This window comes from Trichocoleus desertorum ATA4-8-CV12 (assembly GCA_019358975.1).
GTDB lineage: Bacteria > Cyanobacteriota > Cyanobacteriia > FACHB-46 > FACHB-46 > Trichocoleus > Trichocoleus desertorum_A.
On sequence record JAHHIL010000004.1, the window covers coordinates 1 to 57,671 of the forward strand.

Below are 57,671 nucleotides of genomic sequence, written 5' to 3' on the forward strand. Positions count from 1 at the left end.
GTTGCTTTAATCGTGTCATTGAACATCGTTGGAGGGTTTCCTTCACTAGCAAGCTTGAGCAAGGGAGGGAACTCCCGGCTCCATTCTTGCTAGAGTGACTGGTATCTTATTTATTTGCAAGCCCCCAGGAGCAGCAAAGTTGGAGTTGGAATGGGGTTAGCTTGACCTGAAGCAATCTCAAAACAAAGCATAATAATGACTTTTTGTTGAAGTTGAAAGTGTTGTTTGATACTTTCAACTTCTTTTTTTAGCCATTGAATTGAGTTGAAAGTTTCTTATTAGATATTGTTAACAAGATGCTGTTATTCCTTGAGAGATCGGATATGATCTCTACCGAAGCTAGATTCAATAATGAAACTGTAGAGTAGTTTTTAACTATTACTCTCGTTTAGTCAGAGCTAGCTGGATATTGATTTCGCTCGGTTTGGAGATAATTGTGACTATTTACGTTGGCAACCTGTCTTTTCAGGCTACTGAAGAAGATTTAAAAGAGATCTTTGCTGAGTACGGTAAAGTAAACCGAGTCAGCCTCCCCACAGACCGTGAGACAGGAAGAAAACGGGGGTTTGCGTTCGTCGAGATGGAGGATGACGCGAAGGAGGACGCGGCGATCGCGGCCCTAGATGGAGCTGAGTGGCTGGGTCGAGAACTCAAAGTCAACAAAGCAAAACCACGCGAAAGCAGTGGCGCTTCCTCTAGAGATCGCTACTAAGCTGCTGAAATTTACAGATCCCAGCGATCGCCGAATTTCTAGATTGGCTTAATTTCTCCAGGTTGCCAACAGCCTGTAAGTCTTTATTGATGATTTTTCTATATGCCCTAGAGGTTTAGTTACCAGAGTTTTAGGACATAATCTTTGGGGTATGAAAATTTAGGTTTAGGTAGTTTTAGGGTAAGACAATTTTAGATCTCGAAATTTGGATCTCAAAACTCTTACCCCAATTTTTATTGGCTGCTTAATCCAAGTTAGCGGCGGTTCCCCAGGAACTGACTAGCAATGTTGACGACATCTCCTACATCAACACTCCCATTGCGATCGCTATCCAAAAAAGAACTTAGCACCGGATTCGAATTCTGAGGGCTCTGAGTGTTGGTGCCACTACTCAAAAGATTCAAGATCACAGGGACTAAAATGGGCAACATCGCTTGAATCGTCTGTGCATTCAATCCAGTTTGTTGCGCTGCGTCTTGAGTCACTTGCTGTTGCTGCCCCAGACTAAATAGGCTCTGCACCGCTTGGGGATTGGGGTTTGTGCCACTAAACTGATTGACAATCGATTGAGCTTGCTCTGAACCTGCAACGGCTTGTTTCTCTTGCAATGCCGACCGGACGTGGTTGCCGACAATCGATAGCACTGATTGCATAACTGCTGGGTTAGATCCAGAACTCTGGCTCAGCTGCTGAACCACATTAACAACGCTATTGAGTTGACCAGAGCTTGCTTGCTGATTGGGGTTGTCAATCGCACTGATAATTTGATCAAAAAGTCCCATAGTTTTTCCTTTTCTAGTGACTACATTCGGCGTCTGAACCAGCTTGAGCTTGGCAGTCTGTGGCTATGAGCCTGATCAAGAAGCCATTCACTCATTCGTCTAAAATTTTGCCTAGTCCGGACTCGCGGCGCGTCTAGCTAGCAGTAGAGGTTGTCAATTTTACAACCAGAAGATAACTAGAATGAAAAGCATCGGCTTGTCAGTTGTGTCGCTGCCTGAGTCGTGTTTTTGTCATACAGCAAAGTTAGGCTGAGTTCATGCCTTCATCGCGCCTCATCATACTGATTGTCGGCCTCACCTTATTGTTGGGTTTGATGTTGTGGCTAATTGATTCGCTCTCTCGGCTCTACTACACGATCGCCTTTACCGCCCCTCTCCTTGCCAATCTCTTGCTCCTACTGTTGATTGTGCTGTTGGGAGTGCTGGTCGCGGCTTTTGTGTATTACTTGTTAGTTCTGCCCCAACTCCAGAAGCGTCAAACCCGCCGACCCCAACCTAAACTGCCCACCGCCAAAGCAGATGTGGCCGAGAAAAACTTACGAGCAGTGCGCCAACAGGTAGCTCAAATCCAAGATGAGGTAGCGCGTCAAGCCCTGATCAACCGTTCTCGTACGATTGAGCAAAACCTTTCCCGGCGAGAGGTGCGAGTGGTGGTATTTGGAACAGGGTCAGCAGGCAAAACTTCGATCGTCAATGCGTTGATTGGTCGAGTTGTGGGGCAAGTTGGAGCCCCGATGGGCACAACCGAAGTGGGAGCCACCTACCACCTCAAGCTCAAAAAATTAAACCGAGAAATCTGGGTGACTGATACTCCTGGCATTCTAGAAGCGGGAGTAGCCGGGACTGAGCGTGAGCAAAGAGCCCGCCAATTAGCGACTGAAGCCGATTTATTACTCTTTGTTTTAGATAATGATTTGAGACAGTCTGAATACGAACCATTGCGACGACTTGCAGCCATTGGTAAGCGATCGCTGGTTGTGCTCAACAAGACTGATTTGTACCCTGAGCTAGACCGAGAGACCATCTTGGCTCGTCTGCGCGATCGCCTACAAGACTTGGTAGCCGCAGCAGATATTGTGGCAGTATCAGCCCAACCCCAGACGGTGCGGCTCGAAAGTGGTGACTGGTTGCAACCAGAGCCAGAAATTATGCCGTTGCTGAAGCGGATGGCGGCAGTACTACGGGCTGAAGGTGAAGATTTAGTAGCTGACAACATTCTGTTGCAATCTCAGCGTTTAGGAGACGAAGCTCGCTCACTGATTGACACCGAACGCCGTCGCGAAGCAGATAAGATTGTGGAGCGATTTCAATGGATTGGCGCTGGGGTGATTGCTGTGACACCTCTACCCGTAGTAGATCTGCTTGCGACGGCGGCAGTCAATGCCCAAATGGTAGTGGAAATTGGTCGAGTCTACGGCTGCGATATTAATTCCGAACGGGGTCGCGAACTAGCCCTTTCTCTCGCCAAAACCCTAGCCAGTTTAGGCATTGTCAAAGGTGCGATCGAGCTAGTTTCTACCGCTTTACGCCTGAATGTTGCCACTTTTTTGGTCGGCAAAGCCATTCAGGGCGTAAGTGCTGCTTACCTGACGCGAATTGCAGGCAAAAGTTTTATTGAATACTTCCGTCACGACCAAGATTGGGGCGATGGTGGCATGACGGAAGTGGTGCAACGGCAGTTTCAGCTCAATCGGCGGGACGAATTTGTTAAAGCCTTTATTCAAGAGGCGATCGCTCGTGTGGTTAGGCCCCTGACAGAAAATGCCACAGCATCGGAGCCGCCAGAGGCAAAACCGAAAGATCGTCAATAGGCGCTGGAATCATCTCTCCCCTAAAGTCTAGAAACTGCACTACCAGCAGATAGGCAATGCTCAGGACTACTGCAATTACTCCCGTTGTAATTGCCACAATTTTTGAGCGATCCATCGGTCTTTCCTGTGATTGAAACGTTATTTAGCTACCTTCTTCCACTCTGCCACAAGCAGCGCCTGACTGAGTAGGAAAAGGGAAACCCTCGTTTCGGCCCTAAATTTCTAAGTATAAATAATTGCAATTAGTCTGAATTTCTACGTGTTTTTGGCATTTTTGAAGATGAATGAACGAAGTTCACTATTCTTTCATCGTCTCTTTACGATTAATTCTTAGCTAAAGCTGCGATTTCTACTGAGAATTTAAGAAGAGGGGTGTCTTTGCCATCCGAGTCAGGTCTTAAGTAACAATGAATACCAACAGAGCCTACCAGCAAATTATTGAAGAGATTGATCAAATTAAACCTAGTATTCAGTTGAAGCTTCCTGCAAATCCCCAATCTGTCAAGCGACAAATTGAAAAAATTACCCTAGCTCAGAAAAGACTTCTAGAAATTGAGGAAAGAGTCTATTTATTTGGCAACCGAGGTGGCAATGGTTCGGCCTATCGTACGTACCTCGGCTTGAAGGCTTTAATTCACGGCATGATTCATGACGGCCATCATTTTAGACTTCTGGCTGAAGAATATTTTTTGGACCCAGAGGGCACAGTGACTTTGCTGCATGATGCTTGCCAAAGAAATTTGGAGCTACGACATCGTGCCCGCCACCTCAAAGCAGCAGGGCTGAATCAAAGTCAGATTATTTTTGCCATCTGGCGAGTCAAAGCCGAGAATAGCCATGCCTATCAACAGGCTGTAGCAGAATATAAGCGATTAGTTGAGAGTCGGTAAACGTAAGAGACGAGCTTTAAAGCCAGCTCCGTTTTAGTCTGTATGTAGATGGTCCTGAAATGCAGACTCATGACAGCTAGCGTCTTAAAGCGGAATAATGTTAATCAGGCGGGAGATGGGAAGCAAACCATTATCTTTGCGCATGGGTTCGGCTCTGACCAAACTGCTTGGCGACACCAAGTAGCGGCTTTTGCCTCTGATTTTCGGATTGTTTTGTTTGACCACGTTGGGGCGGGCAAGTCAGATTTCTCGGCTTACAGTCCTCGCCGCTATAGCAGCGTCTACAGCTACGCGGAGGATTTATTAGACTTATGTGCTGAGCTGAAGTTGCAACAGGTAACCCTGGTGACTCATTCTGTGAGTGGCATGGTGGGTTTGTTGGCAGCTTTAGTGGAGCCAGAGCGCTTCCAGCAATTAATTTGTATTAGCGCTTCGCCTCGCTATCTGAACGATGAGAATTACGTTGGCGGGTTTGAGCAAGCTGACTTAGATGCGCTGTATGCGGCGATGGCCTCTAACTACTATGCTTGGGCGAGTGGTTTTGCTCCTATTGTTATGGGTAATCCTGATAAACCGGAGCTATCTCTGGAATTTGCTAAAACTTTGGCGCAGATTCGTCCTGATATTGCCCAAGCTGTGGCTCGCGTTATCTTTCAGTCGGACTACCGAGCTGAGTTAGGGCGGCTCAACATCCCGGCTGTGATTTTACAATCAAATAATGATATTGCCGTGCCACCTGAGGTGGGGCAGTATTTGGCAGATCATATTCCTCAGGGGCGGCTCATCTCTATTGCTGCTGAGGGACACTTGCCTCATCTGAGTGCTCCAGAGACGGTTACCCAAGCGATCGCTTCATGTTTGGCCTTTTGAAATCATGGTTGCAGTTATCCTTTCGTCATCCTGACTGGTTGCCCACTTTTAGACCTGTCTTACTAACGCTGGTGTTGGGAGGATTGGGGATATTGCTGGCTTCTGGGGATAAACTCAATTTTTGGCCCAATCTTTGGGCAGGACTCGCTTTAGGGTTGAGCTTTATCTTACCGTTGCCGCCGCTACCGCTGATTTCACTATTAGGCGCAGGGATAGGGCTGGCGATGCTGCAAGCAGCTCAGGGACTGGCTATTGTGTCGTTGATGGAGTGGGCGATCGCTTGGATTGGGGCTGCGCTCCTAGGTATGGGGCTACGGCAATTTCTTCAAAAAATAGAGTGGCGGTTGGCTTCACAGGCGGTATTGGCAAAGCTAACCGAAATGGAAAACTTGGCGGTACCCGATGCTTTATTAGAGCAGACTTTAGTTGCATTACAGGAGGTGACAGTTGCAGATGCAGCGATCGCTTTACGTCAGTTGGATGACGTGACCGCAGAAGCATTAGTCTGCCTACCTAAGACAGCTCTACCCAATCCTCTCACTACACCTAGTTTGTTTGCAACGGCGATCGCTCAAAACCGCTGCCTTTACTACACCAACTACGCTGCTGCTCCGGGAGCCTCCCATATTTTGTTAGCTCAAGGGGTAAAGTCCATAGCCATTTTACCGTTGCGGTGTTCTAGCGGGTTTCAGGGAGCGATTTTGCTGATTTGGTATCGCCGTGTGGCTATGTCTAACCATATGCGGCAGTTGCTGAAATCTGTGGTCGGAGAGTTACGGACACTCTTGCAGTTCAGTGACATCACCTTAAATCTCGATAAACTGCAAGCTCGCTTTGGAGCCATCCTCGAAACCATCCATCAAGGTGTGGTGTTTGTCGATGAAAGCGGTGAGCAGGGTTGGCTGAACCAAGCGGCTGGAACTCGACTCGGCATCACTCCTGGCGCGATCGATCCCCCGTTGCTGTCAGCAGCCATGAGCCAATTGCGATCTAGCGCTGATAACCAAGCAGAAATTGCTGCTCAAGCGTCGCAGTTCTTTGCCCAACCCCAGCCAGAAATTCGCAACTGGAACTGGATTTACAGTCAGCCTCACCCTAAAGTCTTGAGTTTTTCGAGCACTGTTACACGGGTGCGAAATGTGCCTGGGCGGCTCTGGGTGATTGATGACATTACAGAGCGCTACTTGGCTCAGCAAAAACTGTTGGAGCAGACGGCAGAACTCTCACAGGCCAATCAATCTCTAGCTCAAGCTAAGGTGATAGCAGAAGCAGCAACCCAAGCAAAAAGTGAATTTTTGGCCAACATGAGCCATGAAATTCGCACCCCGATGAATGCGGTGATTGGCTTGACAGAACTCCTGTTAGATACAGAGTTGACACCCTACCAGCGTGATCTGGCAGAAACGATTCAGAGTGGTGGCGACAATCTGCTGACCATTATTAATGACATTCTGGACTTTTCTAAAATTGAATCTGGCAAGCTAGAACTAGAGTTAGCTTCATTTAATCTGCGTCATGTTGTAGAGTCAGCCCTCGACCTACTCGCTCCTAAAGCTGCTGAAAAAGCGATCGAGCTGGTCTATGAAATGGAAACGACGACGCCAGAGTGCATTCTGGGAGATGCCACTCGATTACGCCAAATTTTGGTGAATCTGCTCAGTAATGCCGTCAAGTTCACTGCGATTGGAGAAGTTGTGGTGACTGTGACAGCTCACCCTGCAAACGAGCAGCCTGCAAACGAGCACCCTAACGCTACAAAGCCAACTGCGATCGCTGAATTGTCGGGTCAATCTGCTGACGCAACAGAGGGGCAAACCTACGAAATTCAATTTGCCGCCAAGGATACAGGGATTGGTATTCCAGCCGAACGTCGCGATCGCTTATTTAAGTCGTTTAGCCAAGTAGATTCTTCTACCACGCGGCAATATGGCGGCACCGGACTAGGGCTGGCGATCGGCAAGCAACTCAGCGAAATGATGGGGGGACGCATGTGGGTCGAGAGCCAAGTTGATCAAGGCTCCACCTTCTATTTCACTCTGCTAGCAGTGCCAGATTTAACCAGTTGCGAATCTGTGACACCTGCGACATTACTCCCCCAATTATCTGGGAAGCAGCTGCTAATCGTAGATGACAATGCTGCCAGTCGCCAAGCTTTAGCGGCACAGATGCAACGTTGGGGCATGAAAAGTCACACTGCGGCCTCAGGTGCTGAAGCGTTAGCATGGCTGCATCAAGGAGAACAGTTTGATCTAGCAGTCATAGACAGGCAAATGCCCGAAATGGATGGTCTAATGGTCGCGCAAAAACTGCGTCAGCTCCTCAAGCATCAAACCTTACCCGTAGTGATGTTAACCACCATCGGTGACCCAGACCCCGGTAGAGCCGCGTTTATCGTAGATAGGGTGGCCTTTATCAATAAACCTGTGAAGCAGACTCAGCTCTATCAAGCTTTGTTACAGGTATTGCATGAGAGTTCAGTGGTAATTAGCAGCCCCCCCTCTGTCTCTCCTCCAGTCTCTATAGCAGCGAATTCTGCTCTACGGATTCTGGTAGCCGAAGACAATGGTGTGAACCAGAAAGTGATTCTCAGCAGCCTCAAGCGTTTGGGATACCAAGCTGAGGTCGTCAGTAATGGCCGAGAAGTGATCCAAGCACTGCAACAACGTCGTTATGACGTGATCTTGATGGATGTGCAGATGCCAGAAATGGACGGCTTAAGTGCCACTCGCTACATCTGCCAAAATTGGTCGCCTGCCACCCGCCCCCGGATTATCGCTATGACTGCCAATGCCATGCAGGGCGATCGCGAAACCTGCTTAGCTGCGGGGATGAACGACTACATGATTAAACCCATTCGACTAGCAACGCTGGCTCAACTACTCAGTCAGGACTGCCAGCCTTCAGTACCCCAGCCAGAAACGATTAGTCCAGAGCAGGCCACGCCAGATCGGCACGTGCAGAATCAAGCTTTACCAAATCAGGGTGCGACGAATCCAGCCTTTAGTACAGCTACAACCGAGCTGCGGTCAACTCCAACCACGATGGCTCCTACTGTGTTGGCTCAACAGGTAGTATTGGATGCCCAGGCGATCGCGTCTCTGCAAGAAATGTTAGGTGAAAATGCGGCTGAAATGCTAGCTGTGGTGATTCATAACTATCTGGAAGATGCCCCCAAACTGATTGCCCAAATCCAGGCGGCTGTACAGCAACAAGATGCAACAGCTCTGCGATATGCGGCCCATAGCCTCAAGGGCAGCAGCGCCACTCTCGGAGCGATGACTCTCGCCCAGTGGTGTCAAGAATTAGAAGCGATCGGGCGCACAGGTATGATGTCAACAGGTTGGCAAGTCAGCAGCTTGCCTCAACTGCGGCATCTAGAGGCTGAATTCGAACGAGTTAAAGCGACTTTGAACCAAGAACTGCGAAGCTGTGAGCGATGAGCACTGTGTTCCCCTTCTCTGATTCCCCCCTCGTCTTACTGATTGACGATGACCGCTCAATGCGCTTTCTATTGGCTCAAGCAATTAAGCAAGAAGGCTACCAAGTCGTTGAAGCGAAGGATGGAGAAGAAGGGCTGGCGCTTTATCAACAGGTGCATCCAGACATTATTCTCATGGATGCGTTGATGCCAATCATGGATGGCTTTACTTGCTGTACCCAACTACGCACCTTGCCAGGAGGCGATCGCGTTCCAGTTTTGATGATCACATGCTTGGATGACCCTGCTTCTGTGGATCAAGCATTTGTGGCTGGAGCGACAGACTATGTCACCAAGCCGATCCATTGGGCAGTCCTGCGGCAACGGGTGCGAAGATTGCTAGAAACGAGTCGCACCACCGCAGAGTTACAACAGCAGACAGAGCGGGCCCGGTTTAGCGAAGAGCAGTTGAGACTGGCACTAGAAGCAGCTCATATGGGCACTTGGAATTGGGACATCAGCAGTGGGCAAGTAACGATGTCGCCCAAAACAGCCCACAATCTAGGGATGGACCCCACCGTCCTAACTCGCAGCTCAGCAGATTTATTAGCAACTGTGCATCCAGAGGATTCTGTGGCAGTGGCTCAAGCCAGCGAGCAGGCGATCGCAACTGGGACTAGCTTGGACATTGAGCTGCGAGTGCAATGGCCCGATGAGACCGTTCATTGGGTTGCGGCTAAAGGCCAAGGGGATTACGACGCCAACGGCCAGATTATCCGGATGCTAGGCATCAGTATGGATATCACCGAAGCGAAGCGCGACGAAGTCGTTCGCAAACAAGCAGAACAGAAAATTCGGGAGCAAGCGGCGCTGTTGAATGTCACTACCGATGCGATCGTGGTGCAAGATCTCGATAGCCGAGTTGTGTTTTGGAATCAAGGAGCAGAGAGAATTTACGGGTGGCTGGCTAGTGAAGTCATCGGTGAAAATGTAAATCAGTTTTTGCCTCAAGATGCCCTACCAAAATTTCTCAGAGATCTGACCTGGTTAAAAGAGCATTGCGAGTGGCAAGGAGAATTGAATTACCTGACTAAAACGGGCCGATCGATGGTCGTAGCTAGTCGCTGGACCTTGGTACAGGATGACAGCGGTCAGCCAAAAGCAATCTTAATGGTGAATACCGATATTACAGAGCAGAAAAAACTGGAAGCTCAATTTCTCCGCTCTCAGAGATTGGAAAGTGTTGGCACTTTAGCGAGCGGCATTGCCCATGATTTGAATAACTCTCTAGCACCGATCTTAATGTCGGTGCAGTTGCTGGAGAAAAAAAACCAAGATCCTCAGAGCCGCCATCTCCTGGAAATTTTGGAGGCCAATACCAGACGAAGTGCAGACTTGGTGAAGCAAGTGCTCTCCTTTGCCAGAGGCTTGGAAGGGGAACATGTCTTGCTGCAAATCAAGCATTTGCTGGCTGAAATTGAGCAGATTGCCAAACAAACCTTTCCGCGCTCCATTAGCATTACTACAGAACTACCGACACCCGATGTTTGGCCTATCTTGGGCGATGCCACCCAACTCCACCAGGTATTGATGAATCTGTGTGTGAATGCTCGTGATGCGATGCCTGAAGGTGGCACTTTGAGCTTGTCTGCCGAGAACTTATGGATCGACGAACACTATGCTCGTATGTATATAGAGGCTAAGGTTGGCCCCTATGTCGTGCTGACGGTGACTGATACCGGGATGGGAATTGCGCCGAGCAACTTAGATAAAATCTTTGAGCCCTTCTTCACGACGAAAGAAATTGGTAAAGGGACTGGGCTAGGGTTGTCTACGGTGATCGGCATTGCCAAGGGTCATGGTGGCTTCGTTACCGTTTACAGCCAATTGGATAAAGGGACAAACTTTAAGGTGTATCTCCCCGCCAAGGAAACTACTTTAGTGGGGCAGGCTGAAGTTCAGCACCACCTACCAAAAGGACATGGCGAATTAATCTTAGTGGTCGATGACGAAGAACCCATTCGAGAGACGACCCGAATTTCTTTGGAGGCTTACGGTTACAGTGTATTGACCGCTAATGATGGAATTGAGGCGATCGCCGTCTACGCTCAGCACCAAGAAGAAGTCAGTGCCGTGTTGATTGACATGATGATGCCATCAATGGATGGGCCGATGACGATTCGGATGCTGCAAAAACTCGACCCAGAAGTCAAAATTATTGCTGTGAGCGGTTTGGTTTCTAGCTACGAACCAGCCGAAAAGAACAGTATCGGCATTCAAACCTTTTTACCGAAACCTTACACAGCCGAAGAGTTATTGAAAAACTTGCAGACTATACTGAAGGGCAATACTTAAGTTGCGATCGCAACGCTACCAAGACTTTCAGTTGCGATCGCAACGCTACATAGGGGTTTCTGGCGTCGTATGAGTTTGCTGGCTGGACAAATCCTGGGCGGACATTACCAAATCATCAACGCCCTCAGTCAGGGAGGATTTGGAGCCACCTTCCTAGCAGAAGACCAGTATTTGCCCAACAAACCTCGCTGTGTGGTGAAGCAACTCAAGCCACAGGCAGCTGACCCCTTAACCCTAGAAATCGCCAGACGCTTATTTGATACCGAAGCCCAAGTGCTGCACCAACTGGGCAACCATGACCAAATCCCTAGATTGCTAGCCTACTTTGAGGAAAATCAAGAATTCTATTTAGTCCAAGAGCTGATCGAAGGGCATGACCTGAGCCAAGAACTGCAACCGGGCATGCAATGGTCCGAGGCTCAGGCGATCGCTCTACTGCAAGATGTGCTGAAGACTCTGGAGTTTGTGCATCAGCAACAGGTGATTCACCGGGATGTAAATCCGTGCAATCTGATTCGGCGGCAACAAGATCAAAAACTAGTTTTGATCGATTTCGGGGCCGTGAAGCAAATCAGCACTACGCTTTTGCAAGGCAGACAAAACCCTCGGACTGTCGCGATCGGCACTCCCGGATACTTACCGATTGAGCAAGCCACGGGCAACCCACAACCAACGAGTGACCTGTACGCTCTAGGAATGGTGGCAATTCAAGCCCTAACAGGTCTATCGCCTCAGGATTTGCCCAAAGACCCCAATACGGGAGAGTTGCTATGGCACTCGTCCGCCACGGTCAGTCCTGAGCTAGCAAGCATTCTGGACAAAATGGTGCGCTATGACTGCCGCGATCGCTACCAATCTGCCGCTCAAGTTTTAGCTGCTCTCAAGGATCTGAAAACGGCTCCAGCGGCTACGGTGGCGATCGCCCCAAAGCATCGCTCTGTCCTACGTACCCATCTCCCTAAACTGGCTGCTTGGCGAAAAAGTGCTTTGATTGGGGGAATTGTGGTCATGATGGGAGCGATCGCGGCAGTCTTCGGCGTGCGGTATTTCAACTTTTCCAGCGCCACAGAACTGTATCGCAAGGGCGAAACCCTAGCCGCGCTGCAACGTTATCCAGAAGCTTTAGCTGCCTACGACAAAGCCATCCAAATTCGCCAGGATTACCCAGAAGCCTGGAACGGTCGGGGTGAAGTGCTGACTCAGCTTAAGCAATACCCCAAAGCGCTAGATGCTTACGATCGCGCCATCCAGATTGATCCGCAATCTTGGTCAAGCTGGAGCGATCGCGGCCTGTTGTTGAACACCTGGCAACGACATGACGAGGCAGTGCAGTCTTTTAATCAAGCGATCGCCCTCAACCCCAATACCCTAGATGCTTGGAACGGTAAGGGTCAAGCTTTGATTGGAGCCAAACGCTATGAAGAAGCGATCGCGGCCTTTAAGCAAGCGGTGACGTTGCAACCAGATTCAGCTGCTGCTTGGTATGGGCAAGGATGGGCGCTGCACAATCTGCAAAAGTACGATGAGGCTGTGAAAGCCTATGACAAAGCGCTGGAGATTAAGTCGGATTATCACCAAGCTTGGTACAACCAGGGCAATTCGCTGAGCAGTTTGCAAAAGTACCAAGAGGCGATCGCCTCCTACGACAAAGCGGTGCAGTTTCAGCCGCGTTTCTATCAAGCTTGGTACAGTCGGGGCAATATGCAGAGCAACCTCCAGCAATACGAGGCAGCACTGGAATCCTATGAGCAGGTGACGAAGCTACAGCCTAGCCACTATCCTGCGGTTTACAGTCGGGCTTGGACGCTGCATCGCTTGCAACGCTACGAGGAGGCGATCGCGTCTTACGACAAAGCTTTAGACCTCAACCCCAACGATTACTTGGCTTGGTACAACCGAGGCAATGCCCTCTACAACCTCAAGCGCTACGACAAGGCGATCGCGGCTTACGACCAAGCCCTGCAAATCAAACCTGACCACTCCGAAAGTTGGTACAGCTTCGGCAATGCTCTGACCAATGTGAAACGCTATCCCGATGCTTTAGCGGCTTATGACAAAGCGTTGCAATATAAATCGGATTACCGAGAAGCCAGTGAAGCCCGCAAACAACTCAAACGGCAACTAGAAACTCAAGAGCGGGAGCAAAAACCGGAGAAGCCAAAAGTAGAAAGCGATCGGACTTCAGAGGAGCAAGGGGCACCACAGGATCAGCAAAATCTTAATGGTGCCGAAGAACAAAATTCGCTGAACTGAGAACTTGTTATTCGTGTCAATTCAATTTGTAATCTTTAAAGATGTATCTCAACACCGTTTTAATTACAAAAGACGGAGTATATTTGCAACAAGTGATAGGGTCTAGAGGAACATGCGAAAAATTGTTGTTATCTCTGCTTTGATAGGTAGCTTTGTAACTTTAATACAGAATAGTGATGCAACAGAAAAAATAACTGCCCAAAGAATAGATTGTAATAAGGCAACGACAACTGTAGAACTTAAATACTGCTCCCAATTGTCTTATCAACAAGCAGACAAAGCCTTGAATCAGGTATACAGAAAAGTAATTTCTGGCATAAGTGGTGAGCAAAAAAGTCTGCTAATTTCTGGAGAGCAAGCATGGATTAAGTTTCGTGATGACAATTGTAGTTTTGAAACTTATGGTTCCCGAGATGGAACAGGCTATACCATCTTCTATAACGGATGCCTAGAAAGATTGACTAAGCAGCGCACAAAAGATTTGCAAAACTATTTGTCGCGGTGATTTAGCTACACTCTATGAATCTATGAAGCTACATCAATAGCAAATTACTGCACCAGTTTCTCCTGATTCAACTCATCAAATAATTAGCACATGAGTGACCCATCTAACTATGAGAGTTGATCCTTGTAATATCAAAGTAAAAGAAACAGGACTTTAAGAATTTCGAAAAAAGTGGAACTAAGAGTCCAAACGAGCTATGAGTACTGAAATTACAATTACTTTGCCAGATGAGATTTATCAACGAGCAGAGCGTTTTGCCCGTTTAGCAAACCGTGATGTTGCAAGTGTTTTAGCAGATACGATTCAACTTTCCATCCCGTCTGTTAGGGCAGATATTGTTGATCTTGAGCCTATTTCTGCTCTATCTAATGAACAAGTGTTGTTGTTGACTGAGTTGCAAATGAAATCAGCCCAGGATGCTCGGTTGAGTGAATTACTCGATCGCCAACAGGCAGGTTTTCTGGCTGAAGATGAGCGTTCAGAGTTGAAAACGCTCATGCAGATTTATCAAGAAGGACTACTACGAAAAGCAACGGCCCTCAGTGAAGCTGTCAAGCGTGAGTTAATTGAACTCTTTTAGCTACATTTTTAGCTGTCTGATTGTGGAGCAATCCTTGCCATTTAGTTTTCTATAACCCTATTTTGTGCGCTTCTAGTCGTAACTTTTAGAAAGAGAAGAAATGTTCGGAGTAATTAATTCTGAAAACTCAAATGAACCTATTCTTACAGTGCATGGAAAGCCAGTAGATAAAAAACTTGGCTCCATACTAGGTCATGCAGATAACCCAAAAAAACTGTCTGTCAGCATAGAAAACCTTGATCTATTTAGGCAAATCATTAAACATACAGCTAGCGAAGTAACGAAAAATTCTTCGGTTGTATGCTTCTCAACTTCTATATATCCTTCTGAGAGGTTTGAGTATTTTTCTATACAGAGAATATGGTTGATTAGTGATAATGAGTTATTTGAATTGAATTTTGAATTTATGATTGATGTTGAAAACTGGAATAATCCATGGTCTGTTTTACAACATCTCAATGAGTTCTCCTCTTGTGTAAAGAAGAAAAGTAAGGATTTACTACCATTAAGAAATAAAAATGATGACGATTTTTCCTGGTTGGAATTTGAAATTTATACAGAGTTTTCTGAGGATAGCCTTCCATTAGAATATCGTATAACAGAGATTGTCAATAGCTTTTGCGCGGCACATGATGAAGCTTTAATCAACCTCTCTGAAAAAACAGTTTCCGAAGTTTTAATACAGAAATTCAAATTTCCATTAGAAGTAAAAATTGCTTGTGAACAATATCTTTTGTATTTCACCGAATTTCTTCGCGATGTAGGGATAGAAGCTAATGCTAGCCTTAGAGAAGAATCAGGTAATGTTTTGTTTTCAGTAAGGCCCAATAACAAAGACGAAGCCTTAGGGAATATTAAGATTGCTTTGGAAATATATTTAAATCTTCCTAATAGTGTTGTTCTTAATACATCTCAATCTTTGGAGATTAGCCTTCCAGTACAGAGATTAAGTTCTCAGATTCAATTTCTGCAAAGCCAATTAACTCTGGCTAACGCAACGATACAGCAACAAAACTTCTTGATTGCACAACAGAATCAGTTCATTCAAAGTCAACAGTTTTCTTCGCAGGTTCTAATTGATTCGCTTAAAGCAGAAGACGAGGCGGATGAGGAACCACTAGTAGGAAAAATCATTTCAATCAAGGAGTTTGAATGGGGACCGTTGAATCTTGGGTTGCCCGAACTGCTTAGAAAAATGAAAGAACATTTTAAGAAACCTTAGTTAGTTATGTATAGGGACAGCTTGATAACTGCGTTAACCTTCCAAGATTCGATCGCCTTCTCAGATAACTCTAGTAAAAATGAACCAACAAGTACGGGATGCCGTTCGCAGTTGAGGGATTAGCAGCGATAGAATCATTAAGGACTGTTTAGCGCTGCCCTTCATGTCTCAACGCTCCCGTTCTGCCAACCGCAAACTCACCGAGCCTACCAATGGACACCACCCATCCGAGGCGAAGTCAGTGGACCAAAACACCATTCGGATTCGGGGAGCCCGCCAGCACAACCTTAAGAACATCGACCTAGAACTGCCCCGCGATCGCCTCATTGTTTTTACTGGGGTGTCTGGGTCTGGCAAATCTTCTCTAGCGTTTGACACCATTTTTGCCGAAGGGCAGCGGCGCTACGTCGAGTCCCTCAGTGCTTACGCGCGGCAATTTTTGGGCCAAGTCGATAAACCCGATGTAGACGCGATCGAAGGACTCAGCCCCGCCATTTCCATCGACCAAAAATCCACCTCCCACAACCCCCGCTCCACCGTCGGCACCGTCACCGAAATTTACGACTACCTGAGACTCTTGTTCGGGCGGGCAGGCGAACCCCACTGTCCCCACTGCGATCGCTCCATTGCGCCTCAAACGGTTGACCAGATGTGCGATCGCATTATGGAGTTGCCCGATCGCACCCGCTTCCAGATTTTGGCTCCCGTCGTCCGGGGTAAGAAAGGCACCCATAAAAAATTGCTCTCTAGCCTCACCTCCGAGGGCTTTGCCCGGGTGCGAGTGAATGGCGAAGTACGCGACCTCAGCGACTCGATCGAGCTAGAGAAAAACCAAGCCCACCACATCGAAATTGTGGTCGATCGCTTGGTGAAGAAACCTGACCTAGAAGAACGTTTGGTCGATTCTTTAACCACCTGTTTGCGCCACTCAGAAGGGATCGCGATCGTCGATATTCTGCCCTCCTCGGATGCTGATAATGCAACCTCCAACGTGGTTGCCCTCCCCACAGGTAAAAATGCAGTGCCAGCCGCCGCAGAATCCGGTGGGCAGTACGGGCTACCACGAGAACTAGTATTTTCCGAAAACTTCGCTTGCCCAGAACATGGCGCAGTGATGGAAGAACTTTCTCCCCGTTTGTTCTCCTTCAACTCTCCCTATGGTGCTTGCCCCAACTGTCATGGCTTGGGCAGTCATCGTACCTTCTCAGCAGACTTGGTGGTGCCGAATCCCGCTCTACCTGTCTATGCCGCGATCGCCCCTTGGTCAGACAAAGACAACACCTACTATCTCTCCCTGCTCTACAGCGTTGGGGAAGCCTTTAGTTTTGACATCCAAACCCCCTGGAACAATCTCACCCGCGAACAACAGCAGATCATTCTCAATGGCTCCAAAGACGCGATCAAAATCGAAGTTGATTCGCGCTACCGCGACCAGAAAAGCTATGTGCGGCGCTACGAAGGGGCACTCAACATTCTCCAACGCCAGTACGAGGAAGCCAGTTCTGACCTGTACAAGCAAAAGCTAGAGCAATATCTGGTCGATCAACCTTGCGATGTTTGCCAGGGGCGACGGTTGAAGCCAGAATCGCTAAGCGTGCGGCTGGGCCAATACCGGATTAATGAGCTGACTGGCGTTTCGATTCAAGAATGCTTGAGCCGAGTAGAAGGTTTGAAGCTGAGCGATCGCCAAGCCACAATCGGGGATTTGGTGCTGCGCGAAATCAAAGCCCGCTTGCAATTTCTGCTGGATGTGGGTCTAGATTACCTGACGCTCGATCGCACCGCCATGACCCTCTCTGGAGGCGAGGCACAACGGATTCGGCTGGCGACTCAAATTGGTTCTGGTCTCACAGGCGTACTCTATGTCTTGGATGAACCCAGCATTGGCTTACACCAGCGGGATAATGGCCGCTTGCTCCGCACCCTCAACAAGCTCCGCACCCTCGGCAATACGCTAATCGTAGTCGAGCACGACGAAGAAACCATTCGCGCTGCCGATCACCTCGTAGATATTGGGCCTGGCGCAGGGATTCACGGTGGTAACATTGTTGCTCAGGGTAGTTTCGAGGACATTTTAGCGGCTCCCGATTCTTTGACAGGGGCTTACTTGTCAGGTCGGCAGGTGATTCATACCCCAACCGAACGGCGAGACGGCAATGGTCGAGCCTTGAAGATCAAAAAGGCTTCTCGCAACAACCTCAAACAAGTCAGTGTCGAGATTCCGCTGGGCAAATTGGTCTGTGTTACGGGTGTTTCCGGGTCAGGTAAATCCACCTTAATCAATGAACTGCTCTATCCCGCCCTACAACACCATTTCGGCCATAAGATTCCTTTCCCGAAGGAGATGGAAGCGTTAGATGGCCTGAATGCGCTGGACAAAGTGATTGTGATTGACCAGTCGCCCATTGGCCGCACTCCCCGCTCTAACCCTGCCACTTACACAGGCGCGTTTGATGTGATTCGGGATGTGTTTGCCGAAACGATCGAAGCCAAAGCTAGAGGCTACAAACCAGGACAGTTCTCCTTTAACGTCAAAGGTGGGCGCTGTGAAGCTTGTAGCGGGCAGGGTGTGAACGTGATCGAGATGAACTTCCTGCCTGATGTGTATGTGCAGTGCGATGTCTGCAAGGGAGCCCGCTATAACCGCGAAACCCTCCAGGTGAAGTACAAAAACAAATCGATCGCGGATGTCCTCAACATGACGGTGGAGGAAGCCTACGAGTTTTTCAAAAACATTCCCCAAGCTTCTAATCGCTTGCAAACTCTAGTCGATGTGGGTCTGGGCTATATCCGTCTCGGTCAAACTGCCCCCACGCTCTCCGGTGGTGAAGCTCAACGAGTGAAACTAGCCACCGAACTGTCTCGCCGCGCCACAGGCAAAACCCTGTATCTAATTGATGAACCCACCACGGGCCTCTCGTTCTACGATGTCCACAAATTGCTGGATGTGGTGCAGCGCTTGGTAGATAAGGGCAACTCAGTCTTAGTCATCGAACATAACCTGGATGTAGTTCGTTGCTCCGACTGGGTAATCGACCTCGGCCCGGAAGGTGGTGACAAAGGTGGCGAAATTATTGCCGTTGGTACTCCAGAGGACGTTGCGAAGAGTGAGCGATCGCACACCGGGCACTACCTCAAGCAGGTCTTAGAGCAATATCGCTCTCTTGTCCCTACAGAATAATTTTCTGCTCACTCATGTTTGGAAAGCTTCACCTTTCTGGCCGTAAGTAGCATCGGGTCGCACAATTAAGTGTTGGTAGATTCCGACGAAACCGCAATCTTGCTACTGTAACTCCATCGCTCTAATTGCCTGCAATCATTATTTTTAGCTGTTTTCTATGCTCTGATAGCTCTTAAAAAGTATTGCTCAGCTTTACATTTACCCCACAAATTTTGTTACTACTCTTACGGTGGGGAGTGTTCGGCCTCTAGATGGGTTCTTTTCTCCAATTGCGTCCACATTTCACCTGTCTCAGGATCAACCTCTGTACGAATTACTTCATAGCGAATTGTTCGTCCCGCCTCGTATTCCTTCAATATAAATGCTGCTGCTTCTCTCTCAAACTCTGAAACTTTGGTGTAGGGGGCTTGATAACGCTGGATTTTGCGACAAGTTTCTAGAGTCCAATCAGGTTGTTTCTGACCATCATTCTCTTTAGAGTTTTGTCCCTTAAACTCAGTGACAACTAAGGAATCACTTTGAGTATCAAAATATATGCCATCTGGTCCCTGCCTTATGGATTTATTATCTCCATGAAATACCTCTTCATACTCTAAAACGTCAGTAACATAAAAGTGTCCCCATGACTCTCCCTGAACCTGAGAAATAAATTTTTTTTCATTTGTTGTTAGAGTTTCTCGATATCGCTGCATTATTTTTCCATCTTCGATAGCCCAATAGTGACGTTCCAGATAATCCTTGCGGGTACCTTTAGTAGCGTGAATTGCAGGTGAAATAATCGGATTAATTGTTGATCTAGAAGAGCTCGATGCAAGGCTTGAGGTGCCCTTAGATGAGGTAAGAGTAGTAAATGAGCTAAACCCCCATTGTTCACTACTCTTAAAAATTTCCACAGATGCTCTTCTAACTATTTGCTTAGCGTCTTCAAGTAGATGACTGAGCCTAGAGAATTCCCGGTCTAATTGCTCAACCGGATATTCTGCCAGTTTTTTTGATAAACCGTTAGCTTGATTTAGAGTCTCAACAGCACTACTGATCTCATACCGAAATGAATTAATCAGATTTTTAAGTGGTATATCTTCACTCATCTCCTTTACCCTCTACCCCATTTATCATGAATTTCTTTTAATTTGGCATTAGTTTTATTGAGTTGTTGGTCTGCTGATTGAATCTTTTCCGCTAGCCCAGAAAACTTCCGGCTAAGTTGTTCGGCTGGAGTGCCAGGAATTGTTTTAGAAGAACCGCTAATCTCGTTGAGTTGTTCTACCAATCGAGCAATCATTCTGCGAAACGCTTCAATTTCTGATGAAAGACCTGAGCCTGAAGTCATATTGATTCTCCTAATATAAAGTGAGTGCAATTTCAATTAAAGCCTGCCCCAAACTGTAGTGGCAAGAGGCCGCTTAGATAAATTTGGCATTTCTGGAGTATTTACATAGATCCAGTTGCCAATACCTCGATGTAAAATCGCTCGACCTTTTCTGTCGATATGCTCAGCAGTATCTATTTCTAAAACATTCATGCTGGCATCGGCAGTTACTTTAAAGACGGCTTTTTCTCCCAACTCACGAGTGACTTGTTTTGAAATTACTGAACTATCAGGGCATTGGGCGGCATAAATAACGTGAATTCCAAAACTGCGCCCTTTCCTTGCATATGCTTTCAGACGCTTTTCAACTTCTTCTGCAAGACTATAGGGCGCATCCGCTATATCTGCTGCTTCGTCAATCACCCAGAGGGTTCGGCTGATAGTAACACCTTGATCCTGAAGGTCAGATAATTTACCTGCTCCAGGGTAACTTCTGATTAGGTTTGCCCTAAAATCTGCTTCTTGGTCGATTTTCTCAATTAAACCTAGTGCCTCTTCAACCTCTGTAACCACCTCTATGTTGAGATTCGGAAGTAAAGTTTTTAGTGCTGGAAAGTCGATCCCTTTGAAATCCATCGCATAGACTTTGGCAGACGGGTTTGCATAGAAGAATTGAAAAAGCAGCCACTTTAAAAAGTTAGTTTTGCCAAAGCCTGTTTGCCCAGCGACAAGACGATGAGGAATTTCATCCCAACTGGAAGTAATGATATTGCTGTTGTCATCTAACCCGACGATGTAAGTGTCAGGTGTAATAAGCTGACGATGTTCATTGAACATTTGCTCAGCGGTCATATTAGGATAACTTGGTTTTCCAAGTGGCATACCAGGGATGGGGCGATCGCCGGGGATAACAACTCTGAGAAAACTGCTGATTTCGTCTAAGGTGGTCAGGTATCGCAGGGGCAAGAGATCTCGCATTTTGGCTGGCTCACGTTGCTGGTGTTGCGAACCTTGCCATGGAGTAATTGCATGACTTCCCGTGGTGACTAAGCTGCTTGATGAGGGTGTAGGCGAGGAGTGACTGGATAAGTTGGGTTGGCTGGGTGCAGGCGGTTGAGGAGGTGGTGTGTAATGAGGAGGGCGCTTGGTTGAGCCATCACCCCAGTACATTGATGGGCTACCGAATATTTCCCGAATCGGGCGATCGCCAAATTGGGGTTCCCAAGTTTGTAGGTTAGGTGGAATGCAAGAAGTTTGAGAGGGAACTCGAACTTCACGAGTGGCCTGTAAGCTTTCTTGAAAGCCTGGTTCACCCCGTTTAATGATGGGTAAATGGCGGTGAAGATTGGCGTATTCAGTACTGGTTGCATTCTGTAACCAACTAAATGCGAGTGAGGAAAGGTGGAGGTCGGATTCTGCTAAGAGCTTGATGCTGTAGTTAAAGAGGGGAGCATGACTATAGCGGGTTTGATAGTCGCGAATCCCCTTAACGATGGTTTCTAAAACGCCATCTTGTGACGCATTTGTGGCTTTAGTATGGGCATCTAATAAGGTATCTAAGGCATTTTGCCACTGGGCTGTTTCGATTTGGTTACTATAAGGTTGAAGTGTAATCTCTAATAAGATTTTTTCTGGCGAAGAATTGCGGTGAATTTGAGCCAACTGCTCACAAACCTTCACCAGATCGTGTTCGTCGTTAGTAGGGAATAAATGAGGTAAATAGTAACCTTTATCACTAATGGTTTCTGCTTTATGAATTTCAACGAGAGCATTTACCCAATCTAGATTGGTGATGTTGTCAAATTGACTGTCACTTAAATCAATAGGCTGAAATGGATAGATCTGATAAAATTCACTAGTTTGTAATATTGAATTGGTCTTTTGCTTTGAGAGATCTTGTATCTCCGTGCCAAACATTAAGAAAATCCGAAGACTTTGCTTTGAATCATGTTTGGGATCATAGAAGTGACATAAAGAAAGTTTAATAGGCTCCCGTAATAATAGCTGAAAGAAAGAGTATTGGATATTAGCAAGTTTTTGAATTGGCATTCTATCCAAATAGGACTTAGCAGAGGATGACTTAAAATTAGGTTGTTGAAATAGACAAAAAGCTGTTAAAGAAAGCATCTTTATATATATCCAGAGATGACTCCAATCTTTCTTGATCTTGGCTGTGTTAATTTATTTTATCTGACGCTCAATGGCAGACAGTTCTTGCTGTATCCTATATTTCCTTTCATTCAATGAATTTACCTGAATATTTAAGTTTGCTGTCTGTGCTTTAAGTTGTGTTCTTTTTTCTTGTGATGACTCCTTGGCGCTCCAATCAAGTATTGCCCACACAAGTATTGCGATCCAAATAAGACTGAAGACTCCGCTTTGCATAATTAAGATTATTGGGATGCCAAAAAGTAAAAATGCAAATCGAAGTTGTTGACATAATTCTCCTTCGGATGAGCTAGATAAAAGAAATTTATCTTCGTCTAGATTCTGGTTAATTTTTTGCTGAAAGCGATGAATTGTTTCTTCCATCTCCTGAATTTCTCGCTTTTTCTTCTGTAATTCAGCCTCCAACTTTCTGTTGTGTTCTTGTAATTTCAGGTTGTCGTTATAATCCTCCTGTTGTCTATTTAGTAAAGACAAATATCTTGAGATCTCCTCAAGAAACATTTCTTGCTGTTTAATCAAAAAATCTTTGAGATTTGTCTGATTGTCACAAGCAGAAAGGGCTTTATCAAATGTTTGGTGAAGAGCCTTCTTTTGCTTTTCCGCCTCTAATAAAAATGCTTCCATTTTCAATTTACTTAGTGGCAATCCAAATGAGAGGTCTTGTTGAAAAGCTGACAAAATACTTAGTTTATCCGATAAGCTCAATTGAAAATTCAAGGCAACAATAATTTGAGAATATTCGGAATTTAAGTGGCTTTTAAGAGGGTGTAAGAAATTAAAAGCCTCCAATCTTATCCTGTCGGAATCATGATTTAAGTAGGATATTAGCGTTTTAACTTTTAACGGAGCATCTTTTATGATTCTATCTATCGCTTTAAGAGCTTCAATCTGAAAGCCAATATTTTGAGCTTCGTCCTCAATAAATTTCAATCTACCTTCTACTGCATCACGTAGGACTGGGATTGTAATCTCACCTAGTGATACAACATGATCCCATCTAGAGCTACTTGTTGTGTCAATAACTGCAACCTTTGCACGATCATCAGGATTAAGAAGCTGATTGCTAACAGCGTAATTATTGTCCGCATCATTAAGCTTCTCAGCAACTAAATTCCTTAGCTGAATATTATCTGTGTTGAGTAAAGGCAGTAAACGATTTGCTAAGTTTTGGCGCGTTGCCCGATCTTGATAGCGAGCATCATGGCTACTAGGTGAGGTCTGATTGAAGATTTTTCGTGCTAACTTAATTACTTCTATTACAGTTGTGCTATTTCCATACTGAAGTGCTAAGCGAATTCCTCGCATTCCTAGCTTGCTTAATACTTCATGTACTACCTCTTGGTGATACATGCCATGATACTCACTAAAAAGCTTCTCTGTTGGGCCATATACCCAAAATTTGATACAATCCCGCTTTTCAGAAGGATTACTTGATTCTGATAGGCGTGAGATCTGATCCTTCTGAGCATGTAAAATCTCTGCTTCAATTTCTGCGGGTGGTTTATGTAGCAACCACTTTCGCAAACTAGCCGGATAATCTAATGCTTGGAGTGCATACGCCGCTGCCCAGCGTGTGAGATCAGACGAGCCAGATTCCGCCTCCTGGCAAAGACGCTTAAACAACTGCACACTCGGATTTGCATCATCCGTTAAATCTAGGTTTTGAGTTAACAGCCAACGCAGATGCTCTAAATGATGGCGATAGTTAGGGTCAAGATTGAGGCTAGGCTCTCTCAAAATTTCTCCAATACTGCCGAACCCTCGCAAAGTCGCTGCAAGAATGGTTAAATCCTTACTCTGGATGAACTCTCCTAACCCTGGCAGTGAAGGCGCATGAGGATTTAAAGCAGTAATCAGCAGAAGGTCAAGCTTTTCACCCTCATCACGAGCCTGATCTAAGTTGGCATCAATGTCATGTGGCGAGTTGATCGGTACAAAGTGAGAGAGTTCGGGTAACCATTGCCCACTTTGGATAATGGAGAGATCGCTAGCGGAAAATCCGAAGATTGAGGATGACTGCCAACTGAATGGTTGATTGTAGGGTTGGAGGGAAGACATCACCACATCTCCTAAATTATCGCTAGATCAAAGGTTGAGAGCAGACAACCAACAGCAATGAGTAAAGCTCTGCCCAAGGCTTAATTTATTATTCTCCAGAGTTCCCATATGTCTGGGAGATTAACAGCAAAAATGATAGAAATAGCCTGCTAAGTACCCCTAGCACGACAAGCTTGCACAAATTGGGTAGGAATTTCAGGTCGATCGCCTCAGTATAAATGCAAACAGGGAGCGCGAGCTGAGGCGATCGCAGAAAACTTGATAAAGCAGCTTCAGAAGTGGAAGGTTTTGTAACGCTTATAGCCAGACTCAACTAGACGAATTACTACTTCAGAGGGGATTTAAGACGGCTAGTTTTTGATTAGAAGGGGGTGGTAAGTTTACTTTCGTGATTCACAGCTAGTTATGTCTGAATCTTGGACTCACGCCTATATCTCGACCAACGGTATTAAGCTGCACTATGTGACGCAGGGCGAAGGACCGTTGATGCTGATGTTGCATGGTTTTCCGGAGTTTTGGTATTCCTGGCGCAAACAGATTCCGGAATTCGCCCAGGATTACAAAGTCGTGGCATTGGATTTGCGCGGCTACAACGATAGCGACAAGCCACCAGAACAATCCGCCTATGTGATGGCAGAGTTTATCAAAGATATCAAAGGCGTAATTCAGGGCTTGGGTTACGACAAATGCGTGTTGGTGGGCCATGACTGGGGAGGCGCGATCGCCTGGAATTTTGCTTATGCTCACCCAGAAATGCTCGATCGCTTGATTGTCTTAAACTTGCCGCACCCAGCTAAGTTTGCCGAAGGACTCCGTACCCCCCAACAGTTGCTCCGCAGTTCCTATATCTTTTTCTTCCAACTGCCTTGGCTACCAGAGTGGCTGATCCAGGCGGGCGATTATCAGCCGTTAGAAGCAGCTTTTAAGGGTATGGCAGTGCATAAGGATGCGTTTACAGAAGCGGATATTCAAGCTTACAAACAGGCGGTTGCTAAATCGGGTGCCCTCACCGCCATGCTGAACTATTACCGCAATGCCTTTCAACAAGGATTGTTTAAATCGAATTGGGACGTGCTACAAGTGCCTACTTTGATGATTTGGGGCGAAAACGATACAGCACTAGGTAAGGAAATGACTTACGGCACCGAAGCGTATGTGAGAGATTTTCAGATTAAATATATCCCTAACTGTAGCCATTGGGTGCAACAGGAGCAGCCGCAGCTAGTGAATCAGTACATGCGGGAGTTTTTAGCCAGAGAGTAGTCTTAAGGCTGATTTACTATACCAAAAAAGTTTGTATACAAAGGGTCTGACCTTCAAAGGTAGAACGAAATAATGAGTCAAGGAAACACTGAAGTTTGCTCTGCTTGTGGTGTCAAAATTCTGAAGATTCCGACTGGCGATCGCGTCTTGTTCTCTGTCGGCCCACCGGGAACTAGGGCCACGCTATGGGCCAGGGTTTGTCAATTTACTCAGAAACCAGGCTGCATCAACAAAGACAGAGATGCAGTCGGAGAGATTAAACCAATCGACTACTATCAAGCCGAACTATAAAAAAAGGCGATCGCCCTCTTTGAAGCTAGGAGAGCGATCGCTTTTTAATTGACCACTTGGAGGGCAGCTCGCGGTTGAATGCGCTGTAACTACCACTTCAAGAGATTGAACTGTTCCATGTCTACGGTGTCGCGGTTGCGGTAAATAGCTAGCACGATCGCCAGACCCACTGCTGCCTCTGCTGCCGCGATCGTAATGACAAATACCGTGAATACCTGACCTTTAATTTCTGCGGAGTCAAGGTAGTTCGAGAATGCCATCAAATTTAAGTTGACGGAGTTCAGCAGTAATTCGATTGACATCAATACTCGTACCGCGTTCCGGCTGGTAACGAGGCCATAAATGCCAATGCAAAACAGAGCAGCCGCTAACAGCAAAAAGTATTCAAGTTGCATAGATCCTCTGATCTTGATTCGTGCAGGAAGTCTAATGAATGAGTGACATTAAGGATCTAAGCGATCGCTGGGGGTCACTGGTGCTTCAGCACCCGACTGAGATGATTTAATTCGGCCACCACTTAAAGCGGGAACTGCCTCTCTGGGGCGCTCTTGCAGGGTAAAAACTTGGCGTTGGGGTTGCAGCGTCGAAGTATCGTCTGGCAGGAACTCCCGGCGAGCCAGGATAATCGCGCCTACCAAAGCCATTAGCAGCAGGATCGAAGCTAATTCAAACGGCAGTAAAAAGTCACTGAAGAAGTGTTTGCCAATTACCACAATGGCATCATCTCCAGCACTGGGCGCATTTGAGAGAGACCAAGGAGTTGAAAGCACCATTGTGCTGAGCAGGGCAAACAGACTCACACAAACCAATCCAGTGAGTGCCTGGCGCACCCAAGCATTGGGCATAGGCTTGAAGTCTTCTCGCTTATTTACCAACATGATGGCAAACAGAATCAAGACGTTAACGGCTCCCACGTAGATGAGTACTTGAGCCGCAGCCACAAAGCCTGCATTCAGCAAAATGTACAGCCCAGCGATGCTGATAAACACGCCACCAAGCAAGAAAGCTGAATAAACGATATTAGACAGCAACACGACACCGAGAGCTGCTCCAATCATCATCAGACCTAGCAGGCCAAATGAGACAATTTGAACTCCTTCCGCTAGATTCACAATCCTTTGATCTCCTTAGAATGCATGCACGTCAAGCTGATTACGCTTGGGTCTTCTCAGAATTTTTCTCAAGCTGTTCCGAAATCTCTTCTGGACGCTGGCCTGCTCGCTGGCTACCGGGGGGCAGATCATGAGGGTCCATAACACCCTTGGGTAAGTAAACCAGCTCTCGTAGCGGTGTCACCATTGGATCATCTGTAACTTTATACGGTAAGCGCCCTAGGGCCACGTTGTCATAGTTCAGCTGGTGGCGATCGTAGGTCGATAACTCGTAATCCTCAGTCATGGATAGGCAGTTGGTGGGGCAGTATTCCACACAGTTACCGCAGAAGATGCAAACTCCAAAGTCGATGCTGTAGTGCTTAAGCTGTTTCTTCTTGGTTTCTTTGTTGAATTCCCAATCTACGACTGGCAGGTTGATTGGACAAACGCGGACGCAGACTTCACAAGAGATACATTTGTCATATTCAAAGTGAATCCGCCCCCGAAACCGCTCGGAGGGAATTAGTTTCTCGTAAGGATATTGAACTGTAATGGGGCGTCGGCGCATGTGGTCGAAGGTTACAGATAAGCCCTGACCGATGTAGCGAGCGGCTTGTACCGCTTCTTTGGTGTAGTCGCCAACTTGTTTGAGGAACTTGAGCATGGAGTCACCGTTCTTGAAGGATGAAGGATGGAGCTTGCTTCTCAAAAGGAGGGGGATGAAGGTGGATGCAGTTGGCTAAAAATTCACACCAGCTTCATCCTGGGCTGTTTAAGGGGCTGGTTTAGCTACCAGAGTTAGCCACCAAAGGCAAAGGGGAAGGTGAGCTTGAGGGCCGCAGTCAGTAATAGGTTCACTAAGCCAACCGGTAGAAGAAACTTCCAACCTAAGTCGAGGAGTTGGTCAATCCGTACCCGTGGCACTGTCCAGCGGAGCAGAATCGCCAGGAAGATGAGGAAATAGGCTTTGAGCAGGGTCATGGTGATGCCCAAGGTCGCAGTGATGATTTGCAACCAAGGAGTCGTTTCGCTAATGCCGAACCAGTTAGAAATCAAACTCAGAGGGATGGGAGATTCCCAACCACCCAGGTATAGCACAGCGACAAAGAGGGCTGAGAGCACCAAGTTGACATAGGAACCGAGATAGAAGAGGCCAAACTTCATTCCGGTGTACTCAGTTTGATAGCCAGCGACTAGTTCTTCTTCTGCCTCTGGTAAGTCAAAGGGAAGACGCTCACATTCAGCGAGGGCGGCAATCCAAAAAATCAAGAACCCTACAGGTTGCCGCCAAATATTCCACCCTAGGATGCCGTAGCCCGCTTGCTGGTTGACGATGTCAATCGTGCTGAGGCTGTTCGACATCATCACGATCGCTAAGACTGACAAAGCGAGGGGAATTTCGTAACTAATCGATTGGGCTGCTGCCCGCAGACCCCCAATCAAGGAGTACTTGTTATTTGAGGCATACCCAGCCATCAACAAGCCGATCGGGGTAATGCTGGCGAGGGCAATCCAGAGAAAGACGCCGATGCTGAGGTCAGTAATTAAAAGATTCTGTCCGAAGGGCACGATCAGGTAGGACAGAAAAACCGGAATCACGACGATTGCGGGTCCTAGGGTAAACAGCCAGGGGTCAGCTTTTAAAGGGACAATATCCTCTTTCAGAACTAGCTTGAGGCCGTCTGCCAAGGGTGCCAGTGCGCCCATAGGCCCAATAAACTCTGGACCAATCCGCTGTTGTGCGGCAGCAGAGATTTTTCGCTCTAGCCAGACACAAGCTAATACACCGACTGTCGCGCCTATCAGCATCACGACCATCGGCAGGGGGAGCCAAACCAATCTGGCAATGTCGGTAGGCAAGCCCAGTTGCACGAGCGCTTGGATAAAACTTCCTTGTAGGTCAATTCCTGGATTCATGTTTTCAATAATGGCGATCGCTGAGTTCGTTCAACCAAATTAAAAGCGGCTGGGTTGGCAGCTTTGTAGTTTGTGGTTGCTGTCTGAATTCTCAATCCAGCAACACCCTAGATAGGGATTGATCAGTAAGTTTCTTTATGAAGAATGTTTGACCTCTACAGTGCTTAGTATATCGCTGGACGGGATTGTCAGTAGTCTTAGAAATAAGAAGTTGTACCTACCAGATCTCTGGAATTTTTAGCTAAGGATGGCAGATCTGCCCCGGTTCCACATCATGCAAAAATTTAATTTGCCAGAACTCTATGGATTCTATAGAAAAAGCTGTTGGGTTATTAGAGGCGCACTCCTCATAACCGATTTAGATATTGCAATACAAAAAACCCCCAAACAACATGCTTGAGGGCTGGAGTTCCTGAAAATCGTCACTTCGCCCATCCTACAAGCTTGATCCCGAACAGCAAGGGGGGTATGACCCATCACTGGCCGATTTTAGAGGGCGTTTCGGAGAGGCGATCGCAGTTTCAAAATCAAAGAGTTGGCCGAATGTGACTACCGCTTCTCAATGGCGCTTCTCAATGGGCACATAAGGAGCTTCGTGAGTCCCGGTATAGATCTGGGTGGGACGGAAAATTCGGTTTTCGGCCAGTTGTTCTTTCCAGTGTGCTAGCCAACCAGCCACCCGCGAGATGGCAAAGACAGGCGTAAACAAATCGGTGGGAATGCCCAATTTGCTGTAGACCAGACCAGAGTAGAAATCCACGTTAGGGTAAATTCCCTTGTGGGCCAATTTTTCTTCTACAGCTCGCTCTAGCTCAATGGCAATGTCGTAGTACTTATCTCGGCCAAACTTCTCGAATAGCTGTTCGGCCAGATTTTGCAAGATGGTGGCTCTGGGGTCTTTGACTTTGTAGACACGGTGCCCAAAGCCCATGATTTTCGCTTTGCGCTCCAAGAGATCATCGAGGTAGGGGCGGACATTGGCGACAGAGCCGATTCCCTCCAACATCGCTACCACTTCTTCGTTTGCGCCACCGTGGAGGGGGCCAGCTAGGGTGCCGACTGCTGAGGCAATCACGGCATAGGGGTCAGTCAAAGTTGAAGCCGTAACCATTGCTGAGAAGGTCGAAGCATTGATCGTATGCTCGGCATGGAGCGTCAGGCAAACGTCAAAGACTCGTGCGGCTAGGGGATCTGGCTCTTTCTCATTCAGCATGTACAAGAAGTTAGCGGCGTAATCCAAATCATCTCTGGGTTGGACTGGGTCGTTGCCTTTGCGAATCAGTTGGAATGCGGCCACCATCGTGGGAATTTTGGCTAGCAAACGCACTGCTGCCCCTCGAATATAAGCAGGGTTGTGCAGATCCCGGCGAGAGTAGAACAAACCCAGAGCGGCGGCTGAAGCTTGCAGGGCATCCATTGGGTGACCGCTCTCTGGGAAGCATTTCATCATGTCCCGCACACGGAACTTTACGCGGCGGTGGTACTGAATTTCATCTTGAAAGGCAGTGAGTTCTGCTTGGGTCGGCAGTTCGCCCCAAATTAGCAAATAGGCAGTTTCCAGGAAGGTACTCTTTTCTGCGAGTTCTTCAATCCGGATACCGCGATATTCCAGAACACCGCGCTGACCATCAACGTAGCTAATACTGGATTGGGTGGCAGGAATATTTTCTAGACCTGGCCGATACTCGCAGATAGACATGGCTCTACCGTCCGATTGCTTAAGACATACTGAGGCTATACGACAACGGGTTGCAGGGGTGGAACTCCTGCGTAGGGGCACTGCCCCCACCCCCCTTGTTCACAAATAGGTTGTGAATCCTATATCTAAGCTAACTTACCAGGAAACCGCGAGGGAAGTGTCATAGCAAGAACTTCGGTGGGCTGAGCCAAAACAAAGAACTATTTGCGATCGCCTGACCCGATCCTGGGATTGTTAGCCCAATCACTCCAGCTTTTTTTAATACCAAACCATCCCGCGCTTGTCCCCAAACTAGAGTTTCTGCCCAATTGCCCAGATCTGGCTGATGCCCCACGATCGCCAAACGAGCTTGGGGGTGCGATCGCTGCCACTCGTCAAACCAGATCAACCAAGCCTCTAAACTGCCATCGGGCGCTAAATAGTCTGATACTTCTAGCTGATCACTTAAGCCCTCAGATTGCAAGATTTCTGCTGTCTGATGTGCCCGGACTAGGGGACTCGTGAGAATCAAGTCAAATTGCAGCTTGAGTTCAACCAAGCGCTTGGCGACTTGGCGAGTTCTGCGACGACCCTCCTCGGTCAGGGGACGTTCCTCATCACGAGCATAAGTACCCCGCTCCGCCGCAATGCCATGACGAATGATGTAGAGGTCAGACATAGAAACTTTCTCTAGATAAAACCTGACCCCCAGTCTCTTCCCTACCAGGGAAGGGGAGCTAGATTCAAAGCCCCTCGCCTCGCAGGAGAGAGGTTGGGGAGAGGTTAGCTCAACTAAATAAACGTGTCTTCCGGGCTCACCAATCGCAGCAGCTTTTGCTTGATTTGGGCATCAAAGAGTTCCCATTTCATCTTGGCGTAGTCGGCATTTTCATTGAAGCCAGAGAGAAATCCCATCGGAATTTCAAACCCGCCAGCTGTGAAGCGACCACCACCAAAAAAACGGCCTTGAGCATCTTGACCAAAGGCTTCTTTAATAAACTCGTCTGGGTCGAGGGTGATCTTGCTGGTTCGCAAGGAGCCAATCACGACTTCGAGTTCTTCGTCCTCATCGTGCACAATGCCATAAACTACAGCAGTATGGACGTTTTCTTCTGTGACCAAAAAGTCTGCGGCTTGCGGAATGGCATCGCGATCGTCGTAACGTAAATAACCCACCCCAGCGATCGAGAAGTTGTTCTGTACGATGCGGTTGCGCAGCGATCGCTCAATCACGTCCATCACCCGTTTAGAACGAGCTGACTGGAGGACCGCATTGAGCAGTTGGGTGTCGTAGAACCGACTTAAGTAGGCGGCAGCGAGAAAGTCCTCTTCCTGCGCCTGCATTAGGGTGTTGGTATCAGAGCGCAGACCGTGCATCAGGGCAGTGGCACACTTCACATGCTGGCTAATGCTGCTGTCTAAAGTCAGTAAGCCTGCTTGGAGATAGTGGGCGCAGATAGTAGCAGTGGCCCGCGTATGAGGCCGAATGTCGCAGAATTCTGGGTTTAGTCCCCCCTGCATGCTGTGGTGATCAATCACAACCGTAACGGGAAGGCCTGCCTGTTGCACCAAGGTCAGAAGCTGGCTGGTTGTGCCTTGGTTATCAATCAGAGCGCAGCCTTGGTAAACCGATAAATCTTTGTTTTTGGTACTCTGCACTGTCCAGCGCTGGACTGGCAAGTTGGTCAGCTTGACTAGGGCAATGTTTTCTTGGTGGCTGAGCGTGCCAGCGTAGACAATCTCGCACTGGATGTTGTACTGCTCAGCAATCAGTTTGTAGGCCCAAGCGGAAGAAAGAGCATCCGGGTCGGGAAAATCTTGCAGGATGATTAGTTGTCGCTCGCCTTCATGCCGTTCTAAAGTTTGTCGGAGCGCTTCTACTTTGTGGTCAGGTTTGGAGTCAAATGAGCGCTGAACTTGGCGATCGCCGACATTGGCAGTGGCTCGAACCTCTGGATACTCAACCCCTGGATATTCGACAGACTTGGCTTCCACGATTGGTTCTGCTGATTCTGAGTTTAGAACTAGACTGTTGCGAGACCTAAGCGAATTAGATGGCATACTGGCACAAAGTTGGGGTTAGAATCGTATTCCCAATCGCGGCAATGCTATAAACTTGGCAGAAATCAGCGATTGAGCTGTTGATCTGTACACCCTGATCTTCGCAAAAAACTCGCAGAACGGCATACCCCCGCAGACTACCTATGAAGCCATAGATAGCGCCAGCACCCTACTTTAACTCTCAGTAGGTGAAGTACCCGACGCTGATTGCAAGCAATACAGCACGGGCTTCCTGTTTCAACAGCCACTGCCTCCACCTTGCAAGCAAAGTATTGGTCTGACGCAGCTTCTGGAGGTTTTGGTCATGTCTGCATTCGCAGCACATCCCACTGACTCCCGTGATAGTTGCCTACCACCCAGGCAGCAACCCGCCTTCCGCAGGTTGATAACTTTTGCTTTTGCTTCTCTTGGATTTACGCCATGGCGACCAGCTGGAGAAAACAGCTTCCCTGAACTACCGATCTATCTGCGGCAAGAGTCGAACCTCTACTTTGAAGTTTGCCTGTCTGTTCGATGCGGTCAGGTGGGTTGTTAAACCATCTAAATTATACCTTGAAACCCTTGCTATGAATAGACTTCAAGCCTTCTATTTGCTCGATAGGTTGGCGATGCGTCGCTCACCTACTCCACCCGCCCATGGCATCGTTCGGGGTGAGACTCCTCATCGCCGGACTCCCTATCCCGACGCTGACTTTTCAAGTACAGCGCGGGGCTTCCGTCGCTAGCTAAAAATACCAATTAAAAACCCCGTGCTTACCTAAACACGGGGTCAGATCCCAATCACATATTTGCGCCATTCTTGATGCCCGCCGTTTTTGACGTGCTTGGTGACTTCAAAGTAGAGGCCACTATGAGGTTTGCGCGGTGGATACTCTAGAGGCATGTTGGCTTCTTTCGGAGTGCGGTTGCCTTTTTTGACATTACAGCGAACACAAGCAGTCACAATATTTTCCCAACTATCACCGCCGCCACGCGATCGCGGAATCACATGGTCGAGGGTCAGGTCGTCGCCACTGTAGCCACAGTATTGACAAGAGTGACTATCTCGGTGGAGGATATTTCGTCGGGTCAGTGGAATTTCCTTATAAGGAACCCGGACATAATGCCGCAGCCGAATCACGGTGGGCAGTGGGAAATCAGAGTAAACACATTTGCCGTTGTGTTCTACCTGTTCTGCTTTGCCTTTGAGAAGTAAAACGATCGCCCGTCGCCAGCTCGTAATGTTGAGTGGTTCGTAGGAGGCGTTTAGCACCAGAACCTTGCTCATTGATGGTTGACAGAGAGAATATTTTTCCAGATAGTAACACAGCTAACATCTGCTCTGCCGAGTCTAGAAGGGGTTAAGCCTATTTAGGCAACCTCAATCTCAGAAATAGTTTTTCTTCCTACTAAAAAATAAGGTTTTATCTCTCCTCTACCTTTGGAGCGGAATTCGAACCCCCAACGGAGTGGCTAAGCATTGTTGGAGTAATTCCTTGTACTGCCACAGGTTCGCTGCCTGCTTGATAAAGGCAGAGTGACTACCCAAACGAGGAAACTAATCCAACCAATGGCGGCGGAAATACCGCCAAATCGCTTGGTCAGTATTGATTCTTTGGTACTCTGCCACAATTGCCATCCTGATCACCTCACTGTTAGCTAAAGCAGGTGCAAAGCCTTTAGGTCGAATCGGATGCCCCTAGGTCATTTCCTTTAGCAAGTCGTCCACACAGCAGAAAACCGCAATGATAAACTCGTCAATAGAAACCATAAGTCCCACTCAGCCTAGATAGGTTGTACTTCTGGCATCATTAAGTAGGACTTTCCATTGCGTGATACAAACCAAAATTACTGAAGGCTTCTGTAAAGTTCTCTTATTAAATCGCCCGTTTCAGCATCATAAGCTCCTACAACTTGAGCATTCTTAATTACGCCTACTTTAGGATGATCAATGCCTTCTGGATAATAGGATTCAACAACCCATACGAGATGGTCAGGCGACACTTGCGTAAAGTCCTTGACCTTCGTATCGTAAGTTTGATGATACTCTCCAAATGTTTTTAGTTCTACCTTTTGAAGTTTGCCTTTTTTTTCTGCTATCTTATCTTTCTTGATTTTTTTGTTAATGTCGAATAACTTGTCCTTTGAAGTACCCTTGTTCGCTCTAAAGACGGGTTCTGGATTGCTATTTACTTTAGGGATAATTGGACCTGTTGGGTCTGGATTCAGGTTGACTGCATCATCTGCTGTATATCCTTCAGGTTTTTGATCCATCACAGCATTAACACTCAAAACGAATAGGGGAATTGTAAGAAGCGCTAAAAAAGCAATTATCTTTTTAAAGTCCATGACCAAATCTCTTTACTTTTTTATTTCTCTTTACTTTTTTACCTGCAAGTTTTACTTTCAAAGCTACTTTCGTGTGGTAAAGGTTGAGAATGAAGAACTATTGGCATGGCGCGCATACCGTTAAATTGTCATTTTTATGACAGCTTGGCTCTTCTAAAAGTTTCTGCACCTGCTCCCAAGAAATATTATTAATTCTATAAATTTTCTGTTTTTCGCTCATATTTAGAATCTTTAGAAGAATAGAACTATTGTGGATGAATGGGTTTATCCTGTTCCCTTGTTACACTGCTGGTAAATTTTATTAGCCTGCTCTGCGGTTGGCAGGGTTAGGTGCTTCGCCTTAGGTTGGCAGTGGTGTGAGTCGAGGAGTGATAGAGATGCTGAGCCAAAAGCCTGAACAAAAAATGGCCCCAATTCGACGAGAGGTGCCCAGAGAGCCTCTGTGTGAGCGAGCTTGGGTAGAAGTCGATTTGAATGCCTTGGCACATAACATTCGGCAGCTCAAGGGGTTGCTAGCGCCTAAAACGTCACTCATGGCAGTGGTGAAAGCAGATGCCTATGGTCATGGAGCTGTAACTGTGGCCGAGACGGTGTTGCAACATGGCGCGACTTGGCTAGGAGTCGCAACAATTCCTGAAGGCATTGCGCTCCGAGAGGCAGGCATTGCAGCGCCGATTTTAGTCTTAGGGGCAACCTACACGCCAGAGCAAATCCGGGCGATCGCCCACTGGCAACTACAACCCACGCTGGGTAGCCCCAAGCAAGCATTGGTGTTCTCAGAAACCCTAAGTGACATGTCTCAGCCTCCTCTGCTACCTGTCCATATCAAGCTGGATACAGGCATGTCTCGTTTGGGTACTCCCTGGCAACAAGCGATCGCATTTGTGCAGTTAGTAGAGCGTTTGCCACATTTGAAAATTGCCAGCATTTACTCCCATCTAGCGACTGCTGACAGCCCTGACCCTACAATCATGCGGCTGCAACAAGAACGATTTGAAGCGGCGATCGCACAACTGCAAGCCACAGGAATAGTGTTGCCTCGGCTGCATTTAGCCAACTCAGCAGCGACTCTGACGGATGCAAATTTGCATTACGACTTGGTGCGGGTCGGCCTAGCAATGTATGGTCTCTATCCCGCTCCCCATTTGCAAACGGTAGTAGACCTGAAGCCAGCCCTGCAAGTCAAGGCGCGAGTCACCCAAGTGAAAACAATTCAACCAGGCACAGGAGTCAGCTACAGCCACAAGTTCGTCGCTGACCGAGAAATGACGATTGCAGTGGTGGGAATTGGCTATGCCGATGGGGTGCCCCGTAATCTGTCCAATCAACTCACAGGGCTGATCCGGGGACGACGGGTACGGCAGTTGGGAGCTGTGACCATGGATCAACTGATGATTGATGTGACGGACATTCCCCATTTAGAGGCTGGGGAAGTAGTGACGCTGTTAGGTGAAGATGGCCGCGATCGCATTACTGCCGATGACTGGGCCACCACTTTAGGTACGATTTCTTGGGAGATTCTCTGTGGTTTCAAGCATCGTTTGCCACGGGTAGCCGTCGGACAAAGCTATTCTTCAGAACAGCAACTTTTGTCGTAGTTTTCTAGGGCATTACCAAAAACCTGGCAAATCTTGCTGGGGTAACTCGCGATCGCCAAGCTTAGAAGGGGGGCGATCGCTGCTCCAAGCCCACCAAGCAAAGCCGCACCGACACAGGTAAAACTCTTGCCATTTGCGGCGATGGTTTTCTGTAAACACAGGCGATCGGCGATTAATCCAAACTTGTTGGGCTTCTAGGCTGGGTGCGTGACACTGAGGACAATGAAATTCATAGGCGTGAATAGCTGATTGAGTCCAGTCAGGTGCAATGGGATCGAAAGCGTCCATGCCAAGAGTTACTGAAATTCACTGTCTATTATTAGCGCGATCGCAGGGTGTTTACCAGGGGCAACCAACTTCGGTGGTTCAAGTGCGGTAAATCTTAAGGTTTTAAGAAATTCCAGCCTTAACAGTCCTGCTTAAGGTTTCACTAGAACCGAAGTGCTATTTTTTATCAACTTCCGGGCAACTTGATCTGTGGGTCGTGATAATTCCTGCCAAAGCAGCGATTCTTGCTTTTAACCGAAAAGACTTTAACTGACAAACCTGCACTATCAGCCGATGTACTAAGCCTATGAGCTACCTCAATTTACTTTCTTTCCTTGGTATTTTTGGTCTCTGTGCGGTCGCCTGGTTATTTTCGGAGAATCGCAGCTTCCGAGTGTTTCCGTGGCGAGTTGTGGTGTCGGGCATTTTGCTTCAACTCATCCTCGGTGCATTAGTATTTTTATTTCCACCCACTAGAGCCGCGCTCCAAGGATTTAGCAATTTGCTAGATGGGGTATTTTTGGCCGCAGATACGGGCGCAAACTTTGTGTTTGGTAAGAATCTCGTACCCCTGCCAGATCGACCTGCGGATGTCAACTTAGGCTATATTTTTGCTTTTCGGGCTTTGCCAACGGTTATCTTCTTCTCTGGTTTAATGGCCTTGCTCTACAGCATTGGGGTCATCCAAGTTATTACTAATATCTTTGCTAAGGTGTTTTACGCCACGATGCGTCTGAGTGGGGCGGAAGCGCTCAGCGGTGCTGCCAATATTTTTGTCGGTATTGAAGCGGCGATCGTCGTGAAGCCTTATTTGCCGAAGATGACTCGCAGCGAACTCTGCGCCATTCTATCTTGTTGTTTTGGCACTGCTGCTTCCTCAACCCTAGCCATTTATGTCAGCTTTCTGCGACCTGTGTTTCCTAATATTTTGGGACACCTGGTTTCAGCGTCTATTATTGCGATTCCTGCCTGTTTTGTTTTATCGAAAATTTTAGTACCCGAAACTGAAGTTCCTTTAACGGCGGGTGGCATCCCGATGGAATCCAAAGCCACAACCCGTAAGGAAGCAGCGGTTGTAGAGTCAGATTTTGAGGACGCACCCAAGCATGAGACTGTAGGCGGGGAGCCAATCGAGCGGGTTAGCCCAATGGACGCGGCCATTGTGGGGGCGTTGGATGGCGTCAAAATGGCGGTAGCGATCGCTGCTGTGCTGATCCTAATCTTGGGTTTGGTCTCCTTAATTAACCAGATTTTTAGAGCTTTAGCTGCGATTCCTGGCCCCATTGGGGATATTTTTAGCGTCATCACGTTGGCCAATATTGAGGGTGCCCTCTTTTTACCCCTCACGTTTTTGACCGGAGTCTCCTTGGATTGGAACGAACTGTGGGCATCCTCGGTGATTATTGGCCGCAGACTGCTAGAAACGGCGATTCCTCCTTATCAAGCCTTGGCTACGGCAGCAGCTTTGCCAGGAGCAGAACGAGTCATTAGCGATCGCGCCGTTTTGATTATCAGCTATGCCCTATCTGGCTTTGCTCACTTAGCCTCAGTGGGAATCTTTGTGGGAGGCACGATCGCCCTCATTCCTTCTCGACGCAAAGATATCTCAGAACTGGGTTGGAAGGCTTTATTTGTCGGCACTTTGGCGACGATGATGATTGCGGCAGTTGCAGGTGTGTTTTACCAAGAAGGCAATGCCAGCATCTTAGGCGACCAACTTCCCGCTCAGATTGCGCCAGCCGTAACTCCTGGTGCCTCACCCACTGCTTCCCCCACTAGCCCTGCGACTACTGGGGCTCCCGGTAGCCCAGCTGCCACTACCACACCCACCACTGCTCCAGTCCCAGCTTCGCCACAGCCCTCACCCCCCACCAGCCCTAGAGTCCAGGCTGCGCCCCAAACTACGCCGACTGCCACGACTGCACCCACGACTGCACCCACGACCGCACCCACAGGAGCTAATCCAGCTAGTAGAGCTACGCCCTCTCCTTCTCCACGCCCCTAGTGGTAATGGGCGCGATCGCTCAGGCAATAGCTTGTAAAATCGGGAAATGATGAATCCTGATCCCGAAGTTCGCCACCTCTTAGATCTCATGCCTGCCTCCGGTCGCATGCTGTGTAAGATTGCCAGCAAACCGGAGCAATCTAAGGTGGTGGATTACTCATATCCTGTGCCTTGGTCCCCCAGTCGCCCGATTTTCATTAACTTTGACCTGTGGAGTCAATTGTCTCGGCCTCAGCGCGATCTAGCCTTGTTGCGAGCGGTCAGCTGGTTAATAGGCATCAAGTGGTTCAAACCGGATCTTTATCGCGGTTTAATAGCAATTGGCCTAGTCGGTGCGGGTGTGGAAGCGGTACAGGGAGATGCAGTCGGGGTGTTGATGGCAGGGAGTTTGGCTGCGATCGCGGGAACCCAGATTTGGCGATCGACTCAGAGTTCGCAGCGAGAACTAGAAACTGATGAAGCCGCTATTCGGGTGGCTCTGCGACGGGGCTATACAGAAGCAGAAGCCGCTCGTCACTTGTTGAGCGCGATTGAGACAGTCGCTCAAATTGAAGGCCGACTTCAGTTGAGTTTTACAGAACTAGTCCGTTGCCAGAATTTGCGGGCGATCGCTGGGTTATCTCCGGTTGGTACTCCCGAAACCTTGAGACAAGAATAGCTTTACAGAAATCGCCGTAAAGCCCACATGCTTTAGCGGTGGGATATAAGGCGGTGTTCGCGGAGCGTGTGCGTTGCACAAACCGGAGGCGAACAACTATCTTGAGGGCTGAGAATCAATGTATCGACGAATAGTATCCCCAGAAACACGACCCGCCGTAGAAACAAAATAACTACGAGTCCAAAGGCTAGGTAGCTTGGTTTTTAGCCAAGGAAACTCTTGCCTCAGTTCATGAGAAGTAAACCCCTTGATGCGCTGAATGATTTGATTTGGAGCCAGGGTTGGCAAGCAATTAATGAATAGGTGAACGTGGTCTTTGTCAGTTTCTAAGTCAAGAATTTCGCAATCGATTGTACTGGCAGCCTGAACTATCAATTCTTTTAAGCGCTGGTCTAGAACGCCTTCTAAGATAGGTCGCCTTCTGCGGACGATCCAGACAAAGTGGTAATTCAATAAGCTCACGGTTGTCTGGCAATTTCTGTACTTCTGAGCCACAGGTTTTAGTTGTTTATGGTCTACGGCTATGGTATCATAGACAGCATGAAGACATTGAAGTTTAAGCTCTATCAGCACCAGCGAAACCGCCATCTAAAGCGGACGATTAATGCTGCTGGGGTGATCTACAACCACTGCATTGCTCTCCACAAACGCTACTACCGGATGTGGAGTAAGCACTTGAGTTGTGCAAAACTTCAATCTCATATCGCTAAACTACGGAAGCGCAAACCGTTCTGGCAATTGGTTGGCTCTCAAGCTGTGCAGGATGTGTGCCAACGCATTGAGAAAGCATATCAACTGTTCTTTAAGCATCACAAAAAAGGAGTCAGGCCACCTGGTTTTAAGAGAGTGAGACGATACAAGTCGTTCACCCTTAAGCAAGCTGGCTACAAATTCCTGAGTGGCAATCGCGTCAAGATTGGAGAGCGGGTCTATCAATACTGGAACTCCAGAGAGGTCGAGGGCAAAGTCAAGACTCTGACCATCAAGCGCACTGCGTTAGGGGAGTTGTTTATGGTGGTTGTGGTTGAGACTGAATCTGAGCTAGAAGCCAAGTCCGAGCCGAGTAGAATCGCTGGATTTGACTTCGGGCTGAAGTCGTTTCTCACTGGCTCTGAAGGCTTCAGTATTGAGTCTCCGCAGTTCTTCAAGCAGTCACTTGCTGCCATCCAAAAAGCCAGTCGTCACCATTCCCGTAAATGCAAAGGCTCTCACGGTCGCGAAAAGGCTCGGTTGAACCTCGTTCGCAAGCATGAGGACATTGCCAATCGCAGACGGGACTGGTTCTGGAAGTTGGCGCACAAGCTGACTGAACAATTCGATGTGCTGTACTTCGAGACACTGAACCTGAAGGGAATGCAGCGTCTCTGGGGTCGCAAGGTGAGTGATTTAGGATTCCGTGAGTTTCTGCAAATTCTCAAATGGGTCGCCACCAAAAAAGGCAAGCACGTCGCCTACATCGACCGCTGGTTCTCCAGTTCTAAGGCTTGCTCAAAATGTGGGCACGTTTTGGAATCTCTGGAACTCTCCACAAGACAATGGCGTTGCCCTTCGTGCCAGTCAGTAAATGACCGGGATGGCAACGCCGCTGTGAATATCAAAAAGGTTGGGATCTCAACCTTGGGATTAGGGGATGTCAGTCAGGCTGAGCCTGCAATCTCTGCTTGAGTCCCAAATCCCACGCGCTTCAGCCGTGGGAGTGGATCAACTAGGGTTACTTCAAGCAATGGTAGAGCTGATAACTGTAGCCATTTACGCCTGAATTAAGTTTTGGAGCAGCCGCACAGCCTTGGGCTTGAAGGAAAGTGATTAGTGCTGATTCTGGATTCGTATAGAAATTAACGAGCCACAAATCAAATGGCCTGGGGAGAGTAGCCAAGTTTTGCTGGAGAACTTGAGCTGATTGCTCGCAGGTGGTTTGTTTAGGATTACAAGTCTGGTGTGCCAGCAAGAACTGAGGGGAGCCATTGGCTGAAGTGGCCGATCCGCCAGCATGCCAAAATTCCCAAGCCAGCCCCATTAACTCTCCCGTTTGCACAAGGGTGTTGTGCGTCGTGGCGATCAGCGTCGGCACCTGTGAGGTTGCTTGAATCACGGGTGCTAGCAGATCAGGGCGATAGTACTTGCGATAGCCCAAGTTATTAGTAACGGTTAAACCGCTGAAGACTCCCATCAGCAACACGACCAAAATGGCTGGTTTGCCATATTTTTTGAACGGTAGCCAGAGGCGCTGCCATTGCGGTGGTGAGAAACTATCTGTGGTTGTGGCACTAGAGGAATCTGAGTTCCAGATGGCTGCTAGACTTACGCCGACCAGAGCCATAATCGCTGGAAAATACATAAAGTTGTACCTGGCTCCACGGGTCAAATCGTTGCCCAAGCCGTAAGTAATGCCAAATAGTAGTGCGATCGCCCCCAGCACAAATCCTACTAGCGTTTGCGTACCCATGCCAGCTTCCAGACTTTGCCATTGAGCTTTCAGACCTCGGTACAACAGGGGGATGGCCCAAATGAAGTAAATAATCATGATTACCCCAGAAGCGATCACAATGGGTAACTGCTCAGCTTCCACGGGTAAGAGAGACAGCATCGTGATCCAGGCAGCTAAGGCTTGAAAAATGGGGTTAATCCAAGCCATGAGATTCCAGCGATCGCTCGTTCTAATCCACTCGGTGAGTTCGCTGCTGTAAACGGATTGCAAGACGGGAAGCCAAATTAGGCCGCCCACCATTGTGCCAGCAGCCACTGCATAGATACGCCGCCAGTAAGGTCGCAACCCAGCGCCTGGGTCTTGGCGATTGTGGCTGATGGCTTGCCCAAGGAGCACAAAAGCTTCGGCAAATAGCGTCAGACTGAAAAAATAGTGCGTGGCAATGCCCAAACTGTTGATTACGACCCAACTCAAGCCAAGCCAAATCGGTAAACGACGGCGATCGCGGAGGCATTGGTTCGCTGCGATGAAACAACTGAGCGACGCAATCACCCACAAAACAGACAAACTATAGTGTCGTGCCTCTTGCGCCAGAAAAAGGCCATAGGGAGATACCGCCATCATCATGGCCGCCAATTGCCCAGCCAAACGGGAACCAAAAGCGAGCCAACCCAACCCAAACATCGCTGGAATGGAAGCAACCCCCAATAAAGCAGGTAGCGATCGCGCTGCCCACGCCGAAACTAAACCATTGTTGAGCGGAAATAGCTGCATCCACCAATGAGCCAAGACAAAATATAAAGGTGGATGGGTGTCTTCGCTGATCAGATAATGCAGGACGGCATCAGCGCCCAAAGTTGGATCAGGCTGAAGCGGCTCTAGAAGACTACGGATGGTAATGACTTGATCGAGGGGGACGGTGCGATAGCTATGGCCCAAGCTATAGACCAATGTGGAAACTTCATCCGTCCACAATGACTTAGAAGCTAAGTGGTTAAAGCGTAGGGCCGCCCCCAGCAAGATCCATCCCCACAACAAACAAGGATGCAACCAACGACTATGGAAGAGAGCCTTCAATCAACACCGCCTCAGTGAACTAAAGGGGTAAAACCATAAAAATCGGGAAAGCCAGAATAGTATAATGGCTTTTCTACGAAGTGCGCTCCTTAGGTTTATGCATAACTTTCTGCCCATCGCTTACTTTAGAAACCAGTTTGTGCCCTTTGGGGAAGCCAACCTTTCGATCGCAACTCACGCCCTACATTACGGAACTGGTGCGTTTGGTGGCTTAAGAGGCATTCCTGATCCTCAGAACGATCAGCAGTTCTTGTTGTTCCGCTTGGATGCTCACTGCAAAAGATTAAGTAGTAGTGCTAGGTTTCTGCATTACGATTTGCCAGCCGATAAAATCCAGCAAATTCTAGTTGACTTTGTTAAAAAAAATAGACCAACTACTTCCTTTTATATTCGTCCCTTTGTTTATACTTCTGACTTAGGTATTGCTCCTAGACTGCACAATATTGAAAAAGACTTTTTTGTTTATGGCTTAGAGTTGGGAGATTACTTATCTCCTGAAGGCGTCAGCTGTCGGATTAGCTCTTGGTATCGTCAAGAAGACCGTAGCTTACCCCTACGTGGCAAGATTAGCGGTGCCTACATCACTTCTTCTCTGGCGAAAACTGAAGCCGTGGAATCGGGCTTTGATGAAGCGATTTTGATGAATTCTCAAGGCAAAGTCAGTGAAGCTTCAGGCATGAATATCTTTGTGGTGAGAAATGGCAAAATTATCACCCCAGGATTTGACCAAGATATTTTGGAAGGCATCACCAGAGACAGCATTTTAACCGTTGCCCGTGATTTAGGGATTGAAGTCGTTGAGCGATCGCTTGATAAATCGGAGTTGTTTGCTGCCGATGAAGTATTCCTCAGTGGTACTGCGGCTAAAATTACTCCTGTCAAACGAGTCGAAAATTATCACTTATCTACTGAACGACCCATCACGGAAAAACTCAGAGACAAACTAACTGCCATCACCGAAAATCGTGATCCAAACTATCAAGATTGGGTGTTTCCTATTTCTGTTTAGCCTAAAAGCAACAAAAAACCCCCAGCCGTAGCCAGGGGTCACAATCAGGGTGCATCTACCACTCTTCCTTTCTGGACTGCCCAACCCTAATCCGGAAAGTTTCTTGAGATAGAGCGATCGCCGTTGCAGATTCACTAAACTGGCGCATAGGACAGCATCCAGGAGGAAATTCGATGCGAACGCTAGCAGTAGACATTGGCGGCAGTGGTGTAAAGGTGATGGTGTTGGATGAGACAGGCCATGCGCTAACCGAGCGATCGCGCGTGGAAACGCCTCAACCTCCGATCCCAGATGCCGTAATTGCGGCGATCGCCCAGTTGACCGAGAGCCAAGGTGAGTTCGATCGCGTTTCTGTGGGCTTCCCTGGTGTGGTGCGCAATGGGGTGACGGCAACGGCTGTGAATCTTGACCCTAGCTGGATTGGTTTTGATTTAGCGACTGGGTTATCTCAACGGTTAAATAAACCCGTGCGGGTAATCAATGATGCGGATATGCAAGGCATGGGCGCGATCGCAGGTAAAGGGGTAGAACTGGTGATCACGTTGGGGACTGGCTTTGGCTCGGCTCTGTTTGTCAATGGTCAACTGGTGCCCAATTTGGAGATGGGACATCATGAGTTCCGTAATGAGGAAACCTACGAGCAACAGTTAGGCCGAGAAGCCCTCGATCGCGTGGGTAAGAAAAAGTGGAACCGTCGCTTGGAGAAGGCGATCGCGTCTTTGGAGCATTTGTTTAACTACGATGTTCTCTACATCGGCGGCGGCAACACTGACAAAATCGCTTTTGAATTACCCGCCAATGCCAAAATTGTCCCCAATGTCACTGGTCTATTTGGTGGCATTGCTTTGTGGCGTGATGTGTCTGATAAACTGCCCTAACCCTGCCTAGCTATGCTCAAACCAGTCCTGCTTTTACTGGTCTCCAATATCTTTATGACCTTCGCTTGGTATGGCCATTTGAAAGATCTCAAAGCGGCTCCGCTTTGGAGCGCGATTGTTGCTAGCTGGGCGATCGCTTTCTTTGAGTACTGTTTCCAGGTGCCAGCCAATCGCATCGGTGTAACCTATTTCAATCTGCCGCAGCTCAAGGTGTTGCAAGAAATTATCACGATGCTGGTGTTTGCAGGTTTCAGTGTGGCTTATATGAAGGTGCCTTTGACCCGCAACTATTTCCTCGCCGCCATGCTCCTCGCAGGTGCAGCCTACCTCATCTTCAGCGAAAAACCACGATGATTAAACTAGAACTCACGCTGTAAGATTTTAAGAGTATTGAGTAGAGCGAATCGCTTTATTGGAGCACTAATTTAACTGCAATTTTTTCTACAGCAGCAATACTTATAGGGTCAAAGAGCAAAAACTATTAAAGGCTCAAATTAACGACTGCTTGTATTTGTGTACCACCAATAACTTGATTCAATCCACTGCAACAGCCTTGTTGGGCAGCATTTTTACTATATGACAATGTTTGAATCAATAGTTGTGTCTGAAGGAGACACCCAAATCTTAATGGCTGTAAGCAGCAAATTCTTTGCTCGTTCCTGGATTTCTGCTCTACCCCAATTTGTTTGCTGGAGAATCCAGCGGTTTAGCTCAATATGCGTGGTATCGAGTTTGGATTTCTTTTCTGAAAATGGAAGGTTTCCTAACTCTGAGTTGTAACCAGTCAGAGTCAAATTGCCGAACGTATTCACCAAAGTGTTATGAACTGTCTCCGGCTCTTCACCCAGCTCATCTTTCCATGCCTGATTAAGCGTTTGAGGCAGAACATGCTCTATTGTTGCCGTCGAAAGATCCACAACCTCTTTGTGGTTAAAAGATTTTTCAAGACGACAGAGGATGAACCGAGTGGTTCCACGTCCATATTGTGGTTGATTCATAAAGGCTGCGGCAAACTCAGCATCTTTAGGAAAACGACGATTGCCGCCAGGGGATGACAAGGTACGGAGCAACCACTGCTCGTGCTCTGTGTCGGGAAAATTTTTGGCTAACTGAATAAACAGTTTGTTTAATGGGTTAGTGGGTACTCCGCAAACAGATCGCCGGACTACAAATGACTCAACTAAGCCAAGGCATTTATCTAATTCGATGTCGCTAAGAGCCCCAGTCTGACGAGCATCAAACAGGCGGAGTAAGAGCGGGTAAGAGGTCGTTACTTTAATTTCTTTAATGTTCTCTAAACGATCGCGAATGATTGCTGTTTCTTCTGGAGCCGAGGAGAGGAATTTAGCATAAAACTCTCCAAATCTTTGCATTGACTGAACTTCCGCTTCAATTGCTTCCGTTGAGTCCATAGTTTTCAATTTTGTCCTAATCGCTGCGTAAATGCCACCTTGCTTGATATCATCCCCATCTTTCATCGTATAGTGGCGAAGAAATTCGGTAAGGTTGGACTTAAGCCGACTCTCAAGCGGAACCCAATATTTTGAGTAAACTCGCTCCTGCTCTCCGCCAGTAGAAATTGAATGACGGAAACGCATTAATAAATAATTTCTCACTAAGTCAGCTTGGGTAAGTGGCTCGCCCTTAAAATTCAGACTCTCAAAAATCAAATACGGATCGTCGTCATCTCCCAAGTTAATCATCACGACTTGGAGACATTGCTCCAGAGTGGTTAATACTTTGACAGGATCGACTCGATCATCGTTAAGATCAGTACTCTTGAGCAATTTGTTCTTAAAAAAATGATAGGCAGCAGCCATCCGAACATCTTTACTATTTTCTGGAACCTGACGGTCAAGAGCAATGGTACGATACACATCTCGGTCTGCCTGTGTTGGTACAAACTTCAAGGTGTCTTCCAAATCACGGAATCGATTGGTTAGGTAGACTTCCTGTATCCGTGAAGCTGAATTTAGATCAAGACAATCGCGTAAGGCACAAAGAAGCAGCGATACGGTTGTGAGGCGCTGCTGTCCATCAATGATGAGATATTTATTGACTCCTACAGGCGTACTACGCGCCGGAACAGAAACAATCGCTCCCATGAAATGGGTTCCAGTGTCGCCCACTTCGTACTGCACCATCAGATCATCCCAGAGTGCCTGCCAATTGTTCTCCGTCCAAGTATATGGACGCTGAAAGAGGGGGATTAGATTCTGTTTCTCCCCATTAAAATATTGAATAACTCTGGCTGGTGAGGCTTCCATCGCGTTTAACGAATCCTTGAGTTTATGTATATTACCTGCTCGTCAGGCAATCCCGTATTAGCGAACTAAATTTAGCAGGGATTTTAGAATAATGCCCATATTCGCTATTTTAAATACCAATTAGCTTGATTTTGAAGCTTAACCGGTTAGTTGAAACTATCGCCACTAACCGCAAATAAGAGTAGTACAACTGCTATTCTGAAGCAGAGAGTTTTCGTATATCACTTTGAGTTGGATAGATAACCAGAAACTCTCCGCATAATATTGCGTTTTAGATGGAGCGCTGAAACCCTTTTCTATATTTTTAGATGTATTACTTATGCTCCTGTAATTATCATTGTTAGCTGTACAATATGGCAGGTTGGATAGTAAGGAGCGATCGCCTAACTATTGAAATTTCGGTTTAGTTGGTAATTGCTAAAATTTAGGCAAGCAGGCATTCTATAGAGCGATCGCGTAAATGCAGATGATTCAGGCACAAGAGCAACGCTACTACTCATCTGAAGAATACTTAGATCTGGAAACTACTTCAGAGGAACGCCATGAATATATTGATGGAGCGATTGTTCCTGTGACTGGAGGCTCACCGAATCACAACCAAATTGCTCTCAACCTGAGTGGTGCTTTGAACTTTGCCTTGAAGCGGCAACCTTATCGCGTTTTTGTCACCGATCAACGACTGTGGATTCCTAAAAAACGGATTCATACCTATCCTGATGTCATGGTCGTTTCAGGAACTCTAGAGTTTGCTGAAGGACGGAGAGATACGATTACCAATCCCGTCATGATTGCAGAGGTACTATCAAAGTCCACGCAAAACTACGACAGAGTTGAAAAGTTTGCTGCATATCGCACTATTCCTAATTTTCAGGAATATATTTTAGTGGATCAGTACACAATGCACATTGAGCATTACTCAAAAACTGAGCCGCAAAAGTGGATTTTCTCTGAGTACGACAGCGAAGACGAAGTATTAGCGATCGCTTCTGTGCCTTTTCAAATCTCTCTGGCAGATCTCTACGACAAAGTAGAGTTTGAGACAAATTTGGATACCTGAAGTTTTCCCAGACTGTACTTTAGCGATCGCCCATTATGGCTCTAATAGTCCGTCGAGTAGGATGATGGGTATCCCGACTGACGGTATGAGTTCCATTGAGTATTTTTAGAAGTAGCGTTATGTTCCTACCTAAGTTTCTAGTTGTGGTGATGCTAGGAGTGTTCCCGATCGCGATCGCCTGTACCGATCAATCCTCACCCACTGCCCCGGTGTCCAGTGCTAGCCCTGCTGCATCACCCAGTCCGAGTGCCTCACCTGCGCCCTCAGCCAGTCCTACGGACACTCCTGCGAACGCGATCGCGCCAGGGCAATATTGTTACCGTGCCGATCTGCCAACCCTCACGAAGGCTTTGCGCTTAACGGTAGCGGCAGATCAGACAGTTACCGGAGACAGTCGGGCCACCATTCAAAATAAGTCCGAGGGCTACTATTCCTCTTATGCTCAAAAGATTTCTGGATCTTTGGCAGGAGATCAACTAAAGGCCCAAATTCGCACCTGGATTGAGTATGACGTTCAAGATACTCAGGAAACCTGGAGCATTACGCCCAGCGAGGTTGTGACGCGGCAGGCTAAACTGGTTGCTGCGGATTGTCAGGAGGTGCGATCGCGCTTTGCTAATGAGGCTGGATTGGAGGCACGCGATCTCCTAGATGCGGCTACTGCCGTACATACAAAGCCAGTCCAGTTTGAGGCAGGTCGTAATGGCACTGTCATCAACCATGCTGTCGTTCGGGGAGAACGGGATGTGTACCTGCTCAAGGCTCAAGGAGGACAGCAAATGAAGATTGCCCTGACCTTAACAGAACAGAATGCCGCTTTTGATGTCGTGTCTCCCAGCGGAGATATTCTCACCACTGAGGCGCAGTCAGAAACGGTGCTTTTGCCCCATACTGGCGAGTACCAGGTGATTGTTGGTAGTACGCGCGGCAACGCTACCTATGAATTGCAAATCACGATTCAGTAAATCTAGAACTCATGATTTGGACTAGCGATCGCCTGTTTTCTTGCAGATTAGTGTAAATATAGCTTTGTACTGGGAAAAACCTAGTTTGTCAGTAGTCCCATTTCTGCGTACCCCAATACATTGGCTGACATATGCAAAGTCCAATTCTTACGTTTACCATTCTGCTGACGGTTATTCTGATCGTGCCGTCCCTGTTTGAGCGGTTGCGTCTGCCTGGGCTAGTCGGTTTATTAATTGCTGGCGTGGTGCTGGGGCAGAGTGGGTTGCACTGGTTAGATCACGAATCTGAAACCATGCAACTGCTATCGGGCATTGGCAAAGTCTATTTGATGTTTGTGGCAGGTCTGGAAATTGATCTCAAACAGTTTCGCAAGACCCGCGATCGCTCTTTAGGATTTGGGTTCTTCACCTTTATCGTCCCACTGGTCACAGGCATTGCCCTCGGGCGGCTCTTTGGCTTTGGGTGGAATGCCTCTTTGCTCATAGGATCACTGTTGGCATCCCATACTCTATTGGCTTATCCGATTGTCAGCCGTTTAGGAGTCGTAGGGAATGAATCGGTTATGGTGACGATCGGAGCCACCATTATTACCGACACAGCAGCCCTGCTAGTTTTAGCCGTTTGTGTGGGAATTCATACAGGAGCCTTTACTGCATCTGGCTTTGCCACGCTATTGATTGGGGTAGCCCTCTATTCCGTGGTGGTTTTGGTGGGCTTAGACTGGGCAGGCAGGGAATTTTTTCGGCGTTCTGGGGATGCAGAAGGCAATCAGTTTTTATTCATTTTGCTGGCGCTGTTTTTAGCCTCTGTGGGCGCACAGGTAATTGGCATCGAGCAAATTGTTGGGGCATTTCTGGCAGGGCTGGCGGTCAATGATGTCTTGGGCAACAGCCCCGTGAAAGAAAAGGTGGAATTTGTCGGCGGCGTGTTGTTTATCCCCTGCTTCTTTATCGATATGGGGCTACTGATCAATCTACCCGCCTTTCTCAAAACCTTGAGTGCTCTTTGGTTCACCCTGGCTCTTGTGAGTGCGCTGATTGGCAGTAAGTTCGTCGCGGCCCTCTTAGCCAAATGGGCCTATCGCTACAATCTCCCAGAACTGATGACTATGTGGTCGTTATCTCTACCGCAAGTGGCTGCTACGTTGGCCGCTACGTTGGTAGGGTATCAAACGGTCAATGCCGCAGGAGAACGGCTGATTGGGGAAGGGGTGCTCAATAGTGTCATTGTGCTGATGGTGGTCACTTCTGTGTTAGGGCCGCTGATTACGGCGCGATTTGCTCCCCAGATCTCAACTCCGTCTACTGATCTCGATACGGTATCGGCGTCGTGGCTTGTAGATTCGCCAACTCCACACAACCCGGAAGCTGATACGCCCTTTACTGTGGTGGTTCCGACTTATAACCCCAGAACTCAGCAATTTCTGATTGAAATGGCAGCAATGTTAGCACGGCATGAGTTAGGGCGGATTGTGCCGATGGCGATCGTCAAAGCTCCTGTTTACATGGATCACCCTCGGTTAGAATCTCTCTTGGATCGCAATCATAAACGACTGCAAGGGGCGATCGCTCTAGGGCAAGAGCTGAACGTAGAAACTCAAGCGACGATTCGGATTGATGATGATGTGGCGATCGGCATTAGTCGAGAGAGCCGAGAACAAAATGCTAATTTAATTGTCATGGGCTGGTCTCGTACCACCGGATTTCGGGCGCGACTCTTTGGCAATGTGATTGATAATGTCATTTGTTCCGCTCACTGTCCGGTTGCTGTGACGCGGTTACTTATGAGTCCTGCCTCGATTAAAAACATTCTGGTGCTGGTCAACGATTTGACGCCTGCAACCTTACGCACCATTCGATTGGCTCAAGTTTTGGCTGACACAAACCAAGCTGTTGTCACCCTGTTCCATGTCAGTAATCCTCAGAGTTCGACTGCCCAATCCACTAAATTTTCCACACGACTATCCGAGGTCGCCACCAGCCATAGTTTGAAGGTTGGAACCATTACTCAAACTGTTCAGAGTAGTGATATCGTCGGAGCAGTGTTGGAAGCAGCGGAAGCGGTTGATTTAGTCATGCTGCATACGGTGCGCTACCGAACTGCCGGAGGATTAGCGGTGAGTGAGGTGACAACAAAAATTGTGCAATCTTTGAATTGTTCTCTGATCCTGTTGGGAGAGCCCCAAACGTGATGCCTTTAGTTAGAGCTGTTGGCATCAGACAGCCCCTTGATGCTGGCTAAACAGTTGGCGAGTAGGCAGCGATTGAGCGAGCTGTATTTGGTTTGTCCTTCTTTTCTAACTTGAACGAGGCCGCAATCAACCAGAGTTTTGGAGTGGTGGCAGAACAACGCCAAGCTAATTTCTAGGTAGTTGGCGAGTTCTGAGCCGCTCATTTCTTGGGACTGGGCTAGCAATTCTACAATCCGTAAGCGGGTGGGATCGCTAAGGGCCGCAAAGATTTTAGCGCGTTGTTCCGAGTCTAATTTCAGCAAGGCAACAGAGCTGAGGGAGGAATCGAGATTGGAGTTGAGCATGGGCGATCGCAGGGGTGTAATCCCTTTCCAGTGCTAATAGATTCTACTTCCATTTTAAGGTGTAAAAGCACTTGCTCAAATACTTGAACAAGTACTTGACTATTGAGAAAAGGTTGTCTATTATTTAGTTAAATGGTTGTTTAACTACTTGAATTGCAACAACCAACTGGAGGCGTAAGGCCATGTCAGATCATTATCAATCGATCAAGCTGACCGACACAAACTTTGAAAGCGAAGTGCTTGCTAGTTCCGTTCCGGTGTTGGTAGATTTTTGGGCTCCTTGGTGTGGGCCTTGCCGCATGCTCAGCCCCATCGTGGAAGAAGTAGCCGCAGACTTTGAGGGGCAGGCAAAGGTGGCCAAGCTCAATGTGGACGATTACGAGCAGCTTGCCACGCAATACAACATCAGTGCTATCCCTACCCTCATTCTGTTCCAAGATGGTCATGCGGTTGACCAGGTGAGTGGAGTGGTTCGCAAGCAAGTCTTGGCAGATAAGCTCAACGCTTTGTTACACCGCGATCGCACCTCTCATTCCGCTGCCTAACTTAGTTTATTTCAATGGAGTCTCAGGGAGATTTTGTTCATGAGTGCCAATGTTGATCTCCTCTCTTCGGTAAAGCTCGGTCCTTACGAACTGCCGAATCGCTTGGTGATGGCTCCTCTGACTCGGAATCGGGCGGGAGCAGGTGATGTGCCTAGAGCCTTAAATGCGACTTACTATGCTCAACGAGCTTCCGCAGGTTTGATCATCACTGAAGCCAGCCAAGTGTCACCCCAAGGCTTGGGATATCCTAGTACCCCTGGTATTTACTCACCAGAACAAGTAGCAGGCTGGCGGCTGATCACTGATGCTGTCCATGCGAAGGGAGGGCGGATCTTCTTACAACTTTGGCATGTAGGACGGATCTCCCATCCTGCTCTACAACCAGACGGCGCTTTGCCTGTGGCTCCTTCCGCGATCGCACCCACAGGGCAAGCTTCTACCTATGAAGGCATGAAACCCTTTGTCACTCCTCGCGCTCTAGAAACCCATGAAATTCCTGAGATTGTAGAGCAATACCGTCAGGGGGCGCAAAATGCTTTAGAGGCTGGGTTTGATGGAGTAGAGATTCACGCGGCCAACGGTTACCTGATCGATCAGTTTTTGCGAGATGGGACTAACCACCGCACAGATGAATATGGCGGCTCCATTGAAAACCGAGCTAGGTTTTTGTTAGAAGTTACCGCAGCCGTGGTGGGTGTGTGGGGCGGCGTTGGCGAAGCCTCCCGGAACGGGGGGCGTGTCGGAGTTCGTCTGGCTCCCAGCGGTTCCTTCAACAGCATGTCTGACTCTGATCCTGTAGCAACGTTTACCTATGCGGCTCAAGCTTTAAACCAGTTTAATTTGGCTTATCTACATATTGTGGAACCCAGAGCTGACGAAAACTTTACCGCTGACACCCCTGCCTCTCGCTTAACCACAGGCTACTTCCGCCCGATCTTCAAAGGCACACTCATTGCGGCGGGAGGCCACGATCGCGAGAGCGGAAATGCGGTGCTAGCCAACGGAGAAGCAGATTTAGTCGCTTACGGTAGGCTGTTCATTGCGAACCCGGATCTGCCAGAACGCTTTGCCATCAATGCTCCGCTCAATCCTGCCGAGCGCTCTACCTTCTATGGCGGAGATGAGCGAGGATATATCGATTATCCTGCTTTATCTCTCCAGAGCGCTTAAGCTTGCCTTGAGCGCAGTTGGTACTTTTAGGAACTTAACTTACTTCATGCGATCGCCTGCTTTCACAACGGGCGATCGCTTTTTATGTATTCCAGAATGTATTGCAGCATTCAAGCTTTAGCGAGCCGATGGAGCCAAATAAAGTTTGGGCCTTCTGGTGAACATTTGCTTTGAATTAACTGATTGGAATAGTGAAGATTTTGACCGGATAAATCGTTTCTGTAGCCCGATGCAAACCACTCTCCATAAGGATCGTTGACAAAGAAGCCGTTGGCATCATAACCGCGAACTACCATAATGTGGCCGAAGCTAGTGAAGTAACCATGAATAATACAAGGTTTCCCTTCCGCGATCGCCTTGCGAATATCGGATAGGCGAGCTTGAGTGGTGAAATCTACTTTTAAGCCATAAGCGCGACCCATCTTCGCCAAATCCAACGGTTCCCAGCGTGATAGGCGGTTGCGCTCCATGTAGCGATATAGTTCATCCTCCAACTGCCCCACACCTGTCTGCCCTTTAATCTGCAAGTAGGCCATCACCATTGCGTAGGAGGTAACATTACAAGCGCCAGTTGGGTTTAAGGCATTATCTAACTGGCTTTTGTGCGGGACATTCAGGATTTTGCGTTCTGGTAGACGGCGCGCAGGCAGGGGTAGAGAAATCCTGGGCCTTTGGGGGGTGGCTGTTGTGACTTGGTTTTGGTTGTTGATCAGTTGGGCATGAGGCGTGTAAACATGCCAGGTATTTTGTGGGGGATTGCCGAGAAAATCTTTGAGGAGTGCCACCTTGAGATGATTTTTATCGATTGCCTTCCAAGAGTGAATCTCAAATATTTTGCCTGCTTCTACTTGAACTTTGTCTGATTCAGGTAGCTTAGTAGAGTCAGCCGTTGATTTCTTAAAAGTCGTATTGCGAAGAACTTTGATTTTCATAATGTCATTGAAGATCAACTCAAGGGGATAATTACAGTTTGACGTTAGAGAGCGAGGACGGTGCCTCAGGCAGAGGTTACGTCTAAACCTCCAATCTCTAACTCCTAATGCCTAACTTCTAATGCCTAACTTCTAATGCCTAACTTCCTAATGCCTAACTTCTAATACAAGGGACTAGCTGCGGACTTCGCTAAAATGGCTATAGTTGGCTCCTAAGTTGGACAATCTTAAGAGTTTATCTCCACCAAGTACCTTAAACTTCAGCCAAGTCGCCCTTAGCTGCTGTGTTGATGCCATGACCCAACCCCCTGACGCAGATTCTCAATCCCCTCAGCCATCGGTGCCAAACACACCCCCAGAATCGGGTAAAGAAGCTTGGCAGCGGCGGATTTCAGGAGCTTGGAATCAGGCCACTACTCGCCTCAACAAACTCCTACCAGTCGATCAGGCAGGCCAACTAACCACGGGCTGGTTCAACGTCAGCGAAGCACAAGTGGCTGAGATTTTGGCGAAGGTGCGCTCAGAACTGCCTACCACGGAAGCGCTACTAATTGGCAAACCTCAATCTGGTAAAAGTTCAATCGTCCGGGGCTTGACGGGGGTGTCCGCCGAGATTGTGGGTCAAGGATTTCGGCCCCACACGCAACATACCGAGCGCTATGCTTATCCTTCCAACGATGTACCGCTGCTGATTTTTACCGATACGGTCGGGCTGGGTGATGTGAACCGAGAGACGCAGTTGGTAATTCAGGAACTCATTGGGGATCTGCAACAGCAAACCCAATGTGCCAGAGTGTTGATTCTTACGGTCAAGATTAACGATTTTGCGACCGATACGTTGCGCCAAATTGCTCAGCAGCTTCGTAAACGCTATCCCGAAATTCCTTGCTTACTCGCAGTGACTTGCTTGCATGAGTTGTATCCCTCCGGTACCGCTGATCACCCGATATATCCCCCCGCCTACGAGGAAGTGAATCGCGCTTTTACCGCTTTGCAGCAAGCTTTTGCAGACTTATGCGATCGCGCCGTATTAATCGACTTCACGCTTGAAGAAGATGACTATCATCCAGTATTTTACGGTTTGGAAGCGTTCCGCGATGCCTTAGCAGACCTACTGCCGGAAGCAGAAGCCCAAGCGATTCATCAACTCTTGGAGCAAGGGGCTGGGGAGAAAATCGGCAATCTCTACCGCGATGTCAGTCGTCGCTATCTGTTGGCCTTCTCGGTCGTTGCTGCCACCTTAGCTGCTGTCCCGCTACCCTTTGCTACGATGCCCGTCTTGACTGCTCTACAGGTATCGCTGGTTGGTTCGCTGGGTAAACTTTACGGCCAAACGCTTACCCCATCCCAGGCTGGCGGTGTGGTCAGTGCGATCGCGGGTGGTTTTGTAGCCCAAGCGATCGGACGAGAACTAGTCAAGTTTATCCCTGGCTTTGGGAGCGTGATCGCTGCATCTTGGGCAGCGGCTTACACCTGGGCGTTGGGTGAAGGAGCTTGTGTTTACTTTGGAGACTTGATGGGCGGCAAAACGCCTGATCCCCAGAAGATCCAAGCGGTCATGCAAGAAGCCTTCAAATCCGCTCAAGAGCGCTTTAAGGGAATTAAATCTTGAGTAGAGGTAGGTCTTGTATCCGCCATTAATGAGTGAGGGCAAAAATGGGTGAGGGCAAGCCCAGAACCTACCGCTACAGTCATCCTCCTCATGTCGGACAAATAATCAACCGGGTCTTGCTGCAATTTTCCGCCCCTTTAATTGTTAATTTTCTTAAAATATGAAGTAAACCTATACTCTGCTCACTTAAGCACTCGTCACCTAAAACCGTTATGTCTGTAAACTCCTATGAAAACGCCTCACCTACGCAACTGCCGCTGTCTGAAGATAAAACCCTGTCTGAAGATAAAACTGTAGGTGCGGCACAATTTTGGCAAATTAAATTGTTGTATGACGGTGAATGCCCTTTGTGCTTGCGTGAAGTTAATTTTTTGACTCAACGTGATGCAGGACGAGGTCTGGTAGCGTTTGTAGACATTGCAGCAGATGACTACGACCCAGCAGTGAATGGAGGAGTGGATTTTGAAACTGCGATGGGGCGCATTCATGCAGTGCTAGCGGATGGCACCGTGATCAAGAATGTGGAAGTGTTTCGTCGGGTTTATGAAATTCTGGGGATGGGCTGGATCTATGCCGCAACCAAGTGGCCTGTCGTTGGCCCTGTGGTCGATTGGTTGTATGACTGGTGGGCAGACTGGCGGCTTGCTCTGACGGGGCGACCCAATTTAGCAGCGATCGCGACACAACGGCAGCAGCGACTGGAATGCCAGCCTCAAGGACGCTGTCAATTGGCTAACGATGATGTTTAACTGAGGTTTACGACAGATGCATCAGGCAACTCACGTTAGTTAACTAAGCCTAAAGTAAGCCCCCATGACCCGAATTTTAATTTTGTATTCTTCTTTAGGATCAGGGCATGTTAGCGCTGCCACAGCTCTGAAGGATGCGTTTGCTCACTTTCCTGACGTGGAAGTGCTCAGTGAAGACGCCCTCACCTATGCCAGTTCTGTTTACCGCAACGCGATTACGCAGATTTATGAGCAACTGAGCGAGAAAGTGCCATTGCTCTACAAAGCCTTTTACGAAGGCAGTGATGTGGATGATCTGGAACGAGCCATTGACAGCAATCTCACTTGGGCTCGCTTAGAGCGTCCCTTCTTTCGCAAACTGGGGCGTTTTATTAAACAAGCTGATCCGGATGTTGTGGTTTGTGTGCAGCAAATTCCTAGCCGCTTGTTGCAACTGTTGGATCAAGAAGATGAAGTCTCTAAACCACAATACGTCGTTGTCACGGATACGATCGCGCATAGCACTTGGATCAACTATGGCGTCAACGGCTACTTTCTGCCCAACGATTTAAGCGCCAGTTTTTTAGTTCAGCGCGGGGTTGACCCGAAATTGCTGCATGTGACTGGGATTCCGATTCACTTAGAGAGTACGAAACCTAAGACTAAAGTGGCAGTGCGATCGCAGCATGATCTACCTCTTGACGGTGCGGTTGTTACACTTTTTGGGGGTGGCCTAAATCCCAGACGAGTCCGGACAATGGTTTCAAGTCTAGTGGAGTACTCTGGGGCGAGCATGGTGGTGTTAGTCGCAGGACGTAATGGTGATTTGTTAGAAGCGGTGGCAGATTTGGAGGATCACGATACGACTAAGCTGCGAAAGCTGGGCATGATTGATCACGTAGATGATTTGATCGTAGCCAGTGACCTGACAATTACCAAAGCGGGAGGGCTGATCACCAGTGAAATTTTGGCGCGAGGCACGCCTATGGTGATTGTTGATCCCATTCCTGGTCAAGAGGAGCAAAATGCCGATGTGATTGCAGCGGCGGGTGCAGGAGTGCAACTACGGCTTTTAGAGATGGTGACGCCAGCCGTGCAGTATTTGCTACAGCATCCCGAACGACTGGCAGAAATGCGACAAGCAGCCTTAGAAATCGGTCAACCTGGTGCTGCTTTTAACATTGCTGAATAT

The 57,671-nt window shown here is 47.9% G+C and carries 49 protein-coding genes (1 of these 49 running past the window's edge); 29 read left to right on the plus strand and 20 right to left on the minus strand.

Annotation, left to right across the window (positions count from 1 at the left end):
• Window positions 1-436 precede the first annotated feature (436 nt).
• Entirely contained in the window at window positions 437-712 is a 276-nt protein-coding gene (locus KME12_05710; GenBank protein ID MBW4487268.1) for an RNA-binding protein, read from the plus strand.
• Between the two features lie 254 nt (window positions 713-966).
• Here the strand turns inward: KME12_05710 and KME12_05715 are convergent, their stop codons facing one another.
• On the minus strand, window positions 967-1,494 hold the full coding sequence (locus KME12_05715; protein MBW4487269.1) for a DUF937 domain-containing protein: 528 nt from the start codon (window positions 1,492-1,494) through the stop codon (window positions 967-969).
• Between the two features lie 257 nt (window positions 1,495-1,751).
• Here KME12_05715 and KME12_05720 point away from each other — a divergent pair, with 257 nt between their 5' ends.
• The 10 genes from KME12_05720 (at window position 1,752) to uvrA (ending at window position 18,579) form a co-directional block, all read left to right on the plus strand.
• Window positions 1,752-3,305 carry a GTP-binding protein gene (locus tag KME12_05720; GenBank protein ID MBW4487270.1) on the plus strand — a complete coding sequence of 518 codons (1,554 nt, stop codon included), beginning with the start codon at window positions 1,752-1,754 and terminating at the stop codon, window positions 3,303-3,305.
• A 407-nt stretch (window positions 3,306-3,712) separates the two neighbouring features.
• Window positions 3,713-4,195, plus strand: coding sequence for a hypothetical protein (locus KME12_05725; GenBank protein ID MBW4487271.1), 483 nt, complete (start codon window positions 3,713-3,715; stop codon window positions 4,193-4,195).
• Window positions 4,196-4,264: 69 nt separating this feature from the next.
• Entirely contained in the window at window positions 4,265-5,065 is an 801-nt protein-coding gene (locus KME12_05730; GenBank protein MBW4487272.1) for an alpha/beta hydrolase, read from the plus strand.
• A gap of 8 nt (window positions 5,066-5,073) precedes the next feature.
• Complete coding sequence (locus KME12_05735; protein ID MBW4487273.1) at window positions 5,074-8,505, plus strand: response regulator; 3,432 nt, start codon at window positions 5,074-5,076, stop codon at window positions 8,503-8,505.
• Entirely contained in the window at window positions 8,502-10,838 is a 2,337-nt protein-coding gene (locus KME12_05740) for a response regulator (protein MBW4487274.1), read from the plus strand. Before KME12_05735 ends, KME12_05740 begins: the two co-directional genes overlap by 4 nt.
• 69 nt (window positions 10,839-10,907) lie before the next feature.
• On the plus strand, window positions 10,908-13,091 hold the full coding sequence (locus tag KME12_05745; protein ID MBW4487275.1) for a tetratricopeptide repeat protein: 2,184 nt from the start codon (window positions 10,908-10,910) through the stop codon (window positions 13,089-13,091).
• A gap of 112 nt (window positions 13,092-13,203) precedes the next feature.
• Window positions 13,204-13,596, plus strand: a complete 393-nt coding sequence (locus tag KME12_05750) for a DUF1311 domain-containing protein (GenBank protein ID MBW4487276.1) — start codon at window positions 13,204-13,206, stop codon at window positions 13,594-13,596.
• A gap of 196 nt (window positions 13,597-13,792) precedes the next feature.
• Entirely contained in the window at window positions 13,793-14,176 is a 384-nt protein-coding gene (locus tag KME12_05755) for a hypothetical protein (protein MBW4487277.1), read from the plus strand.
• A 100-nt stretch (window positions 14,177-14,276) separates the two neighbouring features.
• Entirely contained in the window at window positions 14,277-15,398 is a 1,122-nt protein-coding gene (locus KME12_05760; GenBank protein MBW4487278.1) for a hypothetical protein, read from the plus strand.
• A 163-nt stretch (window positions 15,399-15,561) separates the two neighbouring features.
• Window positions 15,562-18,579, plus strand: coding sequence for an excinuclease ABC subunit UvrA (uvrA, locus tag KME12_05765; GenBank protein MBW4487279.1), 3,018 nt, complete (start codon window positions 15,562-15,564; stop codon window positions 18,577-18,579).
• 224 nt (window positions 18,580-18,803) lie between these two features.
• On the opposite strand, the gene KME12_05770 is transcribed toward uvrA, so the two are convergent.
• The 4 genes from KME12_05770 to KME12_05785 all read right to left on the minus strand — a co-directional run bounded on the left by KME12_05770 (window position 18,804) and on the right by KME12_05785 (window position 24,115).
• Complete coding sequence (locus KME12_05770) at window positions 18,804-19,667, minus strand: hypothetical protein (protein ID MBW4487280.1); 864 nt, start codon at window positions 19,665-19,667, stop codon at window positions 18,804-18,806.
• Between the two features lie 5 nt (window positions 19,668-19,672).
• Window positions 19,673-19,909 carry a hypothetical protein gene (locus KME12_05775; protein ID MBW4487281.1) on the minus strand — a complete coding sequence of 79 codons (237 nt, stop codon included), beginning with the start codon at window positions 19,907-19,909 and terminating at the stop codon, window positions 19,673-19,675.
• A 36-nt stretch (window positions 19,910-19,945) separates the two neighbouring features.
• Window positions 19,946-21,937 (minus strand): hypothetical protein, encoded by a 1,992-nt coding sequence (locus KME12_05780; protein MBW4487282.1) that lies wholly within the window; start codon window positions 21,935-21,937, stop codon window positions 19,946-19,948.
• A gap of 132 nt (window positions 21,938-22,069) precedes the next feature.
• Window positions 22,070-24,115, minus strand: coding sequence for a hypothetical protein (locus KME12_05785; GenBank protein ID MBW4487283.1), 2,046 nt, complete (start codon window positions 24,113-24,115; stop codon window positions 22,070-22,072).
• A gap of 405 nt (window positions 24,116-24,520) precedes the next feature.
• Here KME12_05785 and KME12_05790 point away from each other — a divergent pair, with 405 nt between their 5' ends.
• Window positions 24,521-25,378 (plus strand): alpha/beta hydrolase, encoded by an 858-nt coding sequence (locus KME12_05790; protein ID MBW4487284.1) that lies wholly within the window; start codon window positions 24,521-24,523, stop codon window positions 25,376-25,378.
• Between the two features lie 72 nt (window positions 25,379-25,450).
• A complete protein-coding gene (locus KME12_05795) occupies window positions 25,451-25,669 on the plus strand; it encodes a hypothetical protein (protein ID MBW4487285.1) in 219 nt (72 codons plus the stop codon).
• A gap of 89 nt (window positions 25,670-25,758) precedes the next feature.
• On the opposite strand, the gene nuoK is transcribed toward KME12_05795, so the two are convergent.
• The 7 genes from nuoK to KME12_05830 all read right to left on the minus strand — a co-directional run bounded on the left by nuoK (window position 25,759) and on the right by KME12_05830 (window position 32,419).
• Window positions 25,759-26,064, minus strand: coding sequence for an NADH-quinone oxidoreductase subunit NuoK (gene nuoK / locus KME12_05800; GenBank protein MBW4487286.1), 306 nt, complete (start codon window positions 26,062-26,064; stop codon window positions 25,759-25,761).
• Between the two features lie 48 nt (window positions 26,065-26,112).
• Window positions 26,113-26,781 carry an NADH-quinone oxidoreductase subunit J gene (locus tag KME12_05805; protein ID MBW4487287.1) on the minus strand — a complete coding sequence of 223 codons (669 nt, stop codon included), beginning with the start codon at window positions 26,779-26,781 and terminating at the stop codon, window positions 26,113-26,115.
• Window positions 26,782-26,821: 40 nt separating this feature from the next.
• The gene (gene ndhI / locus KME12_05810; GenBank protein ID MBW4487288.1) at window positions 26,822-27,427 is read right to left on the minus strand and encodes an NAD(P)H-quinone oxidoreductase subunit I; all 606 of its coding nucleotides are present in this window, start codon (window positions 27,425-27,427) and stop codon (window positions 26,822-26,824) included.
• A gap of 134 nt (window positions 27,428-27,561) precedes the next feature.
• A complete protein-coding gene (nuoH, locus tag KME12_05815) occupies window positions 27,562-28,680 on the minus strand; it encodes an NADH-quinone oxidoreductase subunit NuoH (GenBank protein MBW4487289.1) in 1,119 nt (372 codons plus the stop codon).
• Window positions 28,681-29,239: 559 nt separating this feature from the next.
• On the minus strand, window positions 29,240-30,379 hold the full coding sequence (locus tag KME12_05820) for a citrate synthase (protein ID MBW4487290.1): 1,140 nt from the start codon (window positions 30,377-30,379) through the stop codon (window positions 29,240-29,242).
• A gap of 160 nt (window positions 30,380-30,539) precedes the next feature.
• Window positions 30,540-31,037, minus strand: coding sequence for a phosphohistidine phosphatase SixA (sixA, locus tag KME12_05825; GenBank protein ID MBW4487291.1), 498 nt, complete (start codon window positions 31,035-31,037; stop codon window positions 30,540-30,542).
• A gap of 113 nt (window positions 31,038-31,150) precedes the next feature.
• Window positions 31,151-32,419 (minus strand): bifunctional oligoribonuclease/PAP phosphatase NrnA, encoded by a 1,269-nt coding sequence (locus tag KME12_05830; protein MBW4487292.1) that lies wholly within the window; start codon window positions 32,417-32,419, stop codon window positions 31,151-31,153.
• A gap of 566 nt (window positions 32,420-32,985) precedes the next feature.
• Between KME12_05830 and KME12_05835 the strand changes: the two genes are divergently transcribed.
• Window positions 32,986-33,144, plus strand: a complete 159-nt coding sequence (locus KME12_05835) for a hypothetical protein (protein MBW4487293.1) — start codon at window positions 32,986-32,988, stop codon at window positions 33,142-33,144.
• A gap of 44 nt (window positions 33,145-33,188) precedes the next feature.
• Here the strand turns inward: KME12_05835 and KME12_05840 are convergent, their stop codons facing one another.
• Window positions 33,189-33,686, minus strand: a complete 498-nt coding sequence (locus KME12_05840; protein ID MBW4487294.1) for an HNH endonuclease — start codon at window positions 33,684-33,686, stop codon at window positions 33,189-33,191.
• A gap of 560 nt (window positions 33,687-34,246) precedes the next feature.
• Complete coding sequence (locus tag KME12_05845; protein ID MBW4487295.1) at window positions 34,247-34,747, minus strand: hypothetical protein; 501 nt, start codon at window positions 34,745-34,747, stop codon at window positions 34,247-34,249.
• Window positions 34,748-35,151: 404 nt separating this feature from the next.
• On the opposite strand from KME12_05845, the gene alr reads away from it, so the two are divergent.
• Window positions 35,152-36,345: an alanine racemase gene (gene alr, locus KME12_05850; protein MBW4487296.1), complete on the plus strand. Its 1,194-nt coding sequence runs from the start codon at window positions 35,152-35,154 to the stop codon at window positions 36,343-36,345.
• 12 nt (window positions 36,346-36,357) lie between these two features.
• On the opposite strand, the gene KME12_05855 is transcribed toward alr, so the two are convergent.
• The gene (locus KME12_05855) at window positions 36,358-36,633 is read right to left on the minus strand and encodes a hypothetical protein (GenBank protein MBW4487297.1); all 276 of its coding nucleotides are present in this window, start codon (window positions 36,631-36,633) and stop codon (window positions 36,358-36,360) included.
• Between the two features lie 286 nt (window positions 36,634-36,919).
• On the opposite strand from KME12_05855, the gene KME12_05860 reads away from it, so the two are divergent.
• Window positions 36,920-38,617 carry a nucleoside:proton symporter gene (locus tag KME12_05860; protein MBW4487298.1) on the plus strand — a complete coding sequence of 566 codons (1,698 nt, stop codon included), beginning with the start codon at window positions 36,920-36,922 and terminating at the stop codon, window positions 38,615-38,617.
• A 49-nt stretch (window positions 38,618-38,666) separates the two neighbouring features.
• The gene (locus tag KME12_05865; protein MBW4487299.1) at window positions 38,667-39,275 is read left to right on the plus strand and encodes a DUF3318 domain-containing protein; all 609 of its coding nucleotides are present in this window, start codon (window positions 38,667-38,669) and stop codon (window positions 39,273-39,275) included.
• 96 nt (window positions 39,276-39,371) lie between these two features.
• On the opposite strand, the gene tnpA is transcribed toward KME12_05865, so the two are convergent.
• Window positions 39,372-39,770: an IS200/IS605 family transposase gene (tnpA, locus tag KME12_05870; GenBank protein ID MBW4487300.1), complete on the minus strand. Its 399-nt coding sequence runs from the start codon at window positions 39,768-39,770 to the stop codon at window positions 39,372-39,374.
• 45 nt (window positions 39,771-39,815) lie between these two features.
• Here tnpA and KME12_05875 point away from each other — a divergent pair, with 45 nt between their 5' ends.
• Window positions 39,816-40,940 (plus strand): transposase, encoded by a 1,125-nt coding sequence (locus KME12_05875; protein MBW4487301.1) that lies wholly within the window; start codon window positions 39,816-39,818, stop codon window positions 40,938-40,940.
• 46 nt (window positions 40,941-40,986) lie between these two features.
• Here KME12_05875 and KME12_05880 read toward each other — a convergent pair whose 3' ends face one another.
• Window positions 40,987-42,780: a glycosyltransferase gene (locus tag KME12_05880; GenBank protein ID MBW4487302.1), complete on the minus strand. Its 1,794-nt coding sequence runs from the start codon at window positions 42,778-42,780 to the stop codon at window positions 40,987-40,989.
• A 97-nt stretch (window positions 42,781-42,877) separates the two neighbouring features.
• Between KME12_05880 and KME12_05885 the strand changes: the two genes are divergently transcribed.
• From KME12_05885 to KME12_05895, 3 genes are all read left to right on the plus strand, one after another.
• Entirely contained in the window at window positions 42,878-43,789 is a 912-nt protein-coding gene (locus KME12_05885; protein ID MBW4487303.1) for a branched-chain amino acid transaminase, read from the plus strand.
• A 173-nt stretch (window positions 43,790-43,962) separates the two neighbouring features.
• The gene (locus tag KME12_05890) at window positions 43,963-44,667 is read left to right on the plus strand and encodes an ROK family protein (GenBank protein ID MBW4487304.1); all 705 of its coding nucleotides are present in this window, start codon (window positions 43,963-43,965) and stop codon (window positions 44,665-44,667) included.
• Between the two features lie 12 nt (window positions 44,668-44,679).
• Complete coding sequence (locus KME12_05895) at window positions 44,680-45,021, plus strand: DMT family protein (protein MBW4487305.1); 342 nt, start codon at window positions 44,680-44,682, stop codon at window positions 45,019-45,021.
• Between the two features lie 218 nt (window positions 45,022-45,239).
• Here KME12_05895 and KME12_05900 read toward each other — a convergent pair whose 3' ends face one another.
• Window positions 45,240-46,934, minus strand: coding sequence for a DUF262 domain-containing protein (locus KME12_05900; protein MBW4487306.1), 1,695 nt, complete (start codon window positions 46,932-46,934; stop codon window positions 45,240-45,242).
• A gap of 466 nt (window positions 46,935-47,400) precedes the next feature.
• Here KME12_05900 and KME12_05905 point away from each other — a divergent pair, with 466 nt between their 5' ends.
• The 3 genes from KME12_05905 (at window position 47,401) to KME12_05915 (ending at window position 51,148) form a co-directional block, all read left to right on the plus strand.
• Window positions 47,401-47,991 carry a Uma2 family endonuclease gene (locus KME12_05905; protein MBW4487307.1) on the plus strand — a complete coding sequence of 197 codons (591 nt, stop codon included), beginning with the start codon at window positions 47,401-47,403 and terminating at the stop codon, window positions 47,989-47,991.
• 119 nt (window positions 47,992-48,110) lie between these two features.
• Window positions 48,111-48,956, plus strand: a complete 846-nt coding sequence (locus KME12_05910; protein ID MBW4487308.1) for a hypothetical protein — start codon at window positions 48,111-48,113, stop codon at window positions 48,954-48,956.
• Between the two features lie 131 nt (window positions 48,957-49,087).
• The gene (locus KME12_05915) at window positions 49,088-51,148 is read left to right on the plus strand and encodes a cation:proton antiporter (GenBank protein MBW4487309.1); all 2,061 of its coding nucleotides are present in this window, start codon (window positions 49,088-49,090) and stop codon (window positions 51,146-51,148) included.
• A 5-nt stretch (window positions 51,149-51,153) separates the two neighbouring features.
• Here the strand turns inward: KME12_05915 and KME12_05920 are convergent, their stop codons facing one another.
• On the minus strand, window positions 51,154-51,492 hold the full coding sequence (locus tag KME12_05920) for a metalloregulator ArsR/SmtB family transcription factor (protein MBW4487310.1): 339 nt from the start codon (window positions 51,490-51,492) through the stop codon (window positions 51,154-51,156).
• Window positions 51,493-51,674: 182 nt separating this feature from the next.
• Here KME12_05920 and trxA point away from each other — a divergent pair, with 182 nt between their 5' ends.
• Both trxA and KME12_05930 read left to right on the plus strand, forming a co-directional pair.
• On the plus strand, window positions 51,675-52,037 hold the full coding sequence (gene trxA / locus KME12_05925; GenBank protein ID MBW4487311.1) for a thioredoxin: 363 nt from the start codon (window positions 51,675-51,677) through the stop codon (window positions 52,035-52,037).
• Between the two features lie 39 nt (window positions 52,038-52,076).
• A complete protein-coding gene (locus KME12_05930) occupies window positions 52,077-53,207 on the plus strand; it encodes an alkene reductase (GenBank protein MBW4487312.1) in 1,131 nt (376 codons plus the stop codon).
• A gap of 110 nt (window positions 53,208-53,317) precedes the next feature.
• Here the strand turns inward: KME12_05930 and KME12_05935 are convergent, their stop codons facing one another.
• Window positions 53,318-54,139, minus strand: a complete 822-nt coding sequence (locus KME12_05935) for a C39 family peptidase (GenBank protein ID MBW4487313.1) — start codon at window positions 54,137-54,139, stop codon at window positions 53,318-53,320.
• A 295-nt stretch (window positions 54,140-54,434) separates the two neighbouring features.
• On the opposite strand from KME12_05935, the gene KME12_05940 reads away from it, so the two are divergent.
• The 3 genes from KME12_05940 to KME12_05950 form a co-directional block, all read left to right on the plus strand.
• Window positions 54,435-55,751: a 50S ribosome-binding GTPase gene (locus KME12_05940; protein ID MBW4487314.1), complete on the plus strand. Its 1,317-nt coding sequence runs from the start codon at window positions 54,435-54,437 to the stop codon at window positions 55,749-55,751.
• A gap of 212 nt (window positions 55,752-55,963) precedes the next feature.
• Complete coding sequence (locus tag KME12_05945) at window positions 55,964-56,500, plus strand: DUF393 domain-containing protein (GenBank protein ID MBW4487315.1); 537 nt, start codon at window positions 55,964-55,966, stop codon at window positions 56,498-56,500.
• A gap of 64 nt (window positions 56,501-56,564) precedes the next feature.
• A protein-coding gene (locus KME12_05950) for a UDP-N-acetylglucosamine--LPS N-acetylglucosamine transferase (protein MBW4487316.1) crosses the window boundary here: on the plus strand, window positions 56,565-57,671 show its 5' portion. It continues 99 nt past the right edge of the window; the window shows 1,107 of its 1,206 coding nt (coding positions 1-1,107); the start codon lies at window positions 56,565-56,567; the stop codon falls past the right edge of the window.

Bases quoted from the DNA above. Each gene is read 5' to 3' on its own strand.
- KME12_05715 (MBW4487269.1), bottom strand. From the start codon at position 1,494: ATGGGACTTTTTGATCAAATTATCAGTGCGATTGACAACCCCAATCAG.
- KME12_05720 (MBW4487270.1), top strand. From the start codon at position 1,752: ATGCCTTCATCGCGCCTCATCATACTGATTGTCGGCCTCACCTTATTG.
- KME12_05725 (MBW4487271.1), top strand. From the start codon at position 3,713: ATGAATACCAACAGAGCCTACCAGCAAATTATTGAAGAGATTGATCAA.
- KME12_05730 (MBW4487272.1), top strand. From the start codon at position 4,265: ATGACAGCTAGCGTCTTAAAGCGGAATAATGTTAATCAGGCGGGAGAT.
- KME12_05740 (MBW4487274.1), top strand. From the start codon at position 8,502: ATGAGCACTGTGTTCCCCTTCTCTGATTCCCCCCTCGTCTTACTGATT.
- KME12_05745 (MBW4487275.1), top strand. From the start codon at position 10,908: ATGAGTTTGCTGGCTGGACAAATCCTGGGCGGACATTACCAAATCATC.
- KME12_05750 (MBW4487276.1), top strand. From the start codon at position 13,204: ATGCGAAAAATTGTTGTTATCTCTGCTTTGATAGGTAGCTTTGTAACT.
- KME12_05755 (MBW4487277.1), top strand. From the start codon at position 13,793: ATGAGTACTGAAATTACAATTACTTTGCCAGATGAGATTTATCAACGA.
- KME12_05760 (MBW4487278.1), top strand. From the start codon at position 14,277: ATGTTCGGAGTAATTAATTCTGAAAACTCAAATGAACCTATTCTTACA.
- uvrA (MBW4487279.1), top strand. From the start codon at position 15,562: ATGTCTCAACGCTCCCGTTCTGCCAACCGCAAACTCACCGAGCCTACC.
- KME12_05770 (MBW4487280.1), bottom strand. From the start codon at position 19,667: ATGAGTGAAGATATACCACTTAAAAATCTGATTAATTCATTTCGGTAT.
- KME12_05775 (MBW4487281.1), bottom strand. From the start codon at position 19,909: ATGACTTCAGGCTCAGGTCTTTCATCAGAAATTGAAGCGTTTCGCAGA.
- KME12_05780 (MBW4487282.1), bottom strand. From the start codon at position 21,937: ATGCCAATTCAAAAACTTGCTAATATCCAATACTCTTTCTTTCAGCTA.
- KME12_05785 (MBW4487283.1), bottom strand. From the start codon at position 24,115: ATGTCTTCCCTCCAACCCTACAATCAACCATTCAGTTGGCAGTCATCC.
- KME12_05790 (MBW4487284.1), top strand. From the start codon at position 24,521: ATGTCTGAATCTTGGACTCACGCCTATATCTCGACCAACGGTATTAAG.
- KME12_05795 (MBW4487285.1), top strand. From the start codon at position 25,451: ATGAGTCAAGGAAACACTGAAGTTTGCTCTGCTTGTGGTGTCAAAATT.
- nuoK (MBW4487286.1), bottom strand. From the start codon at position 26,064: ATGCAACTTGAATACTTTTTGCTGTTAGCGGCTGCTCTGTTTTGCATT.
- ndhI (MBW4487288.1), bottom strand. From the start codon at position 27,427: ATGCTCAAGTTCCTCAAACAAGTTGGCGACTACACCAAAGAAGCGGTA.
- nuoH (MBW4487289.1), bottom strand. From the start codon at position 28,680: ATGAATCCAGGAATTGACCTACAAGGAAGTTTTATCCAAGCGCTCGTG.
- KME12_05820 (MBW4487290.1), bottom strand. From the start codon at position 30,379: ATGTCTATCTGCGAGTATCGGCCAGGTCTAGAAAATATTCCTGCCACC.
- sixA (MBW4487291.1), bottom strand. From the start codon at position 31,037: ATGTCTGACCTCTACATCATTCGTCATGGCATTGCGGCGGAGCGGGGT.
- KME12_05830 (MBW4487292.1), bottom strand. From the start codon at position 32,419: ATGCCATCTAATTCGCTTAGGTCTCGCAACAGTCTAGTTCTAAACTCA.
- KME12_05835 (MBW4487293.1), top strand. From the start codon at position 32,986: ATGAATAGACTTCAAGCCTTCTATTTGCTCGATAGGTTGGCGATGCGT.
- KME12_05840 (MBW4487294.1), bottom strand. From the start codon at position 33,686: ATGAGCAAGGTTCTGGTGCTAAACGCCTCCTACGAACCACTCAACATT.
- KME12_05845 (MBW4487295.1), bottom strand. From the start codon at position 34,747: ATGGACTTTAAAAAGATAATTGCTTTTTTAGCGCTTCTTACAATTCCC.
- alr (MBW4487296.1), top strand. From the start codon at position 35,152: ATGGCCCCAATTCGACGAGAGGTGCCCAGAGAGCCTCTGTGTGAGCGA.
- KME12_05855 (MBW4487297.1), bottom strand. From the start codon at position 36,633: ATGGACGCTTTCGATCCCATTGCACCTGACTGGACTCAATCAGCTATT.
- KME12_05860 (MBW4487298.1), top strand. From the start codon at position 36,920: ATGAGCTACCTCAATTTACTTTCTTTCCTTGGTATTTTTGGTCTCTGT.
- KME12_05865 (MBW4487299.1), top strand. From the start codon at position 38,667: ATGAATCCTGATCCCGAAGTTCGCCACCTCTTAGATCTCATGCCTGCC.
- KME12_05875 (MBW4487301.1), top strand. From the start codon at position 39,816: ATGAAGACATTGAAGTTTAAGCTCTATCAGCACCAGCGAAACCGCCAT.
- KME12_05885 (MBW4487303.1), top strand. From the start codon at position 42,878: ATGCATAACTTTCTGCCCATCGCTTACTTTAGAAACCAGTTTGTGCCC.
- KME12_05890 (MBW4487304.1), top strand. From the start codon at position 43,963: ATGCGAACGCTAGCAGTAGACATTGGCGGCAGTGGTGTAAAGGTGATG.
- KME12_05895 (MBW4487305.1), top strand. From the start codon at position 44,680: ATGCTCAAACCAGTCCTGCTTTTACTGGTCTCCAATATCTTTATGACC.
- KME12_05900 (MBW4487306.1), bottom strand. From the start codon at position 46,934: ATGGAAGCCTCACCAGCCAGAGTTATTCAATATTTTAATGGGGAGAAA.
- KME12_05905 (MBW4487307.1), top strand. From the start codon at position 47,401: ATGATTCAGGCACAAGAGCAACGCTACTACTCATCTGAAGAATACTTA.
- KME12_05910 (MBW4487308.1), top strand. From the start codon at position 48,111: ATGTTCCTACCTAAGTTTCTAGTTGTGGTGATGCTAGGAGTGTTCCCG.
- KME12_05915 (MBW4487309.1), top strand. From the start codon at position 49,088: ATGCAAAGTCCAATTCTTACGTTTACCATTCTGCTGACGGTTATTCTG.
- KME12_05920 (MBW4487310.1), bottom strand. From the start codon at position 51,492: ATGCTCAACTCCAATCTCGATTCCTCCCTCAGCTCTGTTGCCTTGCTG.
- trxA (MBW4487311.1), top strand. From the start codon at position 51,675: ATGTCAGATCATTATCAATCGATCAAGCTGACCGACACAAACTTTGAA.
- KME12_05930 (MBW4487312.1), top strand. From the start codon at position 52,077: ATGAGTGCCAATGTTGATCTCCTCTCTTCGGTAAAGCTCGGTCCTTAC.
- KME12_05935 (MBW4487313.1), bottom strand. From the start codon at position 54,139: ATGAAAATCAAAGTTCTTCGCAATACGACTTTTAAGAAATCAACGGCT.
- KME12_05940 (MBW4487314.1), top strand. From the start codon at position 54,435: ATGACCCAACCCCCTGACGCAGATTCTCAATCCCCTCAGCCATCGGTG.
- KME12_05945 (MBW4487315.1), top strand. From the start codon at position 55,964: ATGTCTGTAAACTCCTATGAAAACGCCTCACCTACGCAACTGCCGCTG.